The sequence below is a fragment of the Luteococcus japonicus genome (assembly GCF_003752415.1).
In the GTDB taxonomy this organism is placed as follows: domain Bacteria; phylum Actinomycetota; class Actinomycetes; order Propionibacteriales; family Propionibacteriaceae; genus Luteococcus; species Luteococcus japonicus.
Genome location: NZ_RKHG01000001.1, coordinates 1245695 through 1299737 on the forward strand (window position 1 = coordinate 1245695; position 54043 = coordinate 1299737).

Sequence of the window (54043 nt, forward strand, 5' to 3'; positions counted from 1 at the left end):
GAGGAGAACTGTGCCCGTAGCCCCCTTGCCCCGCCGTGACGACGTGCTGCTGGTCAACCCCGTGGAGGGGGCGCACCGCGTCGGCCTGCGGGCAGGGATCAGCGTCCTGGTGCCCCTGCTGCTGCTCGTCGCCACCGGTCACGCAGCCTGGGTTCCCTACGCCAGCTTCGGGGCCTTCACCTCCCTGTACGGACGCAACCAGCCACACCTGGTGCGGCTGCAGATGCAGGCCTCCATCGCCCTCTGTCTGACGGCAGCCGTAGTCACCGGCGTCGTGGTGGGACTGGTCCCCGGTGCCCTGTGGCTGCAGGTGCTGACCGCCCCGGTGATCGCCGCGACGGGCCAGGTGGTTGCCAAGGCCCACTCCTACCATCCACCGGGCCCGCTCTTCCTGATCTTCGCCTTCGGCGCCATTTCGTCGATGCCGCACACCGTGGCCGACCTCGCCCCCGCCGTCCTGGTGACCTCGGCCACCGCCCTGTTCTGCCTGGCCGTCGGCATCGCGGGCGGCCTGCGCCACCCGCGCGCCGCCCTGGCCGGGGCACACTGGCTCCCCCTGCACTTCCAGGCCAACTGGCAGCCGCTGTGGATGGCGCTGGCCGTCTTGATCTCCGGCGCCCTGGCCGTCCTGCTCGGGATCGGACACCCCTACTGGGCCATGGTCTCCGCCATCGCGCCGCTGTCCGCGCCAGATGTCACCCAGCAGATCACCCGCGGCATCCACCGCACGATCGGCACGACGGGCGGCATCGTCACCTCATGGATGCTGCTGGCCCTGCACCTGGAACGAGCGGCGGCCGTCCTGGTGGTGGCGGCCCTCCAGTTCGGAGCCGAGATGCTGGTGGGCCGCAACTACGCCCTGGCGCTGCTGTGCATCACGCCCCTGGCCTTGATGATGGGCCAGCTGGTGCATCCCCAACCCATCGCACCCCTGCTGGTGGACCGGCTGATCGAGACCGTCATCGGTTCCACGGTGGGGATGGGTCTGGTCCTCCTGGGTCACCACCTGCGCGAGCGTCGCAATGACGAGGTCGCGGAGCGGCTGGAGGAGCTGCGCGCCAGCCGGGAGGGCTGACCCCGGCGTCGGATCCCGGCAGGGCGCTGCATATGGTGATGGCCATGTCCACAGCCACCCCCACCATCGGTCTCGACGAACGCTCCGCCGCGGGCGCGCGGGACTTCCCCGCCGTGCGGCTGCTGCTGAAGCTCGCAGCCGTCTTCGGCGTGCTCACCGTCGTGACCGGCAGCGTGAACTCCGCCACCGGCTCCGGCTTTGCCTGCCCCACCTGGCCCGGCTGCTATCCCGGCCACTTCGGCCCCGAGGCCGAGGTGCACGACATCATCGAGTTCGGGCACCGGCTGATCGCTGCCAGCACCGGCTTCATCCTGTTGGGTGCCGCCATCGCCGCCTTCCGGCTGCCCCGACGCTTCACCATGGCCCGTGTGTTGCCCTGGTTCAGCGTCGTCGGCGCCATCCTGTCCGCCGTGCTGGGCCGGATGGTGGTGCTCAATGGAGGCATCCCGATGCCGCTGGCCATGATCGACCTACTGGGTGCCCTCACGGTCCTGATGGCTGCGACGTTGGCCTACATGTCCATGCACCGGGGCGCCCCGCGTTGGCAGTGGACGCCGCTGTCCCGGCTGGCCGCCGGCATCATGGCCTCCATCGTCGTGCTCCACCTGCTGGGGATCGTGGTCTCCGGCAAGGGCTCCTTCACCGCCGTCGTCGGCTGGCCGATGTGGCGTCTGGTCAGCCAGGACGGGGCCATCTGGCTGCAGGTGCTGCGCATGGCGCTGGCCGCCGGCATCGTCGTCTCCATGGCGCTGCTGACCCGCCGCAGCTGGCACCTTCCCACCGTTCGCCCCGTGATGATCACCATGCTGGCGCTGTGCGCCGTCGAGTTCGTGCTCGGCCAGGTGCTGGCCGTCGAGGGCGTCGACATGTGGTGGGCGGCCGGGCACTGCGCCGCCGCCTGCCTGATGCTGCTGTGCATCTCCGTCGTGAGCGGCCGCACCGCCCTCGACGGCCTCTGAGCCGCGCAGTCCTTCCACAAGGTTTTCCACAGGCTCCTGTGGACGGTGGGGGCTCGCCTGTGGGAAACGCCGACCAGCTTGTGGAGTGACCGGTGGACGCAGAAATTGGAATGGATCCAAGGCCCGCTCAGCTTGCGTGGCGCAGGGCCGCACCCCCCACAATGGAGGTGCAGCCCCCAGGGGAGAGGTTGTGATGGTTCGACTGCGACGATCCACCTGTAGTGTCCGCCGGGCGTCAGCTGGGCTCGGCGGCACTGCACACCGGCAGGGTGACGGCTTGGCCGGTGGGAGAAGGCGCACCGGACACTTCGACCGGATTCGTCACCACTACCTGGTCAGACCCAATGAGGGCCTCGCACACCGTGTGTGCGAGGCCCTTCCCTTCCCCTCAACAAGCTCGGGGATCGTGTCTCCGGGAGCTCGCGGATCGTGACGTCAGTCCACCTTGCGGGCGGCGCCCTTGTCCGCGCTCTGCGCGAACTTCGCGAAGATCTTCAGCGCCGCGGAGACCTGACGGTCCCGGTCCTTCGGCTGCCAGCCGGCCTGGTCCTGCTCCTGGCGACGGGAGGCGAGCTCCGCGTCGCTCACCTCGACGGTGACGCTGCGGTTGGGAATGTCGAAGCTGATGATGTCGCCGTCACGCACCAGACCGATGGCGCCGCCGCTGGCCGCCTCCGGGCTGACGTGCCCGACACTGAGGCCCGACGAGCCACCCGAGAAACGCCCGTCGGTGATCAGCGCGCACTTGGGGCCCAGCCCCACGCCCTTGAGGTAGGAGGTCGGGTAGAGCATCTCCTGCATGCCGGGGCCGCCCTTGGGGCCCTCGTAGCGCACCACCACCACGTCACCCTCGACGATCTTGCCGCCCAGGATCATCTCGACGGCCTCGTCCTGACTCTCGGCCACCTTCGCGGGGCCGCTGAACTGCCACTGGTGCTCGGGGACGCCGGCGGTCTTCACGATGCAGCCGTCGGGGGCCAAGTTGCCCTTGAGCACGGCCAGGCCGCCCTCGGTGGTGTAGGCGTGCTCCACGGAGTGGATGCAGCCGTTCTCGGCGTCAGTGTCCAGCGACTCCCACCGGTTGGTGGAGCTGAAGGCCTCGGTGGTACGCACGCCCCCGGGCGCCGCATGGAAGAGCTCCAGGGCCTTGCCGGTCGCCTTGCCGGAACGGATGTCCCAGTCACCCAGCCACTGCTCCACGCTGGCCGAATGCACGGCGCGGACGTCCTCGTCGAACATCCCACCGCGGCGCAGCTCGCCCAGGATGGCGGGGATGCCGCCGGCCCGGTGCACGTCCTCCATGTAGAACTTGTTGGTGTTCGGGGCCACCTTCACCAGGCACGGGGTGACCCGGCTCAGGGCATCGATGTCGTCCTGGTCGAAGTCGACGCCGGCCTCCTGCGCCGCGGCCAGCAGGTGCAGGATCGTGTTGGTGGAACCGCCCATGGCGATGTCCAGGCGCATGGCATTGGCGAAGGCGGGCTTGGTGGCGATCGAGCGCGGCAGCACGGAGCTGTCGTCGCCCTCGTAGTACTGCTTGCACAGGTCCACCACCAGGCGGCCTGCGTCCAGGAAGAGTTCCTTGCGGGCGGCGGCGGTGGCCAACGTCGAACCATTGCCGGGCAGCGAGAGACCCAGCGCCTCGGTGAGGCAGTTCATCGAGTTGGCGGTGAACATGCCCGAGCAGGAACCACAGGTGGGGCAGGCATTCTCCTCGATGGTGACGATGTCCTCGTCGCTGACGGTGTCGTCGACGGACTTGATCATGGCGTCGATCAGGTCCAGCCGGGTGACGGTGCCGTCATCCTTGATCGTCGCCTTCCCGGCCTCCATCGGCCCGCCGGAGACGAAGACCGTCGGGATGTTCAACCGCAGCGCCGCGAGCAGCATTCCGGGAGTGATCTTGTCGCAGTTGCTGATGCAGACCAGCGCGTCGGCCTGGTGGGCATTGACCATGAACTCGACGCTGTCCGCGATCACCTCACGGCTGGGCAGGCTGTAGAGCATGCCGGAGTGACCCATGGCGATGCCGTCGTCGACGGCGATGGTGTTGAACTCGCGGCCGACGCCACCGGCCTCGGCTACGGCGCCGGCCACCAGCTGACCCATGTCCTTGAGGTGCACGTGACCGGGCACGAACTGGGTGAAGGAGTTCGCGATGGCGACGATCGGCTTGCCGAAGTCCTCATTGGTCATGCCGGTGGCGCGCCACAGGGCGCGTGCTCCGGCCATGTTGCGGCCGTGGGTGGTGGTGCGGGAACGAAGTGCTGGCATGGCACCAGACTAGGTGCTCTCCCCCGGCAAAGGCTCCGGGTGCCGGTGGGTGGTCACCCTGAGTGGCACGGGTAGGGGGCCAGATGGCCTACGACTGTGGGATGAACCCGCCACGACGGCTTCCACCGCGGGTGGCAGCCCGAACCATCCATCCAGCCGATGTGCGCACAGCCCCCTCACAGCGAGGCTTGAGCCATGATGAATCTCCTCGGTATGGCCGCTGCCCTTGGTGTCCTGGTCCTGATCTGGCTGGCGCTGCCGCTGCTGATGGCGCCGCTGGTGCTGGTCGGTGCCCTGCTCTCGCACTCCGTGGCCCCTCGTACGCGACGGGTCTGCGCACCGCAGGGCCGCCGCGCCGACGTGCACGAGCTGGCCACCCTGCACCCTCGTGACCACGTCCGCCTCGCCGCCTGACCGCGTCGCCCCCGTACCCTGAAGCGCATGCTGATCACCGTCGAAGGCCGCCACAGCGTCGAACTGCCCGCCGAACTGGGCACCCTGCACCTTGAGGTGCACTGCACCGACGAGGACCGCGCCCGCGCCATGCAGGCGGCCCAGCGCAGCGCCACGCGCCTGGTGGACGAACTGATGGGACAGGCCCCGGTGGAGCGTCATGACGTCGAGGCCCCGCGCACCTGGACCGAGCAGCGCTTCGACGCACAGGGCCAGCCCGCCGGGATCGTGCACCACGCCGGGATCATGATGCAGGTGGTCTTCCGCGATGCCGTCGCCCTGTCCGAGTTCTCGGCCCGCTGGGGCGAACAGCCCGACGTGCAGCTGGGGCACGTCGCCTGGGACCTCACCGAACAGACGCGTCGACGCCACGAGGACGAGACGCTCGCCGCCGCCATCACCGACGCCCGCCGCCGAGCCGCCGTGATGGCAGCTGCAGCCGGAGCCGGCGAGCCCACACTGGTGGAACTGTCCGACCCCGGTCTGCTGGGTGTCGGCGCCGCCGTCCACGCGCGTCTCGAGGCGTGACCGCGCCCGTCCAGATGTCAGGCAGAGCTTCGTCCAGATGTTGGGTAGAGCTCGCGCAGCCACTCCTGGAGCACGGGGACGTGGGAGTTCCCGACGTCCTTGTTCCCGGTGAGGAGCAGGACCTCCTCGTGCTCTCGCAACTGGGCGGGCAGCCCGTCGTGGTCGGCCCCGTCGAGCTGCTCACGATAGCGACGGACGAACTCGTCGTGGCGCGTCCCGCGCTCCTCATGGAACCAGCGACGCAGCCCGTCGGAGGGGGCCAGGTCCCTGGCCCACAGGTCCAGCGCGGCCCGGTCCTTGCTGATGCCGCGCGGCCACACACGGTCCACGAGCACCCGCAGACCGTCAGGCTGTTCCTCGTCGCGGAATCCTTGCCGCATGGATGTCCATGGCCCCGAGCCTAGGTCTGGGCGGCAAGCCGACCACGCTCGTAGCCAGCCAGGACGCCGCGCACCAGGGCCTCGGGATCTGCCGCCTGCATCACGTGACGCACCATGCACACGCCGGCGATGCCCGTCCCGGCAAGGGCCTCGACGTCAGCGGGCGTGACGTCGCCGATGGCCAGGACCGGTATGCGTGATGCCTGCACCAGCGGCCGGTATCCCTCGACGCCCAGTGGCGCACGTCCCGAGTCCTTTGTCGGGGTGGGGCGGAAGGGCCCGGCACCCAGGTAGTCGACGACGCCCGCCTGCTGCTGCGCGCGCTGCACCAGCTCCAGTGTCCCAGTCGTGAGACCGACCAGTGCGTCGGGGCCGAGAATCTGACGGGCCGCCTCGACGGGCAGGTCGTCCTGCCCCAGGTGCACGCCGTGCACGGCGGCCCCGGCCCGGCGGGCCGCCCAGGCAACATCGGTTGCATCGTCCACCACGACGCGGGTGTCCGGATTGGCTCGCTCCACAGCGGCTGCCACGGCCGTCACCAGGGCCAGCAGCTCCCGGTCACCACCCTGCTTGTGCCGCACCTGCACCACGCCGGCGCCACCCCGCGCGGCAGCCGCGGCCACCTCGACGGTGCGCCGGTCATTTCCAGAAGTCACCAGGTACATCCGCCAGTCGGTCATGAGACGCTCGCTCCTCGTTCCACCTCGTCGCCGTCCAGCTCGAAGAGCTGGTCCACCAGTTCCACCTTGAAGGATCCCGGCCGGGGGCAGGATCGCGCCGCCCGCTCCCCCACCACGCCGAGCCACACCGTCGCCGCGACGGCGGCATCCAGCGGACTGGCGACGCTGCAGCAGGCCGCCGTCAGGGCGCCCAGGGTGCAGCCCGTGCCGGTGACCCGGGTCAACAGCGGGTGCCCGTTGCTGACCCGGACCTCACGGCGGCCGTCGGTGATCACGTCCTGGGCACCGGAGATGGCCACCACGGTGCCGTACCGAGCCGCGATCGTCCGGGCCGCGGCCAGGGCCTCGGCCGGGTCCGCGGTGGAGTCGGCTCCCCTGCCACCCGTCGAGTCCCCGGCCAGGACCAGCACCTCCGAGGCATTGGCCCGCACGACGCTCGGCCCAAGGGCCAGCAGCTGGCGGGCCAGGTCCACCCGCACCGGGCTGGGCCCGATGGCGGCCGGGTCCAGGACCCATGGCACCCCCAGTTCACGCGCCACCTCCACCGTGGCGGGGATCCCGCCCCTGCCGTCGGTGCTCAGCGTGCCGAGGTTTGCCAGCAGGGCATCGGCGCGGCGCACCACGAAGGGCGCCTCGTCGAGGGTCTCGGTCATCATCGGGCGCGCCCCCGCCGCCAACAGCGCGTCGGCCACCAGGTTCATGCTGACCGCCGCCGTGAGGCAGTGCACCAGAGGTTCCCGGCCGCGCACGCCGCGCACCACGGCCCCGGGGCCGCTCACACCGCCACCTGCTCGATCTCGGCCGGCGCCAACCGGGGTCCCAGCGCGGCCCCGAGCGACACCAGCGCAGAGCCCGCGATGAGCACCAGCACCACGGCGGCATTGCGGCTGGTCCCACCGGCCAGCCACGGAAGCCAGTAGGGATAGAGGGCCGGCAACACGATCGACGCGGAATATGCGGTGCCGTACCCGGTGGAGCGCACGTGGGCGGGAAAGGCCTCGCTCAGGTAGGCGCCGACCGGCCCGTAGGCGGTGACGGTGAGCACCTGCGCCAGCACCGCGCCGACGATGAGCCCCACCAGCCCCGGCCCCGTGCCCATCATCCACAACCAGGCCGCGGAGCCGCCGACGGCGGCGATCGTCGTCGCGAAGAGGAAGTAGCGTCGCCGGCCGACCAGGGTCGACAGGTGCCCGGTGAGCGCCATCACCAGCGCCTGTCCCACCGACGCGAAGCCCATCACCACGGAGGCCCGGCCCGCCGAGAGCCCGGCGTCGCTGACCAGGCGTTGCCCGAGCAGCAGCACCACCATCTGGGTCATCAACCACAACCCGCTCATCAGGCAGAACATCCGCCAGAAGGCGCCCCGCCACGGCCCCAGCACCACCTCGCGCAGGCTGCCACGGGTACCTGCCTCGTCGATTCCCGGCCGCACGGCCCGGGTGGCATCGGCCACGTGTCGCCGGTAGAAGACGAACATGGCGCAGGAGGCCAGCCCGCCCGCAACGAAGGGAAGGCGCCATCCCCAGGCCGCATAGGACTCCGGCCCCAGGGCCATCAGCATGCCTGCCGTGACGAAGGCGATCGTCGCCTGCGCACAGGGTGCCATCGCCATGATCAATCCACTGAACAGCCCCCTGTGGCGCGGCGCGCTCCACTCCATGGCCAACGGCACCGCCGCCGAGTACTCCCCGGCAATGAACATGCCCCCGACGAAACGCAGCGCCACCAACAGCGCGAAGGTGGCGCCGCCCAGCACCCGGTGCGTGGGCAGCGCCGCGATCAACAGCGTGCAGGCCGCGGTGCCGGCGATGGCGACGGCCGTCGTGCGGGTGCGTCCGGCCCGGTCCGCGATCCGTCCGAAGACCGTCGCGCCCACCGGGCGGCCCAGCAGCATCGCCATCACGACGATGGCCGTGCCGGAGGACGCGGCGCTGGGCCCCGCAAGGGTCTTCATGGCCGGGGCCAGGGCCAGCGCCGGCAGGAAGATGTTGACCTGGTCCACGTAGTTCCCGATCACGCCGCCGGTGAGGGCGGCGCGGCGATACGTCGCCCGGCTCACCCGCGGGGCCGCTTCGACGAGCGTGTGGGCATGGATCTTCGTCATGACATCTCTCTTCCTTCGCCGGCATGATCCGGGCAGGTTCGGACGGTCCGAGCGGCAACAGCTCGATCTCAGCCCTCTGCCGAGGGCTCCCGTGGGATGTCCCACACCCTAGCGGTGTGTGAGGTGTGGCCCGCGCGACGGGCATCAGGTGACAGGCGGGTGACGGATTGCTCAACGCGGGATGAGATGAACCCGAAGACTTGCTGAATCGGCTTCGGAGAAGCTGAAAGAACCCCGGTCAAGGGCCAGAATCGCCCCTCGCATCGACCAATCTGGGTGTCATGTCCGCACTGATTGGAATCGTCGTCCTCGCCCTGTTCTGCCTTGCCTTGTTCGTGGCGATCCCCTTCCTGCTCGCCCCGCTCGTCCTGATCGGCATGTACCTGCACCGTCGTCGTGAGCTGGCCCCCGAGACCCGAGCGCAGCAGATCCCGGCGCGCGCGGCCACCGTCGCCAGCAGCCGTGAGGAGGAACGCGAGGCCGCTCGGGGCATCGCCCAGGCCGCCTGAGCACAGGGGCCGAGGCCTCGGGTCAGTGCGGACCACGAGGCGTCTGTCCCCTACTGCGCCGTCCTCAGATGTCGCGCAGCAAGAGGCCCCAGGCGACCAGCTGCTGGACGCCCTGGTCATTGACGTCCTCGACGGACTCGTCCCAGTCCAGCGCGCGCATCAGCTGCGCCGCCTCCGCATTGCGCTGCTCCACGGGAAGGCTGAGCAGGCGCATGAAGGCTGCCTCGTTCTCCTGTGCCTTTGACGGGTCGACGTGGTTGAGGGCGCCGACGGTCATCCCGAGCAGCGCACCGATCATGAAGTCATCGGGCTGGTCCATGCAGGCGAACCTATCGGACGCGGGCCAGCGGGATGTCCCGCTCCCCCGCCCACGCCTCCCAGTCCGCCACGCTCCGGGCTGCGAAGAGGGTCTCCAGCTCCTCCCGGCTCCCCTCGACGCCCAGCTCGGCGCGGGTCCGCTCCCAGAAGTGCGGCTCCAGCGCGGCCAGGGCCACGTAGCCGTCGGAGGCCCGGTAGATCCCGTAGCCGGGCAGGGATCCGCCAAGGATCCCGTCGGGGGTGGTCAGGCCGTGGCGGACCGGGTCACCCATCATCTGGGCGAGATCACTCAGCGCCACCTCCCGCAGGCTTCCCCGCCCCGTCCGGCTCGCGTGCAGCACGGCGGCGAGTGCCTCCCCGACGGCCCGTTCCGCGCTGTTCAGGTCCGCCAGCAGGATCCTGGGCATCGACGGGGGCTGCAGTGTCCCTACCTCCGCCTGGTAGGTGAGGTCATGCTTCCGCGGGATTTCGCCGAAACCTAGCGCCGTGCGCAGGTGCTGCAACACCGTGCGGTCCAGTTTCGGATGGCGGAGCCAGCTAGGCTGGCCGCACGACAGCACCGCCGCTGAGGAGACGACATGTCCGTGGAGATCGAACGCAAGTTCCGCCTGCCCGAGGGCGGCCGGATCAGGGCACTCGACGGCGTCACACTCGGCGCGGGGGACGAACTGTCCCTGCGGGCAGTCTACTTCGACACGCCTGACCTGGTGCTGGCCCGCCGCGGCATCACCCTGCGGCGCCGCACCGGCGGACACGACGAGGGGTGGCACCTCAAACTGCCCGGCGAGGGCCATGCCCGTGAGGAGATCGGCGCCGAGATCCTGCCCGGTGCCAGCACCACCCGCGTCCCCCACCTGTTGCGCAGCCACGTGGCCGATGTCGTCAAGCGCGCGCCGCTCGTGCCCGTCGCCCGCCTGGACACCGCCCGTCGCGAGACCCCCTGCTCGATGAGGGAGGAACCACCGTTGCCCTGCTCTGCGAGGACCAGGTCACGGTGCGCCGCGGCACCGAGGAGCACGCCTGGCAGGAGGTGGAGGTGGAACTCACACCCGCCGGGCACGAGGGGGACCTCGACGCGATTTCCCGGGCCCTGGAGGCCCAGGGCGCCCAGGCACAGCCAGCCACCTCGAAGCTGGTGCAGGCGCTTGGCAGCCTCTTGACACAGCGCACGGAGGACCAGCCCCGGAGCGCCGCCCAGGTGATCGGGGACTACCTCGCCACGCAGGTGGGCATGGTCCAGGCGATGGAGCCGGAGGTGCGCGCGGACGCCCCCGACGCCGTGCACAAGCTGCGGGTGGCCTGCCGTCGGCTGCGCAGTGTCCTACGTGTCTATCGCGCCCTGATGGATGCCGAACGCACCGAGCCGCTGCGAACCGAACTGAAGTGGCTGGGAGAGGTGCTCGGAGGGCCCCGCGACGCCGAAGTCCTCCGCGAACGCCTGCACGAAGGGCTGGACCTGATGCCCGACGAGGGCATCCTCGGCCCCGTGCGCGAGCGGTTGGCCACCGAGCTCGACGCCCGTCATGCGGCCGCGCACGCCGCCATGGTCGCGGCCCTGGACGAGGAACGGTACGCGGGGCTGCTGGAAGCCCTGACGTGCCTGCTGACGGACCCGCCCTTCCTGCCGGGGGCGGAGCGTCCGGCCCGGCAGGTGCTGCCCCGCCATCTGGACCGCGCCACCCGCCGGGTCTCCATGCGCTGGGCCGCGGCGTGCGCGGCGAAGCGCCCGGAGAAGATGGAGTTGGCGCACGAGGCTCGCAAGAAGGCCAAGGCCTCGCGCTATGCGTGGGAGGCTGCCATCCCGGCACTCCCGAACGCGGAGCGGGCGGCGGCCGCCTGGAAGCAGGTCACCGAGTCACTGGGTGTCGCGCAGGACACCGTCGTCTCCCGGGCACGTCTGCTGGAACTGACCGCCGCCGCCGGGGAGGCCGGGGAGCCCACCTTCACCTACGGTGTGCTCTACGGGCGTGAGCTGGCCCACCAGGACGACGCCCGTGGGGTGGCGGACCGTGCCGTGCGGATTGCCCGACGGGCATCGCGCACCCACTGATCCACCCTCAGGACTCGCGACGGTGGTCCACGGGGCGCCCGCCGCGGCCGGTGCGCAGCGCGGCGCGGCTCATCATGTGCGAGGCCACCGGCGTCGTGACCAGCTGGAAGAAGGCCACCAGCACCAGCATCCCGATGTCGAAGCCGGAGCGCAGCCCCAGCCCGACGCCCAGCATCACCAGCACCACGCCCAGCACCTGCGGCTTGGTGGCAGCGTGCATCCGGCTCAGCAGGTCACCGAAGCGCACCAGGCCGATGGACGCGCACAGGCACAGGAAGGCGCCCGCCAGCATCAGCAGGCTGGCGGCCAAGTCCAGCGCGACGTTCACGGCGCCACCTGCTCATCGGCGTCCTTGGCCACGAACCGGGAGATGGCGACGGTGGACACGAAGCCCAGCAGGGAGACGGTGATCAGGATCGGCAGGGTGGAGGTGTCCTTGGTGATGACGGCCTCCAGCCCCAGCGCGCACACGATCACGGCCACCAGCACGTCATTGGCCAGCGCCCGGTTCAGGACGGTGGGACCCGCCACCATCCGCGCGAGTGCCAGCAGTGCTGCGGCGGCCAGCATGATGCCGGTGGCCCAGTGGATGATGCTCATCATTCCCCTTCCTGCATGGTGCGCAGCAGCCGCGCCTCGGTGGCGCCGCTCCCCGTCGGCCTGGTGGCGACGCTGAGGGCGGCCTCGACGCGGTCCTCCAGTGCCCGGACCTTGGCGCGTTCCAGCGACAGGGCCTCCGGATCGGTGATGTCCAGGACGTGCAGCGTGAGGATGCCGCTGTCCTGGTCGAGGTCGATCACCACGGTGCCGGGCACCAAGGAGGTGAGTTCGGCGACGATGGTGCGACGCAGGTCGTCGTCGAGGCGCAGGCGAAGGTCGATCAGTGCACCCCTGCCGATCGGGGCGGGCCGCAACGCCAACCACGCCACATTGGCGCTGGCCAGCACCAAGTCGGTCAGGAAGCGCAGCACCAGCCGGGCCAGACCGAGCGGCCGGATCCGCAGGGTGGAGATCATCGGGGGCATCGGGAAGAACCACAGGATGCCGGCCGCGAGCAGCAGGCCGAAGAAGAGGTTGGCCCAGCTCAGGTGGCCCATCAGCATCAGCCAGACGGCGGTCAGGCCGATCAGCGGCAGGGGGCGCAGGCGTCGCAGGATCATCGCCCGGCCACCCCCAGCACGTCGGCGACGTAGCCGGCCCGGTCGCCCAGTTGGGTGGCGGCCGCGTCGGTGTAGGCGAACAGGGGTCCCGCCACCACGGTGAAGACGCACGAGACGGTCACCAGGGCGGCGGTGGGCCACACGATGCCGCGGGGCAGGGGCCGGGAGGCGACGAGTTCCTCCGCCTCGTCCCCGATCAGGTCCACCAGCGCCCCGTCGTCATCCTCCATGGCGGCCCGCGGACCGCGCCAGAAGGCACGGCCCCAGACACGGCTGATGGCGTACAGGGTGAGCAGGCTGGTGACCAGGGAGCCGCCGACCAGCAGGTAGGCCAGGCTGGTGCCCGACTGGGTGCCGGCCCGCAGCAGGCCCACCTTGCCGAGGAATCCGGACAGCGGTGGAATCCCGGCCAGGTTCAGGGCCGGGAGGAAGAAGAGCAGTGCCAACCCCGGCGCCATCCGCAGGAAGCCACCCAGGTGGCTCAGCGACGTGCTGCCGCCGCGGTGCTCGATCAGCCCGGTGACCAGGAAGAGGCAGGTCTGGATGGTGATGTGGTGTGCGGCGTAGAAGATGGCCGACGACAGGCCCAGCTCGTTGCCGATGCTGATCCCGAAGACCAGGTAGCCGATGTGGCTGACCAGGGTGAAGGAGAGCAGTCGCTTGATGTCGTCCTGCGCCAGGGCCCCGAGGATGCCGACGACCATGGTGAGCAGCGCGGCCACCAACAGCAGCTGGTCGTAGCCGTCGTCGGGGAAGAGCAGGGTCTGGGTTCGGATCATCGCGTAGACGCCCACCTTGGTGAGCAGGCCGGCGAAGACGGCGGTGACGGGCGCCGGCGCCGTCGGGTAGGAGTCGGGGAGCCAGCCGGACATCGGGAAGACTGCGGCCTTGATGCAGAAGCCCACCAGCAGCATGCCCTGCAGGAGCTGGGCCGTGGCGGGGGCCAGGTCGTCGAGCCGTCCGGCCAGCTGGGCCATGTCGACGGTGCCGGTGGCGGCGTAGATGAGGCCGATGGCCAGCAGGAAGACCAGGGAACTGAGCAGGTTCACCACCACGTAGTTGGCGCCGGCGCGCACGCGGGACTCGGTGCCGCCCAGGGTGAGCAGCACGAAGCTGGCGAAGAGCAGCATCTCGAAGCCGACGTAGACGTGGAAGAGGTCTCCGGACAGGAAGGTGGTGGACACGCCGGCGGACAGCACCAGCAGCGACGGGTGGAAGATCGGCAGCGGCGCTCCCCCGTCCTCCAGGTCCTCGGACGCATGCCCCTCACCGATGGCGTAGAGCATCACGGCGAAGGTGACCACGGAACTGACCAGGAGCATCAGGGCGCTGAGCCGGTCCACCACCAGGACGATGCCGTCGACGGGGGCCCAGCCGCCGACGCCGATCACCAGCCTTTCCCCGCCGCTGGCGATCCCCAGCAGCAGGGCAGCGACGACCACGACGCTGCCCAGCACGAGGGCGGTGACGATGCGTTGCAGCACGGTGCGGCGGCCGGCGACGACCGTGAGGCCGGCACCGATCAGCGGCAGCACGACGGGAAGCGGCACCAGGTCCGCGCTGGTGAAGCTCATCGTGCCCCCTCCGGGTCCAGGTCCTCTGGGACGATCTGATCGTGGTCCGCCATGGTGACGGGGTCGGGCGGCAGCGCGTCCTCCTCGTCGTCGGCCAGGGCGTGCGGGTCCGCGGTGTCGGTGTAGTCGGAGCCGGACAGGTCGTTGGACTCGGCCAGTTCCTGCAGGCGTGTGTCCTCGGCGTCGTCGGCGACGTCGTCGGTGCTGGCCAGCTGCCACTGGCGGTGGGCCAGGGCCAGCACGAAACCGGTCACGGCCAGGGTGATGACGATGGCGGTGAGCACCATGGCCTGTGGCAGCGGGTCGCTGATCCCGTCGGCCCCGATCCTGGTGGCGGCGGCTTCCGCCTTGTCGATGATCGGTGGCAGGCCGGCCGGGCCGGCGGCGACCAGGAAGGCCATGTTCACGCCATTGCTCATCAGCAGCACGCCGATCAGGGCCCGGGTAAGGCTGCGCGAGAGCAGCAGTGTCACACCACAGCCGAAGAGCACGCCGGCCATGATGGCGAGGGTCAGGTTGGGACTCATGCGCCCACCTCCTCGGCCTCGCGCCGGGCTTCGACGATCTGGTCGTCGATCCCACTGCCGAGGCTCCGCAGGATGTCCAGCACGAGCCCGATCACCACCAGGTAGACGCCGATGTCGAAGAAGACGCTGGTGACCAGGTGCAGGTCCCCCAGCAGGGGCAGGTGCAGGTCGAAGATCCAGCTCTGCAGCACGTCGCCGCCGGCAAGCATGGAGACCAGCCCGAAACCGGCGGACAGGAACAGGCCCGTGCCCAACAGCGCGCCGGGCATCACGGGGAGGGCGGCGCGCAGCTCGTCGCCGCCGCCGGCGAGGTAGCGGATCACCAGCGCCAGGCCCGCGACGATGCCGGCCGCGAAGCCTCCACCGGGCGCATTGTGTCCGGTGAACAGCAGGTAGAGCGACCAGAGCAGGACAGTGTGGAAGATGATCCGGGTGATGACGGCGAAGATCAGCGAGCCGCGTTCGTCGCCGAAGGAGTGGCCGGTGGCCAGCCATGAGCTGCCGACATTGGTGGCGCCACTGCCGACGCCGCGATGGGCGCGGGCGTCGACCAGCCGCTGGCGGTGCTCGTCGACGCGTTCCTGCTTGCGGAAGACCAGGCTCGCGATGCCGGTGGCGGCCACCAGCACCACGGAGATCTCGCCCATGGTGTCCCACGCGCGGATGTCCACCAGCGCGACGTTGACAATGTTCCCGCCGCCGCCGAAGGAGGTCGCGCCCTTGGGCCAGCCGACGGCCGACGGGTCGGCCGTGCGTGCGGCGCCGGCCACCAGGCAGACGACGGTGACCAGGGCCCCGGACAGTGTCCCGAGCAGGATCCGCACGCCGCGTTCGGTGCGCGAGGGGTCCTCGTTGAAGCGGCCGGCCAGACGCCGGAGAACCAGCACGAAGATCACGATGGAGACGGTCTCTGCCAGCACCTGGGTCAGCGCCAGGTCCGGGGCACCGTGCAGCAGGAAGGCGAGCGAGCACGCATAGCCGGTGACGCTGACCAGGACGACGGCCCGCAGGCGTCGTCGGGAGCGCACGGCCGCGATGGCGGCGACGACGGCCACCAGGGCCACCGGGACCTGCGCCGGATGGTCCCACAGCCGTAGGTCCCGCGGGAGGCCGGTGCGTACCAGGCCCTTGGCCATCATCCCGATGAAGACCGCCAGGACCAGCCCGAGGCTGAGCGGCAGCGAGCCGCGCTGCAGGAAGCCGGTGACCTCCAGCGATCCGCGGTCCAGGCCGCGCATCACCAGGCGGTATGCGGAGACGGCTGCGGGCGGGTGCGGCAGGGCGCCCTGCACGCGGGCGACGGGGCGGCGCAGTGCGACGAGCAGGGCGCCGGTGGCCAGCGTCGCGATGCTGAGGTAGAGGGCCGGGCCCAGACCGTGCCACAGCCCCAGGTGGATGGGGTGCTCGCCCGGGGTGAAGCCCTCGCGGTAGCCGGTGACCAGGCCTTCGAGGTGCGACGAGAAGGGCGCGGCGGCCAAGCTGGCCAGGCCGAGCAGCAGCGGGATGGCGGTGGCCACCGGCGATGGCTGGTGCACGTCGATGGTGTCGACGTCGCGCTTGGTGGCCCACGCGCCCCAGAGCAGGCGGCCGGAGTAGCCAACGGTGAGCACACTGCCCAGCACCAGGATGGCGAGCACCCATGGGCCCCAGTCCTCGGGGGCGTGCAGGTAGGTCTCGTAGACGGCCTCCTTGCCGACGAAGCCGAGCATCGGCGGCAGGCCGGCCATCGAGGCGGCGCACAGCACCGTGGCCACGACCAACACCGGCATCTGCCGGGCCAGGCCGGACAGGCGTCGCACGTCGCGGGTTCCGGTGGCATGGTCGATCGTGCCCACGGACAGGAAGAGCCCGGCCTTGAAGACGGCGTGCGCCACCAGCAGCGTCAGGCCGGCCAGGGCGGCGTCGTGGGTGCCGGTGCCGACGAGCACGATGAGAAAGCCGAGTTGGCTGACGGTGCCGTAGGCGAGGATGAGCTTGAGGTCCACCTGGCGCAGCGCCCGGTAGCCGCCGACGAGCATCGTCAGGCCGCCGAGGACCAGGACGGTGGGGCGCCAGACGGTGTGCTCGGCGAAGCCCGGTGCCAGCCGGGCGACGAGGTAGATGCCCGCCTTCACCATGGCTGCGGCGTGCAGGTAGGCCGAGACGGGGGTTGGTGCGGCCATGGCGCCGGGAAGCCAGAAGTGGAAGGGCACCTGGGCGGACTTGGTGATGGCCCCGGCCAGTACCAGCACGATCCCGGCGGCGACGGTGGGTCCGGTGGGCGGGTCCGCCAACAGGGCGGTGAGGCTGGAGGTGCCGGCCGAGGTGGACAGCATGAGGAGGCCACCGAGCATGGCCAGACCACCGGCTGTGGTGACCACCAGCGCCTGGGTGGCGGCATTGCGCGCGTCCTCGGAACGCGGGTTGTGCCCCACCAGCAGGTAGCTCAGCACGGTGGTGGCTTCCCAGAAGAGGTAGAGCAGCAGCAGGTCGTCGGCCAACACCAGCCCGGTCATGGCGCCAGCGAAGGCCGTCAGGTGGGCTGCCAGCCGGCCGAGGTCCGCTTCGCCGTCGTCGAAGTAGGCGGTGCAGTAGGCCAGCACCAGGGTGCCGATCCCGCCGACCACCAGGCACATCAGCAGCGACAGCGAGTCCATGCGCAGGCCGAGCGTCAGGTCGATGCTGGGCACCCACGGGTGGCTCCACTGCGGGTGGTCACCGGCGCGGACGGCGTCCAGCTGGGAGGCGGCGAAGCCGGCTGTGGCCAGCGACGGGAGGGCCAGCAACCAGAAGGCGCGGCGGCCGAGGAGGCGAACCAGGAATGGCGCGCTGACGGTGGCGAGCAGGTGCAGGGCCAGTACCGTCAGCATTCATCATCTCCCCAGGGGGCTCGACGGAGGGTCCGCCTGAGTCTGCGTGGGCAATCTTACAGACCTTGATCAACAAATCACCGAACAGTCCACCTGCGTCGCTCGGGTTCCTGACAGCCGCTCGGGTTCCCGTGATCCGCTCGGGTTCCCGTGATCCGCTCGGGTTGCAACACACTCGCACCGCGCAAACCCGAGCGGATGACTACTCGTCGACGAGGGCGGCGGCCGCACACAGGGCACCGGCAACCAGCGCCAACCGGGTGTGGGCGCCCATCACGCCCTCGGCGCGACGACGCTCACCCCGGGCGAAGATCTTGCGCTCGAGGACGCCCGTGGCCGCCAGCGATCCACCCAGCAAGCCGAGTCCGGCGACGACCATCCACGGTTTGATCTCCCGCTGCGCGGTCTCGTCGGCCACCTCGGATTCATCGGCGCCGGGCTGGGCCACCGGCTCGTCGTCGGCGGTCGCCACCACGATGCCGGTGAAGGCGGCCAGCAGCGCGCTCTTCGCGGCGATGCGTACCTTCCGGGAGCGGATCACGTCGGGCATGGCGTACCACCCGAAGGTCGTCAGAGCCCCAGCCAGGGCCTGCTCATGTTGCGTCGTGGAGATCTCCATCGAGCCAGCATGCCCTGCCGTGGGGTCCGTCGACTTGTTCAGGCCCCCGTGAGTTCCCTGCGAGAGTTGCGCGTAGGCAAGTCCGGCGCGGTGCGGTCCCGCGGGAGTGCGCTCGCCTATTCCCTCCGAGCGGTGTCCATGCGCAACCCTCGCAGGGTCGACACCGAACTCGTGACGGGGGCAGGGTGGGGGCATGGACACCCGCGAAATCCTGACCGACGCCTCCCGTCGCCCCCTGTACACCGCAGCCGTGCTGCTGAAGGGAATCGGCGCCGAGACCCTCAACGCGCATCCAGCGCCGGGGGCCAATTCCATTTCCTGGCTGGTCTGGCATGCGGCCCGCCAGATGGACGTGCAGCTGGCCGAGTTGACCGGCCGGCCCACCGTCTGGGAGCGCGACGGCTGGGCCCAGAAGCTGGGCGTGGACCGAGGCCCCGACGACTTCGGTTTCGGGGACGGCCCGGAGCAGGTCGCCGCCCTGCGCATCGAGGACTCCGCCGCCTTGGAGGCACTGCTGGTCGCCTGCGTCGAGGAGCTCGTGGCGTACGTCGACACCCTCTCCCCCGAGGACCTCGACGAGGTCATCGACGACGGCTGGGATCCGCCCGTCACGCGAGGGGTGCGGATCGTGAGCATCATCGACGACGCCGTGGTCCCACCTGGGCCAGGCCTCCTACGCGCGCGGGCTGCTGGAGGGCTGGAAGCTCGGGGTCTGACACGCTCTCTGCGGCCAGTCGGAACCCCCGGATCACCTCGACGAAGTCCGTGCGCTGGAATCCGGGGACGAAGTGCTGCAGCACGTCGGCCTTCACATTGCCGAAGGTCGTCTCCGGCCGGTGCCGGATGCCCTCGGTGAAGGCGGCCAGGATGCCGTTCTTGAAGTCCGGACGCGGATGGGCCGCCACCACGGCGGCGCGCTGCTCGGGCGTGATCGCGTCGTAGCCGATGCCCATCACGTCCAGCTCCACGCCGCGGCTCACCAGCTCGATCTCCGGCGCCATGTGCATCGGGACCTCGGGCGTGGTGTGCAGCGCGATGGCCGCCCACACCCGCTCGGCCTTCTCGGGCGTGATTCCCTGCTGCTGCAGGAAGTCGCGCGCGATGTCGGCGCCGTCGATCTCGAAGCGCTGGTCGTCTCTGCGGTAGCGCTCGGTGAGGCCCAGGTCATGGAACATGGCGCCCACGTAGAGCAGTTCCGCATCCCACTGCAGCCCACGTTCCTGGCCTCGCAGTGACGCGAACAGGTAGGTGCGGCGGCTGTGGTGGTAGACCAGCTCGGTGGCCGCGTCACGCACCAGTTCGGTGGCCTCCCGGGCCAGTGTGCTGTCGGGAATGGTGATACCGGCGATGGTCTCGCCCATGGGGTGTCCTCTCGTGGTGGGTTCGGGTTGGCTGGTCAGCCGCGCATCGACCCCGTCTCGTTCAGGTTCTGGTGGAAGGCCAGCGCCGTGGCCAGGTGGTGCGGCTCGTGCATCGCCTTGACCGAGGCAGCCTCGGCGCGCTCCAGGTAGTCCTCCAGCAGCGGGCGGTAGTCGGGGTGCGCCACCTGCACCATCCGGCGGGCGCGTTCCCGGGGTGTCAGGCCGCGCAGGTCGGCGAAGCCGTGCTCGGTGATGACCACCATCACGTCGTGCTCGGTGTGGTCGATGTGGCTGGCGAAGGGCACGATCGCGGAGATGGCGCCGTCCTGGGCCACCGACGGGGAGATGAAGGACGAGATGTAGCCGTTGCGGGTGAAGTCTCCCGAGCCACCAATGCCGTTCATGATCCGCGAACCGGCCACACAGGTGGAGTTCACGTGGCCGTACAGGTCTGCCTCGATCATGCCGTTGGTGGCGATCAGCCCGACGCGTCGGATCACCTCGGGGTGGTTCGAGATCTGCAACGGCCGGGTGATGATGTGCTCGCGGTACCGCTTGGCCTCGGCATTCATCTTGTTGGCGTACTCGGGCGACGGGGAGAAGCTGGTGGCCGAGGCGACGCTCATCTTGCCGGCGTCGATCAGGTCCACCATGCCGTCCTGGATCACCTCGGTGTAGGCCTGGATGTTCTCGAACTTGCTGTCCAGCAGGCCCGCCATCACGGCATTGGGCACATTGCCGACGCCGGACTGCATGATGTAGCCGTCGTAGGTCAGGCGGCCCGCGCGGACCTCGCCCTCCAGGAAGTCGAGGAAGTTGCCGGCGATCTGCCGGGAGATGCCGTCGATCGGCTTGAAGGGAGCATTGCGGTCCGGGGCGTCGGTCTCGACGACGGCCACCACCTTGGAGGCGTCGATCGGGATGTAGGTGGTGCCGATTCGGTCGCCCGGCTTGTTGATCGGGATGGCGACGCGGTTGGGCAGCGCGGGCATCTGCCAGATGTCGGCCATGCCGTCCAGTTCGATGGACTGCCAGAAGTTCACCTCGACGATGATCCGGCTGGCGGCGTTGAGGTATTCGACGTTGTTGCCGACGCCCGAGGAGGGCACCAGGTTGCCGTCGGCGTCGATCTGGCTGGCCTCGACGATGGCGACGTCGAGCGCCCCGAAGAAGCCCTCCTCCACCTGCTGCGCGGAGTGCGACAGGTGCATGTCGGCGTAACCCATCCGGCCTGCGTTGATGGCGGCGCGCATCGTCGGGTCGGACTGGTAGGGGGCGCGGAAGCGCAGCGCATCGGCCTCGGCCAGCACCCCGTCGCAGTCCGGGGCGGTGGAGGCGCCGGTGAACAGGTCGATGGTGTAGTCGCGGCCGGCCTCGTGCTCGGCGCGGGCGCGCTCGGCGATGGCCGTCGGCAGCGCCTTGGGGTAGGCGGATCCGGTGAAGCCGGACATGCCGACCTTGTCGCCGTGGTTGACGAACTGGGCCGCGTCGTCGGCGGACATGAGCTTGGCGCGCAGGGCGGCGTTCTTGATGCGTTCGTTCATGCACCAAGTCTGGAAGGACTGCCTAGACTCCTTCCATGCCTCGACGGACGGCTTCCCCCACGGATTCGGACATGCTGGGTGTGGGCATCGTGGTCTACGACGGCGTGACCCTGCTGGACGTCAGCGGTCCCGCCGAGGTCTTCGACCGCGCCGGCGGCTACCGGGTGGAACTGCTCTCCCCCGACGGCGGTGAGGTGCGCGGCTCCAACGGCCTGCGACTGGCGGGCACGCGGGCGATGCACGAGCCCTTCGCCCTCGACGTGCTGGTGGTGGCCGGTTACGAGCACCTGCCGCACCGCGAGCTGCCGACCCCGCTGCTGGAGGCCGTGGCGCGCTTCGTCCCCTTGGCGGAGAGGGTGGCGTCGGTGTGCACCGGGGGCCTTCGTGCTGGCAGCCCTCGGACTGCTCGACGGGCGACGGGCCACCACGCACTGGCGCCAGGCCGACGAGCTGGCCCAGCTGCACCCCCGGGTGCGGGTGGAGGCCTACGTGCTGCACATTGCCGACGGCCCGGTGTGGACCTCGGCCGGGATCACTGCAGGGGTTGACCTTGCGCTGTCCATGGTAGAGGAAGACCTGGGCGCCGAGCGGGCCCGGGAGGTGGCTCGCGAGCTGGTGGTCTTCCTGCACCGCTCCGGCGGGCAGGCGCAGTTCTCCACCTCGCTGCGCACCCCGGTGACCACCCACCAGCGCCTGCGCGAACTGATGGAAGACGTGCAGGCAGACCCAGCGGCGCCACACACGGTGGATTCCATGGCCCGCACCGTCTCGCTGAGCAGTCGCCAGCTCACCCGCCTGTTCCAACACGAGCTGGGCACCACCCCGGCGCGCTGGCTGGAGCTGGTGCGCCTGGACCACGCCAAGCAGTTGCTGCTGGACGGCCACTCGGTCACCGAGAGCGCCCAACTCAGTGGCTTCGGCTCCGACGAGACCCTGCGTCGCGTCTTCTGGCGCCTGCTGCACACCACGCCGAGCGACTACCGGGAACACTTCCGCACGGCCGGGACCAGAAGCGCCCCGCTTGGCTGAGTGCGCCTGAGCCGTCGGTCCCCACTCAGCTGCGCCAGAGCCCTCGCGTCCCGATGGTGCGGGCCAACCGCAGCAGGCGCTCGTCGGCGCGCGGCGAGAGATGGCACCAGTAGGTCGGGTTGGCCTGCTCGTCGAGTACCGGCACCTGGACGCGGTGCGGATCGGCACCCAGTTCGGCAAGCGCCAGGTCCGTGCTGAAGACCGGCAGGCTGGAGGTGCGGGCGATCTCGAACAGGGCGTCCGGTTCCTGGACCAGGAAGTGGGCACGCGGCATCCGGGAGCGCACCAGCTCTGCCCAGAATCCGATCCGCGAGTGCAGCAGCATGGTCTCACCGTCGAGCTGCTCCAGCCTGATGCCGGGCAGTGCCGCGGCGGGGTGCGCCGGGGGCACCGACAGGTAGAGGTGCTCGACGCCACACCGGAAGCCCGGGAGTCCATCGGCCGGCGGAACGGTGCTGATCCCGACGTGCACGTCGCCTTCGGTCAGGGCGCGGGCGACGTCGTCGAGGCTCCCCAGCCGCGAGGTGATCGACAGGCCCGGGCAGGCCGCCTCGATGCGCGGCAGCACACGCCACAGGGGCGCCGGGGCGCAGGAGACGACGTCGATGGTGCGGCAGCGTCGGTCGAGCTCGGTGAGGGCGGCGTGCATCTCGTCGAGTTCGTCCAGCACCCGTCGCGCATGGACAGCCGCCAGTCCACCGGCCTCGGTGACGGCGATCTGGTTGGCGCTGCGCTCGAACAGGGGCGCAGGAAAGGCGCGCTCGAAGCGCTGCATCGAGCGTGACAGGGCGGGCTGTGAGAGGTGCAGCTCGTCGGCGGCCGCAGTGAGGGTGCCGTGCTCGACCACGGCGAGGAAGTGACGCAGCTGCTCCACGGTGACCATGCCCCAAGGTTATGCCAGCCTGACTCATCGACACTGTCCTTCTGCTGGTCCACGACGCAGACTGGAGGAACAACACCCCAGAGGAAGGACGAAAACCATGACTGCACTGCAGACCACCACCCTGAACAACGGCGTCGAGATGCCCCTGCTCGGCTTCGGCGTCTTCCAAGTCCCGGAGGCCGCCGAGTGCGAGCGCGTCGTCAGCGAGGCCCTGGAGGCCGGCTACCGGCTGATCGACACCGCCGCCGCCTACGGCAACGAGGAGGCCGTCGGCCGAGCCATCGCCGCCAGCGGCATTGCCCCCGACGAGATCTTCGTGACCACCAAGCTGTGGATCCAGGACGCCGGCGAGAAGGCCACCCGCGCCGCCTTCGAGACCTCGCTGGCCAAGCTCGGTCTCGATCGGCTCGACCTGTACCTCATCCACCAGCCCTTCAACGACTACTACGGCTCCTGGCGCGCCCTGGAAGAGCTGCTCGCCGAGGGCCTGGTGCGCGCCATCGGAGTCTCGAACTTCTACCCCGAGCGACTGGTGGACCTGGCCCTGAACGCCAGCATCGTTCCGGCCGTCAACCAGGTGGAGCTGCACCCCTTCTTCCAGCAGGCCGACGCCCTGGCCACGATGAACAAGCTCGGCGTCGCCCCGCAGGCCTGGGGCCCCTTCGCCGAGGGCCAGCACGGCATCTTCACCCACCCCGTCCTGACCCGCATCGGCGAGGCCCACGGGGTCACCGCAGCCCAGGTTGCCCTGCGCTGGAACATCCAGCGCGGCGTCAGCGTGCTGCCCAAGTCTGTGACCAGCGAGAGGATCAAGGCCAATGCCGACGTGTGGGCCTTCGAGCTCAGCGCGTCCGAGATGGACGAGGTCGCCACTCTGGACCTGGGCCACTCGGAGATCATCGACCACAGCAGCCCCAACACCGTCGAGATGCTCAACGGCCTGCGCATCCACGACTGACCACCCACCACCCCACCAACACCACAGGAGCAGACATGACTGACCAGATCGCCGTCCTGATCGGCACCGGAAGCATCGGGGTGGCCATCGCGCGGCAGTGCGCCGTGGGCCGCACCCTCGTGCTGGCCGACCGTGACCAGGAACAGCTCGACGTGCGCGCCGAGGAGCTGCGCAATGAGGGATTCACCGTCGAGACGCACCCGGTCGACGTCAGCAATCGCGAGCAGGTGGAGGAGCTGGCCACCTTCGCCGACGGCCTGGGCACCGTCACCCGCATCGTCCACGCTGCCGGCGTCTCACCGAATCAGGCACCACCCCAGACCATCGTCGCGGTGGATCTGCTGGGCACCGCCTTCGTGCTGGACGCCTTCGGCAAGGTCATCGGGCAGGGAGGTGCGGGCATCGTGATCGCCAGCCAGGCGGGCCACATGGGGTCCTTCGACGCCGAGGTGGAGGCCCAGCTGGCCCATGTTCCGCTGGAGGACCTCGCCACGATACCGGCGCTGACCGAGGTGGCTGACTCCGGTGCCGCCTACATCCTGGCCAAGCGGGCCAATGCCCTGCGCGTGCAGGCCGCAGCCCTCAGCTGGGGTGACCGGGGAGCTCGGGTCAACTGCCTCAGCCCGGGCATCATCTCCACGCCACTGGGTCGCCACGAGATGAACGGCCCGCAGGCCGAGGCCTACCGCGTCATGCTGGACCGCTCCCCCGCCGGGCGGATGGGCACCCCGTCGGAGATCGCCGGCCTGGCCGCCTTCCTGCTGGACGAGCGCGGCTCCTTCATCACCGGATCGGACATCCTGTGCGACGGCGGCGTGATCGCCGCCATGCGCGCCGGCCGGATCGGCTGAGTCGGGCGCACACCCGGGCGTCAGACCTACCGGGGCGGGGCGTCGGCCAGGTGCGCCAGGCGCAGGTCGGCAAGCCGCTCGTCGAGCCTGGAGCCGTCCAGGCCCGCGTCCTGGGCGGACGGATCGATGACCCGTCCCAGCCGCCCGAGTTCGACGAGCACGGGCATGGTGGCAAGCCCCAGTTCGGTGAGCGAGTAGCGGCCCTGCTTGCCGCGAGTGACCTCGTCCTTGACGAGGAAGCCCGCAGTCACCAGGTCCGTGAGGCGACGAGACAGCACTGGAGCGCTGATGCCCTCGTCGCTGCCGGTGAGCAGGTCCCGGAAGGAGCGACGGCGGTGCAGGGCGATGTCGCGCAGGATGAGCAGGCTCCACTGGTCTCCCACCATCTCCAGGCTCCGGTTGATCGGGCAGGACGAGCGCGCCTCGTGGATCATCAGCCTCTCCCCCAGCCCGTCGGGCCCGTCGCGATGGTGATTGCAAAGTGTTATCACTCACTGTAGCGTCTTCAGTAGTAACAAGGTGCAACTACTTCCGGGCTTGGCCCGAGTGAGGGCAGTCCCCATGAAGGCTTTCGTCATGACCCGCTACGGCGCCCCCTTCCAGGAGGCGGAGGTGCCCCGGCCCACGCCCGGCCCCGGACAGGTCCTGGCGCGGATGGCCGCCGCCGGCATCAACCACGCCGACGACCGCGCCCGCCAGGGCGAGTTCAAGGCACTGTTCAAGCCCCGCCTGCCCAGCGTCGCGGGCGGCGAGCTGTCGGGCACCGTCGTCCAGCTGGGCGACGGCGTCAGCACCGTGGGCGTCGGCGACGAGGTCTTCGCCTACACCGGGGTGGTGCGGACGGGCGCCTTCGCCGAGTACGCCGTGGTAGATGCCGAGGCACTGGCGCCGGCACCCCGCACCGTCTCGCTGACCGAGGCCGCCTCGCTGCCCGTCGTCGCGCTGACCGCCTGGCAGGCACTCGTCACGCTCGGCCAGGTGCAGCCGGGCCAGCGGGCTGGTGCATGGCGGCTCCGGCGGGGTCGGCTCGGCGACCATCCAGCTGGCCAAGCACCTGGGCGCCACCGTCGCCACCACCGCGTCGAGCCGCCATGCCGACTTCGTCCGTAGTCTGGGCGCCGACCAGGTGATCGACTACCGCAGCCAGGACTTCGTTGCCGAGCTGGCCGAGGCCCCGGTCGGCCTGGTGCTCGACACCCAGGGCGGCGAGACCACCTCGCGATCCTTCGAGGTGCTGCGCCCCGGCGGGTTGGTGGTTGGCATCGCCGGACCCCCCGACCCCGCGCTGGCCGACCAGGCCGGCGCTCCCCTGCCCGTGAAGCTCGCGCTCGGCGCGCTGAGCGCCAGGCTCCGCGCCAAGGCCAAGAAGCTGGGCGTCCGCTACCGCTTCCTGTTCATCGAGCCCGATGGCCGAGCGCTGGCCACCATCGCAGGACTGGTCGACGAGGGCGTGCTGCGGCCGGTGGTGGACCGGATTCTCCCCTTCGAACAAACCCTGGATGTGATGCAACAGATGCTCGACGGTGGCACCCCAGGCAAGGTCCTGGTGGCCACCGACCTCGACGGCTCGTCGTCCACGGCGGACGAGGCCGGGGCACAGCGCCCCACCCGATGGGCCAGCACCCCTACCCTCCACGTCACCGTCGAGGGCAAGAAGCTCCACTACCGCGACCTGGGCCCGCTCGGCGGCACCCCGGTGGTGCTGCTGACCCATCTGGCCGCGACGCTCGACGAGTGGGACCCGCGGGTGGTCGACGCACTGGCGGCCAGCCACCGGGTCGTCGCCCTGGAACTGGAAGGCGTCGGCGGCTCCGAGGGCGAGGTGCCGTTGAGCATCGCCGAGATGGCCGCCACTGCGCGGGCCATGATCGCCGGGCTCAGGCTGGGGAGGATCGACCTGATGGGCTTCTCGCTGGGCGGTTTCATCGCGCAGCAGGTGGCGCTGGACGACCCGCAACTGGTCCGCCGCTTGGTACTGACCGGCACCGGACCAGCCGGCGACAAGGGCATCGACCACGCCACGGGCGGCGCCTACATCTACCTCGACATGCTGCGCGGCACCCTCGCCCGCACCGACGCCAAGGAATTCCTGTTCTTCCCCCGCACCACCACGGGCAAGGCAGCCGCGAAGGACTACCTGGCACGACTGCAGGAGCGCTTGGTGGACCGCGACGAGCCGATGTCGGTGCGCGGTTTCCGGCGGCAGATCAAGGCCATCCGCCGATGGGGACAGCAGGAGCCACAGGACCTCTCGGCCATCACGGCGCCCACGCTGATCGCCAATGGCGAACACGACCGCATGGTGCCCACCGAACTCTCCGAAGACCTGCACCGGCGCATCCCTGGCAGCAGCCTGGTGATCTACCCCGCTGCCGGACACGGTGGCATCTTCCAGCACCACGAGCAGTTCACCCAGGCGCTGCTGGCCCACCTGGACTGATCGGCCTCAGTGGGTGGCCCCAGCGGCCAGGGCAATGTCCTCGCGATGCTCCACGACGGCGACGAGGGCGGACGTGAGGCCGCGGACGATGTCGCCCAGGGGCAGGCCGGGAGCACCGGGGTGCTGGTCGGCCTGCTCGGGAATGAAGGGCACGTGGACGAAGCCCGCCCGCACCTCGCTCCGGCCACCGACGGCCAGGTGGTGCAGCACCCCGTACATCAGGTGGTTGCAGACGAAGGTGCCGGCCGTGTTCGACAGCGAGGAGGGCAGACCCTCGTCGCGGATGGCCTGCACCATCGCCTTGACCGGGAGGGTGGCGAAGTACGCGGCGGGGCCGTCGTCTGCCACAGAACGGTCGAGGGGTTGGTTGCCCTCGTTGTCGGGGATCCGGGCGTCGTCGACGTTGATGGCGACCCGTTCCGGGGTCACGTCGGGGCGTCCACCGGCCTGACCGACGCAGATCACCGCGTCGGGCCGCAGCTCGTCGATGGCGGCGGTCACGACGTCGATGGAGCGCCCGAAGACGGTGGGCACCTGCAGCGTGACCACCTCCGCCCCGGCAATCTCGGCGGGCAACCGACGCACGGCCTCCAGGGCCGGGTTGACGGGTTCGCCACCGAAGGGGTCGAAGGCGGTCACGAGCAGGCGCATGTCAGGCCTCGTCGATGGCTGTGACGAAGGCGTCGAGGTCATCGGGATTGCGCGAGGTGACCAGCGTCCACCCCTTGGCCGTGCAGACCTTGGCCTGTTCGTCGACGACGGTGGCACCGGCATTCTTCAGGTCGGTGCGGATGGAGTCGTAGCCGGTCAGGGTCTTGCCCTCGGCCAGACCGGTCTCCACCAACACCCACGGGGCGTGGCAGATGGCGGCGATGGTGCGGCCGGCCGCGGCCTGGTCCTTGACCACCTGCTGGATCTCGGGGTCGATGCGGGCGGCGTCGGAGTTGAGGGTGCCGCCGGGCAGGAGCACGACGTCGAAGGGGCCCGTGGCCTCGGAGAGCTTCTTGTCGACGGGGAAGACCTCGCCGCGGTCCTTGTCGTTGACGAAGGTCTGCACGTCCTTGCCGGACGGGGTGGCGACGACCACGTCGTGGCCGAGTTCCTTGAGCTTGGTGGCGGGCACCACGATCTCGGGCTGCTCCACGCCGAAGTCGGTGGAAACGATGATGATCTTCTTGGTAGCCATGCTTCGACGCTAGTGCAGCATCGGCCCCCGTCCAAGCGCTGGGGCTTCGCCCAGAGCGTGACACCTGCGAGCGGCCCGGATCAGGCGCGCGGACGCGCCAGGTCCACCCGCGAGGAGGCCTCGATCCCGTAGTAGGCGCTCGGCCCGCCGGCCCTCAGCATCGGTTGTGCGGCGGCGGTGTCGAAGAGGCCGTCGGCCAGCAGGTCCTCGCGGATGTGCACGGCCACCACCTCACCGAAGGTGACCCAGGTGCCCACCCCGTCGCCCTGCACGTCGGCCAGTTCGAGCTGCTGGGTGACGCGGCACTCGAAGTTCACCCCGGCCGCGGCCACCCGCGGTGCGGCAACCTCCACGGACGCCGCAGCCTCCAGCCCGGCGCGCTCGAACTCGTCCTCGTCGGTCGGGGCGCAGGTCTGGTTCATCTGTTCCAGCAGCCCGCGGTCGACGAGGTTCCAGGTGAACTCCCCCGTGGCGGCGCAGTTGGCCACGGTGTCCTTCCACCCGATGCTGGCGAAGCCGATGATCGGTGGGGTGTAGTTGAAGGCGTTGAAGAAGGAGTACGGCGCCAGGTTGCGAGCCCCGGCCGCATCCACGGTGGCGATCCAGCCGATGGGTCGGGGACCGACGATGGCATTGAAGGGGTCGTGGGGCAGGCCGTGTCCCTGCCCGGGGCGGTAGAAGTGACTCGACACGCGCCCATCAAAGCACCCCCGGCCACGGGACGCAGGACCTTGGGACGCCCGCCTATGATCGTCGCGTGACCTCCTTGGCAACCCTGATGTCCGCCCTGCGCGGAGCCGACGCCAACCTCCGCCAGCAGGCCGCCCTGCAGCTTGGCGGACACGAGACCGCGGAAGTGTGTGCAGAGCTGGTGGAGTTGATGGCCAGCGAGCCGGATGACTTCGTGCGCGAGACCCTCACCTGGGCCGTGGTCAGCACTCCGCAGACCGCCACGGCTCCCCTGGTGGCGGCGCTGGAACGTGACGACCTCCCCCAGGAGCCCGTCCTGCACGCCCTGAGCAAGGTGGGCGACCCGTCCACCGTCGCGGCGATCCTGCCGCATGCCGCCAGCGAGGATCCGACGGTGGCGGCCAAGGCGTGGTGGGCCCTGGGGCGGATTGCCGACGATTCCTCGCTGCCGGTCCTGCTGTCCCATCTGGGAGCGCAGAAGGCGGAGTTGCGCCATGGCCTGACCCGGGCGCTGCTGCAGTTCGGTGCCAGGGCCATCGACGCGCTGGAGGGTGAGCTGGACCACCCGGATGCCGCGCACCGGTCGCATGCGGCGGAGGTGCTGGTGGCCTTCGCGAATCCGGACCAGTACGGCACCGTGGAGCGGCGCAGCGGGCAGGACTTCTCGGCCCGGGCGGCTGAGGTGCTGCGTCGGGCGAAGGCTCCGGAGGTGGACGGCGCCCTGTTGTTGGCGACGGTGAGCGACGACCGCCCCGGCCTGGCGTCCGCCGCCGAAGGCCTGCGCGAGCAGCGCGGCTGACAACCACCCTCCCCCGTTCAGCCGATGGCACGGACCCCCGCGTCAGCCCCGGATCCAATTGTGTAGTCTATGACTATGAGACTTGAGGTAACTCGGCGGGCCGAGTTGGCAGTACAGGCGATGGCCCTGCTGTCACCTCCCGACACCCGCCTCAAGGCCCCCGACCTCGCGGACGCACTCCAGAGCACGCGGGGCTTCGTGCCCCAGGTGGTGGGTCCGCTGGTGAAGGCGGGATGGGTGCAGTCCATCCCCGGCCCGACGGGCGGCTACTCCCTCACCCCCGCCGCCAGCCGCATCAGCGTGCTGGAGGTGATCGAGGCCGTCGACGGCCCCACCGCCACCGGACAGTGCGTCGCCCATGACCAGCCCTGCGGCCAGGGCCGCCCCTGCGCCCTGCACGAAGCCTGGACGAAGGCGCGCACCAGCCTGGTCGCCACCCTGTCCGCGGTTCCCGCCGTCCCCGAAGCGCCGGCAGCAGAACCAACAAGCACCACGTCACACACCGAGCAGAAGGAGAAGCACCATGAAGGCTGACACCAACGCAACCCTGGGCGCCCTGGTCACACAGGACCCGCGCCGCGCCCGCGTGCTGGAGAAGCACGAGCTGGACTACTGCTGCAATGGGCAGCGGACGCTGGCGGAGGCAGCCGCCGCGGCCGGCCTCGACGCCGAACAGGTGGCCGCGACGCTGGACCTTCCCGAGGCACCAGCCGCACCGGATGCCCCGGGCAGCGTGCCGCTGGCCAATGCCACCCTGGCCCACGAGATCGTCGACACCCACCACGCCTACCTGTGGGAGGAGATGCCGCGCCTGCAGGCGCTGGTGGCGAAGGTGCAGGGGGTCCACGGCCAGAACCATCCCGAGCTGACCCGGGTGCGCGAGGCCTACGAGGAAGCCGTCGCGGACCTGGAGCCGCACCTGACCAAGGAGGAGCGGGTGCTCTTTCCGGCCATCAGCAAGCTGGAGAAGGCCCAGGCACCGGTCGCATTCCCCTTCGGCACCCTCGCCAACCCGATCCGCCAGATGCTGGCCGAGCACGACGTCGTCGGTGACCTGTTCAAGGAGATCCGCCAGTTGACCGGCGGCTACACCGCCCCGGACGACGCCTGCAATTCCTACCGCGCGATGCTCACCGGGCTGGAGGAGATGGAGTTGGACCTGCACGAGCACATCCACAAGGAGAACAACATCCTGTTTCCCCGGGTGCTGGAGCTGGAAGCAAGCCTGAGGGCCTGAGCCCCCACCCCCGCCGTCCAGTCAGACCAGCCCGCAGGAGAGACCCCAGATGCACATCGACGAGACCCGCACCGACCACGTCCCCGCCGAGGTGCGTCAGCAGCGCGCCGCGGTGCGCGAGCTGCGACACGATCCCGACGACCGCCCCTTCATCGTGATCTGGGAGGTGACGCGCGCCTGCCAGCTGGCCTGCGCCCACTGCCGTGCGGATGCCCAGCAGCGCTTCCACCCGGACCAGCTCACCACCGAGCACGGCAAGGCCCTGCTGGACGACATTGCCCAGTTCGGCAGGCCGACGCCCATCGTCATCCTCACCGGCGGCGATCCCTTCGAGCGCAAGGACCTGGAGGAGCTCGTCGCCCACGGGACCGGTCTGGGCCTGTCGATGGCGCTCTCCCCGTCGGTGACGGCCAACTTCACCCGCGAACGGCTGGCGAGCCTGCGGGAGGCGGGCGGCAAGGCGGTCTCGCTGTCCATGGACGGTTGCCGGGCCCAGACCCACGACGCCTTCCGCGGTTTCAAGGGCACCTATGACAAGACCCTGGAGGCCGCCAAGGTCACCACGGATGCGGGTTTCCGGTTGCAGATCAACACGACGGTGACCCGCCGCACGGTCACGGAGCTGCCGGACCTGATGGTGCAGGTGAAGGATCTGGGCGCGCACCTGTGGTCGCTCTTCTTCCTGGTGCCGACGGGCCGCGGCCAGGCCCTGCAGGCCCTTGACGCGCAGGAGAACGAGGACGTCCTGCAGTGGGCGCATGACGTCAGCGGTTACATCGCCATCAAGACCACCGAGGCGCAGGCCTACCGTCGGGTGGCGATGCAACGCGCCACCGACGAGGCCCCGCCGCACGGGGAGCTCTACGACCAGCTGATGGCCCGCACCCTGGAGCTGGTGAGCGCGGAGGACCTGGTCAACCGCCGCCCGCGCCCGCCGCTGGCCACCAATTCCGGGCGCGGCTTCGTCTTCATCGACCACGTGGGCGACGTCTACCCGTCGGGCTTCCTGCCCTACCACTGCGGCAATGTGAAGGACGAGTCCTTCCGCGGTATCTACCGCAATTCACCGATCATGCTCTCCCTGCGCCGGCCCGACGCCTTCCACGGCAAGTGTGGGGTGTGCCCCTTCAACCAGATCTGTGGTGGCTCGCGTTCGCACGCCTATGCGGTCACCGGGGACATGTTGGCCTCCGATCCGACGTGCGCCTGGACCCCGCCTCGATGGCTGGCGGAGCATCCCGACGAGGACCCCATCACGGGCGCCCGGACCGCTCCGGTGCTGCTGGATGTCGTGGGGTCCCCGGCGCCGGTGGCGCAGGAGAACCTGCGGGCCGCGGCGGACCACTGAGGCGCCGGTCACTGCGCCGGTCACCGCGCCTGGGAGTTTCGACGTGCACAGTTGACTGCGCACGTCGGCGCAACACGGGCATGCGCTGCAGCGGGTGCTCCGGTGGCTGCGACGTGCACAGTTGACTTCGCACGTCGAAGCGACACGCACCGCCCACCGATCCACAGCGACTGGGCCCACAGCGACTGGGCCCGCAGCGACTGGGCCCGCCGCAGGGGCAGGATTCCTAGTGGGAGGCGTCGTGCCCGCGCGGCACCAGATCCAGCAGGGCACGGATCTCGTCGGGATGTGCCAGGGCGTAGTAGGTGGCCCGGCCGTGGACGTGACTGGACAGCATTCCGGCTCGTCGCAGCACCGCGACGTGGGCAGAGACGGTGGACTGGGCCAGACCCACGTGTTCCACCAGGTCCGTCACGCGGTGCTCGCCGGAGAGCAGGTGCCGCACGATGGAGACCCGGTTGGGTTCTGCGAGCCCCTTGAACCACGTGGCCGCCAACTCGTCGAAGGGATCCACACCCGCAGGATTCATCGTCACATGGCGATATTAGACGATCTCAGGCGAGACTGGCGATGCGCCCACATCACATATGATGGGCATCATGGAATTGTGGGCCGCCCTGCGGCGCGTCGGCCTGCTTGCGACGGTGGCCGCGCTCGGCGCCGGTTGCAGTGCCCAAACACCCGCCAGCTCTCCGACCCCCACCCCTACCACGGCCCGGCCAACACCCACCGTCGACCAGTGGTCGCTGCCCCAGTTGGTGCCCGGCCTCCAGACCCCGGCACCCCATTTCCGGGCACCGGCCCCCAAGGTCGCCACGGCGGGCCCGGCCGTCACCGTCGACCTGCGTGCGCCGGCAGCAAGCCAGATGCAGTGGCGCTCCACGAATGTCGGTCTGTCCTTCGAGGCCGAGGAACTGGACGACCCCCGGTGGGCACCGGAGGGCTCCCCCTTGACGCCGCTGCTGACGGCCTTGCACCAACCGTCACTGCGCTTCGGCGGCAACTCTGTGGACCGCCGGATGTGGTGGACCTCATCCGGCGAGCCCGCCCCGAAGTGGGCCAAGGCCACGGTGACGCCGACGAGTTTCCAGCGGCTGCGCCGAATGGCGGACCGCACCAATGCCACGGTCACCCTGGTACTGGATCTTGGACACCAGGATGCGAAACGCGCCGCCGACATGGCCTTCCACGCCCGCAAGGCCTTGGGCCCCAGACTGGTCGCGGTCACGATCGGCAATGAGCCCAATGGCTACCACCACCCGTCGCAACCAAAGCTCCAGTTGCGCAAGGCCAGCTGGGACGAGCGCGCCTATGCCGCCCAGGCCCGCGCCTACCAGAAGGCCATCCACACCCGGGCACCCGGCCTGCCCCTGGCCGGGCCCGGCGCCTATGACGCGTCATGGTGGCGAGCCTTCGGCGACGCGAAGTTGCCGCACACCGTCGCCCTGACTCAGCACTGGTACCCGCTGTGGTCCTGCCCCACCCGCAGCGGGGCCACCGACCCGCGCGCGACACCCACCGTTGCGAACCTCACCTCCCCGTGGTTGCATGCCAAGGCATCAACCATGATCAGCACCGCGCAGCGGACCGCCGCCTCCTACCGCCTGCCGCTGTGGTTGGAGGAGACGGGGCCGACGTCATGCACCGGGGCCGCCGTCTCGCGGACCCACGCCCACGCCCTGTGGAGCGTCGACTACGTCCTGAACGCGGCGGCCAACGGCGCCCGGCGCACCAACATGCACTCGACCCTGCTGCCGTGCGGCAGGGGGAATCCGATGAGCACGGTGTGCTCGACCACCGGCCCGCAGAAGGCGGATCCGGTCGTCGGGCAGTCCAGCTTCCAGTCGCTGCTCTTCGCCGCCCAGCTCCGGCCGGGGACCGTCAGGCCGGTCATGACGGGCAATGCGCGCATCTTCGGCCATGCCATCACCTCGCGAGCGGGAACGGATCTGGTGCTGGTGAACATGAACGATCCGGCGAAGGTGGGCGCCAGCGCCGTGAAGGTCCTGCCCCCGAAGGTAGCTGTGGTGACGCAGGCGTCGCTTCTCACCGGAGACTCACTGGCCTCAAGGACGGGCACGACGCTGCTGTCGCTGTCCCCTGCCACGTCCGCGACCAGTCTGGACGCCGGGAGCGCCCTGCTGGTACGCCTCCAGCCGCCCCGCGACGGCAAGCCTGCGCCGCAGGCATGACACCGCCCCTCCGTAGCCTGATGACACGAACCGACGAGCACTCCTCGCGGCGGTCGCCGGCTTGGCCGTGGCGGGTTGCCGGCCGGGCAAGGCTTCCCGCGAGTCCATCACGGCCGAGGAGTTCACCCGTCGAGCCAAGGAGATCCGGGGTGTCACGACGGTCAGCACCGCAGGCGACGAGTGGACCCTCGGCTTCAGCTCCTCACTGACCGCCAACGGGCTGAAGGCCGTGTCGGACGGGGTCTTCCGGCTGGTCAACTCCGTCGATCTGGCCGGCCGCCCCGCCATCACCCTGAGGTCCGGGACGGTCAGCGCCGACGTGGGCCGGACCGACGTCAGCGGACGGCCACCGCAGGCGCCGGAGCTTCGCTGGGTGCGGAGGATCGACGGGACGTCGCCGCACCGCGGGCTGGTGATCGAGGAGCATCTCGCCCAGGTCAGCCGCGACGTCGATCCGATGGCCCGGTTGCGTCCCGTGGTGGCCCGGCGTCCCCCAGTGGAGAAGTACTCCGGGTTGCGGGTGTCACACGAGCCGGTCCACGTCTTGATCTCACCGGGTGAACCCGGCGCGGCGGCAAGCTTCGCGGCCCTCGACCGGGTGTCCAGGACAGCGCCGCCATGCTCCTGTCGAACAGTCTGGGCTCGTCATCGGGGATGGAACTGCGGGTCAGGGCCCGGCTCCACGCGCTGACGACGGTGGGCCACCTGCTGGCCCGGTTTGCCAACCCGGCGGACGTACGTGCACAGCTCACCACGGTGGCCGGGGACAGCTGGCGGGGGCAGCTCGACGAGTTGCGCGCGGTCATCGATTCCAGCCGGGGACTGGCCGGGGCCGTGGCCGCCACTGGCGCCAATCTGGCCTCGTCTGGCGATTACCTGGTGATCGAGGTTCCCGACGGTGACGTGCTGGATAAGGGGGTGGCGCTGCTCGCATCGCCCGCCTGGACGCCGGGACCCCAGTCGTCGGTGTCCATCAAGGTCCGCAAGGGCCACCAGAGCAACACCACCGCGGAGGTCTGACAGGAGGCGGGCCCGCTGCTCGCCGACGCCTTGCGGGCGGGACTGACCTCCACCCGGGTGACCGGCGGGCGGGGAGGCAGGCACACCCGCCGCTTCGACATCTCCTTCGACCAGAGCAACAATCTGCCGGACCTCACCACCCCCGAGGGCTACGGGAGGATCATCGAGGTGCTGGGCCGGCACCGCTGGCAGGGCGAGGCGCAGATCGAGTTGGCCTACGACGACCACCTGATCTTCTGGTCCACGGACCGGGGTACGGCGCAGGATGCCTACTTCGCCCTGCATGGCGCGAAGTCCCGCGAGCCCAACGGTTGGGCGCTCGATTTCCTCCGCGCCTGGGACGCCAGCGCGACACCCTAGAATTCCGCACACGAAACCACTGAGGACTGCACGGACCTTCCACGAAGAGGAGCCGCATGAAGGCCAGGGCCGCTGAGCAGTATGAACGTCTACGACGTCAGGGGCGCCTGGAGCTTCGGGCCGACCGCCGCCCGCTGGTCTGGGCGTGGGCCGTCATGGCCATCTGCGTCGTGCTGGCGGCGTGCCTGACGTTGGCGGTACTGACCAGCGAGTCCTCCGTTGCGGACCCCGGTGCGGTTGCCGTGTTGGCCTTCTGGGTTCCCTTCCTGCTCCTACCTGGCCTGGCCCCGCTGGTGATCACCTGGCGGGTTGCCCGTCGCCGCCAGGCCCTCGTGGTGGATGCCGCCGGAATCGAGGAGTGGGCCACGCGCCACGGGCGACGTGAGCGGGTGGCCCACTACCCGTGGTCCGAGGTGGAGCTGGTGCGCATGGTGCGGGGACGCCATCCTCGCGTCGGGTTGCAGTTGACGCCGTCGGGTCACCAGCGTGTGCTCGCCCAGTACTCGGCGATGGGCGGCCGGATGATGCGTCTGGCCGACGTGCTGGGACCGCGGCTGGTTCTGCTGTCCGACTACGAGGGTGGCCCCAAGGTCACCGTCGAACTGCTGCAGCAGGCGCATCGCGACGTGACCGGGCGGAGCTGAGCGCCGGCCCGGTCGTCGTCGCAGCCCTCAGCGCGGGGCGGGCGCGAGCAACTCCAGGGTGCGCCGCTTGCGCTCCTCACCCACGGCCATGTTCACCAGGATCAGCTCGTCGGCCTGCACCTGGTCGGCGAAGCCGTCAAGGCCCCGCTCCACCTGGGACTGGGTGCCGGAGAAGGTGCAATCCAGCATTGACAACAGCTGTTGGCCCTGCGGGTGCTGGCGCGCGGCGCGCAGGTCCTCGTCGCTGGGCGTGCTGCCGCCACGGCTGAGGAAGTCCCGCAGCCACGCATCCTCGGCGAGCCGACGCTGCTCGGCGGCATCGGCCTCGTCGTCGCTGACGATGACATTGGCGGCGGCGATGAACCACGGTGTGGCATTCGGCGGTGCCAGCGGCCCCTGGGGGTCGAAGTCCGCCCGGTACTCCTGGGCTGCCTGGTGCAGCATGGCCGGCGCGAAGTGCGAGGCGAAGGAATAGGGCAGGCCCAGCTGGGCGGCCAGGCGGGCTCCGAAGAGCGAGGAGCCCAGGATGTAGAGCGGCACATTGGTGCCCTGGCCGGGGTGTGCGGCCACACCTGGGGTGGGCGACTCGTCGGACAGGAAGCCGTGCAGCTCCACCACGTCCTCGGGGAAGCGGTCCGATTCGCGGCCGGTGCGGCGCAGTGCCCGGACGGTCGTCTGGTCGGTGCCAGGGGCGCGCCCCAACCCCAGGTCGATGCGCCCCGGGTGCAGGCTCTCCAGCATGCCGAACTGTTCTGCGATCACCAGCGGCGAGTGGTTGGGCAGCATGACCCCGCCGGCGCCGACACGGATCCGTTCGGTCTGGGAGGCGACGTGCTCGATCAGCACCGAGGTGGCCGAGGAGGCAATCGAGGCAGCATTGTGGTGCTCGGCAAACCACAGGCGTCGGTAGCCCAGGCCGTCTGCGGCCTGGGCCAGCCGGACGCTGCGGGCGATGGCCTCGGCGGGGCCCTCGGTGGCCGGGTCGAAGCGGACCAGGTCGAGGATCGACAGGGGAACGGAAACGGGCAATGGGGTGGGCCTTTCACTCAACCAAGCGGAGAGACTATCCACTTCACCTTACGGAGAGGGTCTCCACTTATCAAGTCCCGGCATTCGCCCCAAAACTGAGAGCCCACAGGAGCCCTCGCCGAAATTGGAACGTGCCAGGCCCCGTATTTGTTCTCAGTTTTGGGACCGGATCCCCTAGGAGAGCCATGAAGGTCTTGCTGATCAACCAATGTCGAGGCCCAGCCCAAGCACCTGGAGCAGTACGCGGTCTAGCGTTGAGGGCATGAGGACACTCGATTTCGCTGGACGGCAGGTCCCGGCCATCGGGCTGGGCACCTGGGACATGGGCGAGGGCCACACCCCTCGTGCGCAGGAGGCCGACGCGCTTCGGGCTGGGCTCGACGCGGGACTGGTGGTGGTGGACACCGCCGAGATGTATGCCGACGGTGGCGCCGAGGAAGTGGTCGGCGACGCGCTGGCCGGTCGGCGGGACGACGCCGTGCTGGTCAGCAAGGTCTACCCGCACAATGCCTCGCGTCGAGGTGTCCGGGCCGCCTGCGAGCGGAGCCTCGCACGGCTTCGCACCGACCACATCGACGTCTACCTGTTGCACTGGCGGGGCCGTCACCCCTTGGCCGAGACGGTCCAGGGTTTCGAGGACCTGGTGGCCGATGGGCTGATCGGCGCCTGGGGCGTCTCCAACCTGGATGCCGACGATCTGCGTGAACTGGGCCAAGTGCCCGGTGGCAAAGCCTGTGTCACCGACCAGGTGCTCTACAACCTGACCCGCCGGGGCCCGGAACTGGGCGTCCTCCCGGCCGCCGCGGCGTCGGGGATGTCGGTGATGGCCTATTCTCCGCTGGAACAGGCCCGGATCTTCGACGCACCCGGCGCCGAAGCCCTGACCACCGTCGCCGATCGTCATGGTGCGACGGCCGCACAGGTTGCCCTGGCCTGGACCATCCGCGACGGCAATGTGCTGGCCATCCCCAAGTCGGCCAGCACCGCGCGGGTCCGCGAGAATGCCGCCGCGCTGGAGCTCACGCTGACCGACGATGACCTCGCCGAGCTCGACCGAGCCTTTCCCGCCCCGCCGAGGCGGGTGCCGCTGGAGATGCTGTGATGCGGGGGCTGGTCAGCGCTGGTCGCGGGCCTTCTCGGCCTTGAGTCGTTCGTTCTCGGCAAGGACCTGGCGGTGCACGGACCGCTCGTGCTGCAGCCATGCCGGCGGGTCGGCGAGCAGTTCGCCCACCTGGTCGGCGTTGAGGGGCTCGGTGAGCCCGCCACGGGTTAGTCCGGAGTTGGAGACCCCGAGCTTGGCCGCGATGACGTCGCGCGGGAAGGGGCCGTTCTTGCGGAGCTCGACCAGCCAGGCCGGGGGCTCATCCCGCAGCGCATCCAGCTCATCGCGGGTGATCGGGTTCTCCTGGAAGTCCTGGGGTGCGGCGGACAGCAGGATGCCCAACTTCTGGGCGGCAGTGGACGGCTTCATGGTTTGGCTCACGACGCGAGCGTATCCGAGCCCGCCGACATTGTCGGGGTCGACGATTCCACCCGCTAGCCTGCAGGGGTGACTGAGAACCCGTCGACACCCCCCGGCCTGCGCATCGGGCATGTGCGTGGCGTGGTCCTGCACAAGTGGCAGCGCACCTGGGAGGAGCGTTACCGCAACCCCCTGCAGATCCAGGAGATCGCCGACGAGGCGCAACTCGACGGCCTGCGCGACGGCAGTCTGGACATGTGTTTCGTCCGCTTGCCCATTGCCCGTGACGGCCTGCACGCCATTCCCCTCTACGAGGAGCAGATGGTGGCCTGGGTGGACAAGGAGCACCTGTTCGCGGCTGCCGATGAGCTGACCATGGCAGATCTGGCCGACGAGGAGACCGTCCTGACCGAGCTCGACGCCACCGCCATCGACCGGGTGCTGGTGGGCGCCGTGCTGGTGGTCCCGATGTCGATTGCCCGTGGCGCCAGCCGTCGTGACCTGGTCTTCCGTCCGATCACCGACGCGGAGCCCTCCCCCGTCGCGCTGGCCTGGCGCATCGACGACGAGAATCCGCTGCTGGACGAGTTCGTCGGCGTGGTGCGTGGCCGCAGCGCCAACAGCTCGAGGACGCAGAAGGAACGCTCCACGTCAGGCGCGAAGCCGGTCAAGGCCCGACCACAGGCCAAGAAGCCGTCGCGTCCGCGCAAGGTACGCCGCGGCCACTGATCTGCGCTTCTACCAGGGTGGATCCAGTGAACGAGATCCGCCCCCTGTTCCCTTTCACCTGCTCGGAAGACTCTCGCCTCGGGCTCGATGGTGGCGCCGCTCCTCGAATTCGTCGTGTTGGTGGTGGTCTTCGCCGTCGCCTTCATCGTCCTCACGGAGGTTTTGCATGCCATGGTGGGCGAACGCGCCGATGCGTGCTGGGCCACGCAGCCATGGCCGCGGCGCTGCCGGCAACCTTCGTCGCCGTGACCGCGGGTGGTCGCCGGCGTGCCACCGCCCTGCTCTCCAGCGACGGCCGTGGACACGTCCGCCTGGCGGCGGCTGCTTTTGGGTTGACCCTGGTCATCGCGGGGCTGGCCCGCGTGTCCGCGGGCTGGGCGACGGGCACCCTCGAACCGCATGCGAGCGGCTTCGGGCCGGGGGCTCTGGCCCTGACCGTCGGCCTCATCACGCTGGCCGCCTTCGCCGAGGGGATCCTGTTCCGGGCCTGGCTACCGCAGGCCATCGGCGTCTGGGTGCGCTCCCCCTGGGTGGCCCATGGCGTGACGGTCCCCCTGTTCATCCTGGGCATCTGCCTTGCAGTCCTGACCTGGCACTTCAACGGCATCGCTGCTTCGACGGGCGTGCATGCGGCCAGCAATGTCGTTCTGGCCCTGGCGCCTGAGCTGCTGACCACTGGGGCGAACATGGGTGGTGGGCGTCCCAAAGATAGGCCTTGGACGTCGGCAACATAGACGGTCTCCGACTGACTGAGCGCCGACTCTCTGAAGTAGGGGTTCCGGATCGCGCGCTTCACCACAAGGTCGACGTCGCGGTTGACGATCTCGCGGAGCTCGTCGCGAAGTGCACAGAACTCCTCAAAAGGGTCAGGCCGACCAGGCGAGAAGTCGACCAAGAAGTCGACGTCGCTGTCTTCTTCGAAACCAGTGGTCAGGGCAGATCCAAAAAACCGCCAGCTCGGCATCCCCATACCGCTCGGCGGCGCGACTGATCGCGTCTCCGTCCAAGCTCACAGTGACGATCATGGCACCAGTATCCCTTCGCCGCTTTGGCGGAGACCAGAGAGTTACTCACCGCCGAGCAATTCGCCAATCCACGGCAAGGTCGGCCCACTATGCACGTCCAACCCTGACCCTGCACTCACTCCATCACGTGAAGAGTCGAGCTCCCACGTGCACAGTGGCACCCGGGCTGACCGCGACGACTACACATTGAACCGGAACTCCACCGCATTGCGCGACAGATAGGCCTCACAGATCGATCATGGCGAACCCTGGCTCTCGCCACCACAGATGGCCCATTGCAGCTGACTGGCGCTGGCTCGCAAGCACCCGCTCCCCCACGCCGTGGAGAATCGCGTCGTAGGACGCCGCCTCGAAGGTGAACTCCAAGGGGAACTCGATGGCGCTGTACGGCTCCTCGTGGTGACTGCCATCCCATCCGAACTGGTTCCAGCGCACCATCTGCCCACAACGTTCGATGGCGGCCGTGAGCGCACCGCAGCCAAGGTCGCCACACTCGCGACACACGTACAACTCCACTCGGCCAGCAGGAAGACTGACCTGGAGACCCAGGGACAAGGACGCCAACCAGGCCAGTCCGGACTCCAGATCCCATCCGGCTTGCAAGGGCGTGGAAGTCCACACCAGCAGATCTTCGCCGATCACTGAGCGCAGGGATGCGCGATTCACGACGAGGTCGAGATAGCGAGGACAAAGCCGATTGCCATCCAGTGGCAGCGTCGACTCGACGAGGTCCAGATGATCCACACGCTAACGATAGACATCTGAAATGCCTAGTCAACTAATTATTGAACCTGAACTCCACCACGTTCCGTAGCCAATTACAGTCTGCGTAGCAGACTCCGGCGGTCGCAGCACCCTGAACCATCACTGCAGCCCACGCCGCAGATCAGTCCAAGGAACGGCAAGAGCCCGCTGCTAACGCGACCTGTCGATGTGATCACCACATGTGACGAACGTGTCGAAATTATCGCTTTTCATCGACACGTCGTGCCGTCATGGTTACGCTGCCCCCATGACGCCGAGCCCGGATCAGCCGTACCAAGACCTTCCCCCGCTGCCCCCGACCGGAGTTGTGGAGACACCCGCGGTGCTCAAGGCGACGATCTCGGCAAGCCGAGCCCTGGCACGCTTGGATGGCGCCTACAAGCGTCTCCCCGATCCGACGATGCTGATCAACTTGATCCCTCTCATGGAGGCGCAGGCATCGAGCGAGATCGAGAACATCGTCACCACCAACGACGAGTTGTTCAAGGCCGCCAACGGCGCACTGTCCACCCTCACTCCCCAAGTGAAGGAGGCTCTTCGCTACCGGGAGGCACTGCGCGCCGGACGCGAGTCCCTCGACCTGCGCCCCATTACGCATCAGACGGCCATCGATGTGTGCTCGATCCTCCAGGCCAGCCCGGCGATCATCCGCAACCAGCCAGGCACGTACATCGGCAACCCGGCGACCGGGCGATGCATCTACACCCCGCCAGTGGGCAAGGACGTCATCCTCGACCACCTGTCCGCATGGGAACGCTTCCTGCACGGCGACCACGGGTTGGATCCCCTCGTCGTCATGGCGCTGACCCACTATCAGTTCGAGGCCATCCACCCGTTTTTCGACGGCAACGGCCGAACGGGCCGCATCCTCAACCTGCTGATCCTCATCGAGACCGGGCTACTGGAGCTGCCCATCCTCTACCTCTCCGGCCACATCGTCCGCCACAAGGACACCTACTACGAACGACTCAACGCTGTTACCCATAACGGCGAGTGGGAGCCGTGGATCCTCTTAATGCTCTCCGGCATCGAGTCCACCGCGCGGTGGACGCTGGACCTCGTCGAGAGGACCGACCAGATGCGCGCCCTCATGGAGCACCAGATCCGCGAGCAGAACTCCAAGTTGCCCGCCGCTTCCTTGGCCCGGATGCTGTTCAGCCAACCGTACCTACGCATCGACAATGTCGTGGAGGCGGGCTTGGCCAAGCGTCAGACCGCAGCGCACTGGCTGACCGAACTGGCCGAACCGGGTCTCATCATCAAAGAGCGAGTCGGCCGAAACGTCATCTTCATCAACAGCCGCTTGCTGCAAACGCTCTTTCATACACCACTGCCGGAGTAAGGACACCGCCTACACATTGAAGCGGAACTCCACCGAGTTGCGGAACGTAGAACCATCTGCGCGATCGCTCAGACAGGCACAGGAGTCCAGAGCCGGTCGATGGGCATCACATGCAGCCGGTCCTCGTAGGTGTAGGAGCGGCTACCGGTCGTCAGCATGATGCCGCCGATGAACCTCTCCCCCAGCAGGTCGCGAAGCTGGGCAAGACCGCGGAACTCCTTCCCCGAGGCCCGTTCGCTGGCTTTGACCTCGAACGCGACGACTCGCCCATCGTCGTACTCGATGACGAGGTCGACCTCAGCCCCGTCACTCGTACGCCAGTGCCCGAGCGTGACGGGATCATCGAGCCAGGACGCCTGCTTGCGCAGCTCCCCGACGACGAAGGTCTCCAGCAGGTGCCCGAAGTCAGTGAGCGACGTCGGGTCGATGCCGGTGACCTTCTCCGGCGTGAGCCGGAGCAGTCGGGCAGCCAGCCCGGAGTCGACGACGTGGACCTTCGGCTTCGCACTCACCCGCGAGCGGAGGCTCTTGCCCCACGCGGGGAGACGCACAGCCAGGAACAGGTCCTCGAGGAGCCGGAGATGGCTCTCCGTCGTCTCCCTGTTGGTCCCTACCCTTTCCGCCGTCGCCGCCACGTTCAGCAATTGACCGGTCTGCGCCGCGATATGCCCCAAGAGATCGGCCAACGCTTGACGCTCGCGGATTCTGCTGAGCTCGACGGCATCGCGTTCGACGGACGCCCGAACGAAGTCATCGAACCAACGGGCTCTGGCCGAGGCTGACCGACGCAGGGCGAGAGGCATTCCCCCGGAGCACACACGGTCGACATAGTCGGGCCGCGTGGTCGACGAAGACGGGACGGCACTCACGACGTCGTCGGCATCACCCGCGAGCGCCTCGAGCAGGTTCTCCCGCACCCCCTCGAGTTCCCCTTGGGAGAGCGGCCAGATGACGAGCGAATGGAGCCGGCCGGTCAGCGCCTGTGCCGTCGCCGGCAGAGCGTCCTGCCTCGTCGACCCCGTGATGATCGCCGTGCCCGGGGGGCTGCCTTCACGGTTCAGCCGGGCCTTGAGCGCATCGAGGATGTCTGGAACCCGCTGGTACTCGTCGATGCAGATCGGGGCCCCGGCGCGCACCGAGGCGGCCAGGTTCCCCTGGATCGCCTCACGCACTTCAACGTCGTCGAGGTCGATCACCGAGCCGCCGGCTGCCTCGGCGAAGCCGCGGAGCACCGTCGACTTGCCCACCGATCGTGGACCATGCAGCGCGATCACCGGCTCGGTGCGCATCTGTTCGGCCAACAGATCGCTGACGCGGCGTGGGACAAGTCCATCGAGCTGCATGCCGCCACCCTAGCAGGACCAACTATGCCAACCCTACAAACGTGAGCACCGCAAACCAGCAGACGTGAGCCTCTCGATCTAGCAAAAATGAGCGCCCAAGCCCCATGAGCCAAGGATCAGACGTTGAAGCGGAACTCCACGGCGTTTCGCAGCTGGAGTGAGCCTTCGGAGGACAAGAGTGGCGTTGTTGCTCTCCCTTGGGCCAATTGTGTCGCACTTGGCCGCCCCGACGGTCAGCTGAGAATCCGTTTGACGAGCGGGAGCGCATATCGCCAGTCGTCGCCGTCTTGATCAAAGAGATCGGCGTCCTCGAACCAGGTTGCGTCCGCCTCCGGATGAGGGCCAATCAAGCCCACACTTCCATCGCCAAACCGATAACACGCGGCGGCGAGGTCGCCTGTCTCGTAATGGGCGTAGGCCTCAGCGCCGCCTACAGGCAACCGCGCGCCCTCTTGGAAGTAGGTCCATCGCAACGTGTCGCCCCACGTGACTGCCACCACATCATCCGTACTATCTTTCACAGGGAAGTCGGGAACGCCCACCTCCCCCTCGACGGATTCACTGAAAAACCCGAATCCCTCGCTCCCTGCAAGATATGCACCCATGCAGATGCCGAGGTAGCTACCGCCGGTAGCCACAAAGTCACTCACCCCGCGGATGAAATCCGCAGGAAAACTCTGGGCAGCGGCACGAATATCGTCTCCACCGCCCGGCTGGGCGTAGAGAGCGACTCCAGAAAGGGCACTTGATTTGAGAGGGAATTCTTCATGCGGGCCGATAAACGCAACGTCCATACCAAGCTGTGATTGCGACAGTCGCTCAGCAAGAGTTTTCGAGCATCCTGCGCACCCCGCCGGGCCGCGGTACACGAGGGCGATCCGCGCATCCGGAGTCTCGTCGTCGTTCCTGCTGATCGGTGCACATCCGTTCGCCAGCCCAGCGAAAGGGACCGTCAGCAGCCCCGCGAGGACTGACCGGCGCGACCGTCCAGCAGGTGATTCGAACGTACCCATCCTTCAATGCTAGCCCGGAGATTTCACGGGGGTGGCTGGACGTGAAGGAGGGAAGTGCCCGCTGACCTGCGAAGATACCGATTGTCTAGGTCTGTATCAGCGTGGTTGAAGGAGCACTTCCCAGGTGAACAAGCGTAGCGGGATGTATCCGCGTCTCCGAGTCGACTCCGCTGCGGTGCCGGCGGTGGCCCAGGCGGGCGGGGTGCTGCTCACCCGGACCGTGGAGACCTCCGGCCTGGGAATCTTGTTGAGCCGGGCGCTGGGACCGTGGCGCAAATCCCTCGCGAGGCATGACCCGGCGAAGGTGCTGCTGGATCTGGCGATCAGCCTCGCGCTGGGTGGTGATGCCTGTCGTGACGCCGCGCTGCTGCGCAGCGAACCCGGTGTCTATGGCCGGGTGGCCTCGGATGCGACGATCTCGCGCACCATCACCGCCCTCGCGGCCGATGTCGACCGGGTGGAGAAAGCCGTGGCCCAGGCCACTGCAGCAGCTCGCCAGCACGTCTGGGGCCTGGCAGGCGAGGCGGCACCAGGCCATGGGGCGAGCGCCGGGGATCCGATCATCATTGATCTGGACGCCACTCTCGTCACGTCACATTCGGACAAGGAACTGGCCCGGCCGACGTTCAAGAAGGGCTACGGTTTCCACCCGCTGTTGGCCTTCGTCGACCACGGCCCCGACGGGACCGGCGAACCCATGGCAGGGCTGCTCAGGTCGGGCAATGCCGGCTCCAACACCGCCGCCGATCACGAGACCGTCATCAAGGCTGCGCTCAAACAGGTGCCCGGGATCAACCCCGCCAGGCCGGGCAAGAAGGTGCTGATCCGTACTGACGGGGCCGGCGGATCCCAACAGCTACTCGGCTTCCTCGCCCGGCGCGGACTGTCGTACTCGAGCGGCTTCACGCTGCCGATGAGCACCCCGGAGTTGTATCACCTTGTTCCCGAGCACGCGTGGCAGGATGCCTACAACGCCGACGGCCAGGTCCGCGACGGCGCAGCCGTGGTCGAGTTCACCGACCTCCTCACCGCCAAAGACCTGTTGAAGGGCTACCCCACCGGGATGCGAGTGATCGTGCGCCGAGAACGACCCCACCCCGGCGCCCAACTCCGCTTTGATGACGTCGATGGCTACCGGCTCACCGCCTTCGTCACCAACACTGCCAGAGGCCAGTTGGCTGATTTGGAGATGCGGCACCGCCGCCGCGCCCGTTGTGAGGACCGCATCCGCACCGCAAAAGACACCGGCCTGACCAACCTGCCGTTGCAGGGCTATGACCAGAATCGCATCCGGCTGCTCATCGTCCAGCTGGCCAGCGACCTGCTCGCCTGGATGGCCATGCTCGCCCTCCAAGGCCCTGCGCGGCGATGGGAACCCAAAACCCTGCGGCACCGCCTGTTCACTCTTCAACGCCACCTTGGCGCGCACAGGCAGGCGCACCATCCTGCACCTCAAACAGGCCAGCCCCTGGTCACCCATGATTCTGGACGGCTGGAACCGGCTCTCCGCACTCACCCCACCCTGACCCAACCGTCACCCGCCCCGACGACCAGCAGTAGCCATTCGGCAGTGGAACCGACGCCCACCCGCAACGACATGCGGGCACTTGTCACACCCACATGCCACAATCACGAGCATGAGACCGGCAACGACGCTGGACCGTTGACCAACCAGCCCTCATGAAAGATCGAGGCTAGGCGTTGACAGCGACGGGATCGTCACCGACTATCCGCAGCTCGCCCGCCGACTCGAGGACTGAAAATCTGCATTTCCGGCATGCCAAAAATGCCGCAGATTTGACCCCCAAAGGTTAGTTACTGAAGCGGAACTCCACCGCGTTCCGATGGATAGAACCATCTGGGTGCACATCGGCGCGACGGGACCAATGAACGGGCAGGCGCAGCTGGGTCTAGGCCACTAGGTTGAGGCTCGGGTTCATGAGGGGCTCGTACTCGATGGGCCAACCGACGCAGGCGGGCCCGCCGGCGGCGTCGGTAGGTCCGCTCGATCCAGGTGATGATCGCGGTTCGCAGCTCTTCACGAGTTTCCCCGCCGCCCGCAAGGCCGACCCGACAGACCCCCTGTGGATCACCGCCATGACCCAGGCCAGCAATGCGCGGGAGCGAAATCCCGGTCAAGCACTGCCTACGAGAACGTCCTCGCCCTTCATGCCCGCCCTGGGGCGCAGAGGGACCTTCGCACGTTGAAGCGGACTCCACCGAAATCCGTCACCCAGAGGTCGCCTACTCGCCCCCGCGGCAGGTCCGTAGTGCGATTTTACAGTATTCCGTAATTCTGGAACTATGTATCCATGACGACACCGGACGCACCTGACTCACTGGCCAGTCGAGTAGCTGCACTCGAGAAGCGGATGGTCGCGGTCGAGGCACACGCCACCCCCGCCGCTGGTGACACTGGAAATACGAACGGCGCGCAAGGCAGTTCACCAAGCACACAAGATCACCTCTGGGCCCTTCGCGGCCTGAAGCAGTACGAGGATGACAGCGAGGGCGGCACCGTCATGCTCGTGGGCTCCGTCGAGCTTCCGGGCAGCGGCCCCGTCTCCTGGCAGATCGGAGCGCACGCCGACGAGCTCCTTTCCGACGAGTGGGACACGGTCACTGCTGTGCTGGACGCACTGGCGCACCCCATCCGCCTGCGCATCCTCAAAGAGGTGCTCACCGGGGAGAACAGCACCGCACGCGAACTTGCAGAACTGGAGTCCATGGGGTCGACCGGGCAGGTCTATCACCACCTTCGCGCCCTCACCTCGGCCGGGTGGTTGAGGCCGGGCTCCGGGGGCAGACACACGGTGCCGGCCGAACGAGTCGTCCCCCTGCTCACCACCCTTCTGGGGGCGCGCCGATGATGCGCATGCTCAAGGCGGCCTCCCCCTGGCTCCTTCGAGCCTTCGTCCTGCTCGTGGCGCTGAGCTTCGTCATCGAGGTCCCCGTGTGGCTCGTGTTCGCGCCGCTGGGCCTGGCGATCGCAGTCCCTTCTCCACGTGCAGACGACGAGTCTCCCCAGACCATGCATGCTCCCGTGACGGGCCGCTGGGTCGCCATCAACAGCCCGGCGACGAAGGTCCCCAGCCACGGCGTTCGCACGCTCGGTCAGGCATTCGCAGTCGACATCCTGCAGGCATCAGACTCTCCCCGCGAAAGCGCCCCCGGCTGGCAATGGAGACAGGCCGAGCCCCAGGAGTTCCCAAGCTTCGGGGAGCCTGTCCTGGCAGCGGGCTCCGGCACCGTGATCGCTGCCCATGACGGCAAGCGTGACCATCGCGCCCGGAACACCTGGCCCGGCCTGATCTACATGATGTCGCTCGAGGCCTTCGGTCGAGAGTTGGCCGGGCACCGCTCCATCATCGGCAATCACGTGATCCTCGACCATAGCGACGGCACGTTCAGCATGTACGCCCACCTCAAGCACGGATCTGCAGCCGTGTGCGTCGGGCAGAAAGTCCGCGCCGGCGATGTCCTGGGAGCGGTCGGGAACACCGGGAATACCAGCGAACCCCATCTCCACTTCCAGCTGATGGACCGGCCCCAAGCGGCCATGGCCGCCGGCCTGCCGTTCCGGTGGTCCCCGCTCACGATCGAGCCGGATCCCGATCCCCACTGGGCTCCGAAGAAACCTGTCGCAGAGACGGTCGAGGGTCTCCCCGCGACAGGGCAGATCTTCCGCACCCCGGAGTCCGGCGTCATGCCCCAACCCAAGCGCGAGGCCAGTTGTTGACGCGAACACTCCCCCATGCCGCCCGACCAGCTCGCGCCCAACAGCTCTGACCAGCTCTTCTACAAATTGAATCTCCATTCGACCTCATTGCATTGGGAATAGGCGTCACAGATCGATCGCAACGAAGCCTGGGTCACGCCGCCACTGAGGCCCGGTCGGAGCTGGCGGACGTTGCCTCGCGAGCAGCCGCTCCCCCAAGGCGCGGAGTGTCTCGTCATAGGACGCCGCTTGGAAGGTGAATTCCAAGGGGTCCCCGATGGCGTCGTACGGCTCATCACTGAGGCTGTCATCCCATCCGAACTCGCTCCATCGCACCACTGACCCGGATCGTTCGATGTTGACCGTCAGCGCCCCACAGCCCAGGTCGCCGCACTCGCGACACACGTACAGCTCCACCCGGCCACCAGGAAGACTGTCCTGTAGCCCTAGGGACAAGGACGCTATCCAGCCAATCCCGGCTTCCAGATCCCATCCAGACCGCAACAGAGTGGAAGTCCACCCCAGCAAATCTTCACCGATCGAAGCGCGCAGGGATGAGCCGTTCACGACGAGGTCGAGATACTGGGAACGAGGCCGATTCCCGTCCAGCGGCAGCGTCGACTCGACGAAGTTCAGATGGTCCACGAGACAACGATAGGCATCTGAAATCCCTAGTCAACTAATTATTGAAGCGGAATTCCACCACGTTCCGAACAGTACTTACGTATCAATCTCTAGGCCTTACGCTCTCAACTGCCAACACGCGTCCCACCTTGCTATACTTGATGGCGTAGTCGAACGTCGACTACTACCCCGACCGGAGCAGTGCTCATCCGGCGGAAAAGATGAAGACCCCGGCACGAGCACACCGGGGTAAGAGGGACTGGCGGGCGACCCACCACCTTCGGATAACAGGGCAGGGTCGCGTGTCGGACACAAGGGACGGGCTCCTCCGACTGCCACTGGTGACCCACACTCGCGGGATCGGCGTGACTCCCGACGCGAGGACAGAGGCCAGAGTCACGGGTGCCGAGCGAGATGGACGCGCTCGGGTAGACCGGCCGATTGCGAACCACACTCGTCGGGCCTGGCGCTCCAGCGACGAGGACAGAGGTCAGAGCGCAGCCGCCCTCATCGGTAGGTGAGGGACTCAAGTGGCGGCCACGAGTACACGGGTATTGACTCCTGAGGAGTCCCTGTGTCCTCGACACGCCACGTCCAGCCCACTTTTCTCACCCTCCAGCAGGCAGCCGCCGAGGGTTATGCCGCGTACTCCACACTTCGGAAGTACATCGCTGACGGCCGGCTGCCCGCCGTCAAGGTCGGTTCCCGCGTCAAGGTGCTGCGCACCGACCTCGACGCTCTCGCGGTGGCCGTCAGGCCTGCGACCTTCGAGGAGATCGAGGCCGCCGCAGAACGGCTCGCCGCTTCCGCTCCCCCACTGAGCGACGCCCAGGTTCGTCGCCTCAGCACGATTTTCGGCGATGCGTCATGAGCGCCGCATCCTCCGGCTGGGCGCGTCACGAGATCACCGATGGCGCACGGCGCGGCATCGTCTTCGAGGTGCTCGTGCGGCGTTGTGCCCGAGCAACGGTCAGCGGGGGCGTGAACGTGCCCAACAATGCCTCGACCGGCGGGGCGAGAGAGTCTCAGATCCTCGTCGCCGAGTGTGATGGTTCCGAACTGTCACACTTTCTCAACCCCTCCGAGACCGACGTTTTCCCCGGTCAGGAGGCAGATGGTCGGGCACGGTCATTCACCCCTATGGGGAGCCCCGAGTTTCGACCGTGTGACCGTGTCGCTGCGACCAACTCGCCGGCGGCCGTCGCAGCGGGTGTGTCAGTGCCTGCGTCCGCGTTCGGCGACCTCCCGTCGGTGAAGGCGATGGGCACGGGCCGCGCCGGGATCATCGTCGGGTTCGACACCGAGTTCACGACCGTCGATGGTGCCCGGGTCATCGACTCGTACCAGTTCGCCGTGGCTGATCCGCTCGATCCGTCGGTGATGGTCGAGGTCGTCATCCTGCCGCCGCTGGGCTCCGACGCTCGCATTTCGCTGCACACAGCGCTGTGGGCCGTGGTCACTGCCGCTGAGCTGTGGCGCTCGCCTCTGGTGCCCGAAAAGTTGGGTCCCCGTGGCGTTCCTCGCGGGGCGTTCTGGTCGGAAGACTGGGAGGAGCGCCGGGAGGCCCTCGCGAAGTTGAGGGTGCCCCTCGTTCTCGCCTGCCACTACGGCGCAGCGGACCTCACAACCTTCCGTACGGGTGGTCATGCTCGGGAACTGGACGCCCTCGTCCGCCTGACCTCGGCGGCCGGTGGGCTCGTGACGCTGCTGCCGTTCCGCTCGCAGCGCGGTAACGAGAACGGGCATTGGTGGCAGAGCATGTCGGTGACCGTTCGCGACACCATGTCCCAGGCTCCCGCTGGGAAGAAGACGCTGGCGGTGCTCGGTGAAGCGTGCGGTGTCGCGAAGCTGGACGTGCCGGATGACTGGATCTCCCGGATGACTGACTACCGGCGCGAGCACCTGGGCGAGTTCCTGGAGTACGGCGTCAACGACGCCGTCATCGTCGTGGAGTACCTCGCCCGGCTGTGGGGCGACGGCGTTGTCCCACCGATCACGCTGAGCGGCGGTGCGGCCGCTGCTCTCGTGGACTCGGGAAGTGCGTACCTCGGCGCGTCCTCTCCTGCTGAGTTCCGCAGGAAGTTCGCAGGGCTGGTGGACGAGGACGAGGGCGTCGACGCCGTCGAAGAGGGCGACAGGCTGAGCTTCTACGCGAAGCGGGGGCGCAACCCTCTCGACGGCGCGGCTGCTCAGCTCTCCTCGGCGTTCGCACGTGCGTATCACGGTGGCTTGAATTCTTGTCCGATGCCGGGTTTCTACCCCGTGCCGACCGTGGACATCGACGCGCAGAACGCCTACCCGACCGCGATGGCGCTGGTGCGTGACCTCGACTGGGAGGCCGGTGCCATCGATGAGGTCGTGCACGAGCGCGTCATCACCATCGATGACGTCCCGACGGCGACGACGCCCTTCGTTGGGTTCGTGTCGTTCGTCTTCCCCACTGCCGTTCTGTACCCGTGCTTGCCGATCGTCGCTGACGGCACGCTCATCTACCCGCGCACGTCCGAGGGCGTCGCAGGGACGTGGGTGTGCGGTCCCGAGCTGTGGCTGGCCCTCCAGCTCGGTGCGCAGGTCCACTGCCAGATCGGTTACCTCGGTCGTGTGCTCGAGATCGACGGCGCACCGAGCCTTTCGCTGCGCCACGGCGTTAAGCAGTTGATCGACGACCGCAATACTGCCAAAGCGCTGTTCGGCAAGGAGTCGCTGGAAGAGCAGACTTTGAAGACCGGCGTGAACTCGGTGTACGGCAAGACCGCGCAAGACGTCGCCGAGCAGCGGTCCTGGGACGCTCGCGCGCAGGAGATGGACAACGTCGGTGGCTCGGCCGTTTCCAGCCCCTATCATGCGGCGACGACCACGTCGATGGTCCGTGCTCAACTGCTCGCGACGATGAACCAGCTGAGCGAATACGGCAGGGACGTCTACTCGGTGACCACCGACGGCTTCATCACGAACGCCACCGTGGATGAGGTCGTCGACCTCGAACTCTACGGGCTCGCCGAGGTGCTCGGGGAGGCGCGCACCGCCCTGACCGGGGACAGATCCATCTGGGAGGCCAAGCATGCTCAGAACGACCTGGTGAACTTCACGACGCGAGGCAACGTGTCACTTGACCTCGACGGCGTGTGTGCTCATAACGGGCTCAAGACTCCGAAGGACCTCGACGAGGACAGCTTCGAAGACCGGGAGCTGCTGTTGACCATGGTCGTCACCCGCGAGGGGCGCATTCCGAACGGGTACGACCGTCACCCCTCGTTTCAGGAGCTGTCGCGCACGACCGATCGCAGGGACTTCATCACGTCGTACGTCGATCGTTCCGTGTCGATGGACTACGACCTGAAGCGCAGCCCGGTGATGACTTCGATGACCCGCGAGATGGTGCCCCTGCCGGACGGCTCCTCCCACGAGATGGCGACGTTCACTTCCGAACCGTGGGAGCAGGTCGAGGACTGTCTGCGCGCTCGGGAGATCGCCCGCGAGATGGCGCAGGCGGGATGTCTTCGCACCGTCTCGGAGTGGAAGGACTGGGAGATCCGCTTCTCGCACGGCAAGGGTCGTCGGATCGTTACTCCGCAGCGCGCGGTGCTGATGTCCATCGTCATGGCACATCGCCAGGGCGTGACCACGATCCCGACGCTCGCTGACCGTTCGCTGAGCATCGCGGAGCGTCTCGACTGGCTCGGTGAGTGGGGGCTCGGCACCGTCTCGCGCGGCGACTGGGACAACGCTCGCCGGCCCGAGCGGGCGTCCCAGATGCTCCCCATCGACACGCTCGACCCGTACCTCGACCGGATGACATCCATGGCGTCCGGCGAACATCCCACGGACGCCGACCGGCTCCCGTACTGACCAACTCAACGACCCGAAAGGAACGACCATGAATAACGTCGGCCAGATGCTCGAAGGCCTGATGCAGGACATTCAGGACAGGGGCGCCGCGCGCGTCGCGCTGACTGACTGGCTCATCAGCGGACGCGCGCCCGGCGACGCCTGGCAGGCCCGCGACCCCCGACGCACCACGATCGAGGGTCCCTGCGCTCCGAGGCACTCGTGCTTGGCGCAGTGCTCGACCTGCTCCGCGAGGACGTGCAGGAAGCACGAGACGAAGGCCTGCCCGAAGACACGATCAATGCTGCCCTCGACCTTCCGTCCGAGATCACGTCGCTGGCCCTCGGAGAGGGCCACCCCCTCAACGGAAAGGAGAACTGACCATGAGCAACAAGACCACGACCAACCTCGACGAGCTGATCGAGCAGGAGCGCCGCCGTGCGACCGCGCGCATCGCCAAGCTCAAGCGTGCTGCCGCCGCCGAGCGGCGCCGCATCGACGGGAAGGTCATCGATCTGCTGCGCGACCAGAACTCCGACCTCTACGACCGGCTCTCCCAGGAGG

At 68.7% G+C, this 54043-nt stretch carries 58 protein-coding genes, 6 pseudogenes and 1 riboswitch (1 of these 65 only partly in view); of the genes and pseudogenes, 33 read left to right on the forward strand and 31 right to left on the reverse strand.

Annotated features, from left to right (window positions below):
* The first annotated feature begins 10 nt into the window (after window positions 1–10).
* Window positions 11–1075, forward strand: a complete 1065-nt coding sequence (locus EDD41_RS06060) for an FUSC family protein (protein WP_170165260.1) — start codon at window positions 11–13, stop codon at window positions 1073–1075.
* Window positions 1076–1119: 44 nt separating this feature from the next.
* Window positions 1120–2034: a COX15/CtaA family protein gene (locus EDD41_RS06065; RefSeq protein ID WP_148060484.1), complete on the forward strand. Its 915-nt coding sequence runs from the start codon at window positions 1120–1122 to the stop codon at window positions 2032–2034.
* 435 nt (window positions 2035–2469) lie between these two features.
* Here the strand turns inward: EDD41_RS06065 and ilvD are convergent, their stop codons facing one another.
* Window positions 2470–4308: a dihydroxy-acid dehydratase gene (gene ilvD / locus EDD41_RS06070; RefSeq protein ID WP_123575281.1), complete on the reverse strand. Its 1839-nt coding sequence runs from the start codon at window positions 4306–4308 to the stop codon at window positions 2470–2472.
* Window positions 4309–4503: 195 nt separating this feature from the next.
* Here ilvD and EDD41_RS06075 point away from each other — a divergent pair, with 195 nt between their 5' ends.
* Both EDD41_RS06075 and EDD41_RS06080 read left to right on the forward strand, forming a co-directional pair.
* Complete coding sequence (locus tag EDD41_RS06075) at window positions 4504–4722, forward strand: hypothetical protein (RefSeq protein ID WP_123575282.1); 219 nt, start codon at window positions 4504–4506, stop codon at window positions 4720–4722.
* Window positions 4723–4749: 27 nt separating this feature from the next.
* Window positions 4750–5289, forward strand: coding sequence for an SIMPL domain-containing protein (locus tag EDD41_RS06080; RefSeq protein WP_123575283.1), 540 nt, complete (start codon window positions 4750–4752; stop codon window positions 5287–5289).
* Window positions 5290–5306: 17 nt separating this feature from the next.
* Here the strand turns inward: EDD41_RS06080 and EDD41_RS06085 are convergent, their stop codons facing one another.
* The 4 genes from EDD41_RS06085 to EDD41_RS06100 all read right to left on the reverse strand — a co-directional run bounded on the left by EDD41_RS06085 (window position 5307) and on the right by EDD41_RS06100 (window position 8453).
* A complete protein-coding gene (locus EDD41_RS06085; RefSeq protein ID WP_123575284.1) occupies window positions 5307–5669 on the reverse strand; it encodes a DUF488 domain-containing protein in 363 nt (120 codons plus the stop codon).
* A gap of 20 nt (window positions 5670–5689) precedes the next feature.
* Window positions 5690–6349: a thiamine phosphate synthase gene (locus EDD41_RS06090; protein WP_094764060.1), complete on the reverse strand. Its 660-nt coding sequence runs from the start codon at window positions 6347–6349 to the stop codon at window positions 5690–5692.
* The gene (gene thiM / locus EDD41_RS06095) at window positions 6346–7128 is read right to left on the reverse strand and encodes a hydroxyethylthiazole kinase (RefSeq protein WP_123575285.1); all 783 of its coding nucleotides are present in this window, start codon (window positions 7126–7128) and stop codon (window positions 6346–6348) included. Before thiM ends, EDD41_RS06090 begins: the two co-directional genes overlap by 4 nt.
* Window positions 7125–8453, reverse strand: a complete 1329-nt coding sequence (locus EDD41_RS06100) for an MFS transporter (protein WP_123575286.1) — start codon at window positions 8451–8453, stop codon at window positions 7125–7127. The genes thiM and EDD41_RS06100 overlap by 4 nt, the downstream gene beginning before the upstream one ends.
* A riboswitch (TPP riboswitch) is annotated at window positions 8447–8556 on the reverse strand. It overlaps the preceding gene by 7 nt.
* Window positions 8557–8734: 178 nt before the next feature.
* Here EDD41_RS06100 and EDD41_RS06105 point away from each other — a divergent pair.
* On the forward strand, window positions 8735–8962 hold the full coding sequence (locus tag EDD41_RS06105) for a hypothetical protein (protein WP_094764057.1): 228 nt from the start codon (window positions 8735–8737) through the stop codon (window positions 8960–8962).
* 64 nt (window positions 8963–9026) lie between these two features.
* Here the strand turns inward: EDD41_RS06105 and EDD41_RS06110 are convergent, their stop codons facing one another.
* Together EDD41_RS06110 and EDD41_RS18115 are read right to left on the reverse strand one after the other, a co-directional pair.
* Complete coding sequence (locus tag EDD41_RS06110) at window positions 9027–9281, reverse strand: hypothetical protein (RefSeq protein ID WP_094764056.1); 255 nt, start codon at window positions 9279–9281, stop codon at window positions 9027–9029.
* 10 nt (window positions 9282–9291) lie between these two features.
* Entirely contained in the window at window positions 9292–9687 is a 396-nt protein-coding gene (locus tag EDD41_RS18115) for a CoA transferase (RefSeq protein ID WP_425454348.1), read from the reverse strand.
* Window positions 9688–9858: 171 nt separating this feature from the next.
* On the opposite strand from EDD41_RS18115, the pseudogene EDD41_RS18120 reads away from it, so the two are divergent.
* Together EDD41_RS18120 and EDD41_RS06125 are read left to right on the forward strand one after the other, a co-directional pair.
* Window positions 9859–10158, forward strand: a pseudogene (locus EDD41_RS18120) (CYTH domain-containing protein); the annotation flags it as partial.
* A gap of 116 nt (window positions 10159–10274) precedes the next feature.
* Window positions 10275–11330, forward strand: coding sequence for a CYTH and CHAD domain-containing protein (locus EDD41_RS06125; protein ID WP_245995548.1), 1056 nt, complete (start codon window positions 10275–10277; stop codon window positions 11328–11330).
* A gap of 7 nt (window positions 11331–11337) precedes the next feature.
* On the opposite strand, the gene mnhG is transcribed toward EDD41_RS06125, so the two are convergent.
* From mnhG to EDD41_RS06160, 7 genes are all read right to left on the reverse strand, one after another.
* Window positions 11338–11658 (reverse strand): monovalent cation/H(+) antiporter subunit G, encoded by a 321-nt coding sequence (gene mnhG, locus EDD41_RS06130; RefSeq protein ID WP_094764053.1) that lies wholly within the window; start codon window positions 11656–11658, stop codon window positions 11338–11340.
* Entirely contained in the window at window positions 11655–11933 is a 279-nt protein-coding gene (locus EDD41_RS06135; protein WP_123575290.1) for an MrpF/PhaF family protein, read from the reverse strand. Before EDD41_RS06135 ends, mnhG begins: the two co-directional genes overlap by 4 nt.
* Complete coding sequence (locus EDD41_RS06140) at window positions 11930–12490, reverse strand: Na+/H+ antiporter subunit E (protein ID WP_094764052.1); 561 nt, start codon at window positions 12488–12490, stop codon at window positions 11930–11932. Before EDD41_RS06140 ends, EDD41_RS06135 begins: the two co-directional genes overlap by 4 nt.
* Window positions 12487–14064, reverse strand: a complete 1578-nt coding sequence (locus EDD41_RS06145; RefSeq protein ID WP_094764051.1) for a Na+/H+ antiporter subunit D — start codon at window positions 14062–14064, stop codon at window positions 12487–12489. The genes EDD41_RS06140 and EDD41_RS06145 overlap by 4 nt, the downstream gene beginning before the upstream one ends.
* The gene (locus EDD41_RS06150; RefSeq protein ID WP_094764050.1) at window positions 14061–14591 is read right to left on the reverse strand and encodes a Na(+)/H(+) antiporter subunit C; all 531 of its coding nucleotides are present in this window, start codon (window positions 14589–14591) and stop codon (window positions 14061–14063) included. The genes EDD41_RS06145 and EDD41_RS06150 overlap by 4 nt, the downstream gene beginning before the upstream one ends.
* A complete protein-coding gene (locus EDD41_RS06155; protein WP_094764049.1) occupies window positions 14588–17440 on the reverse strand; it encodes a Na+/H+ antiporter subunit A in 2853 nt (950 codons plus the stop codon). The genes EDD41_RS06150 and EDD41_RS06155 overlap by 4 nt, the downstream gene beginning before the upstream one ends.
* Before the next feature lie 202 nt (window positions 17441–17642).
* Window positions 17643–18059, reverse strand: coding sequence for a peptidase S9 (locus EDD41_RS06160; RefSeq protein ID WP_123575291.1), 417 nt, complete (start codon window positions 18057–18059; stop codon window positions 17643–17645).
* Between the two features lie 193 nt (window positions 18060–18252).
* Between EDD41_RS06160 and EDD41_RS18125 the strand changes: the two are divergent.
* A pseudogene (locus EDD41_RS18125) lies at window positions 18253–18600 on the forward strand (DinB family protein); the annotation flags it as partial.
* Between the two features lie 94 nt (window positions 18601–18694).
* Here the strand turns inward: EDD41_RS18125 and EDD41_RS06170 are convergent.
* Window positions 18695–19420, reverse strand: coding sequence for an HD domain-containing protein (locus EDD41_RS06170; protein WP_170165261.1), 726 nt, complete (start codon window positions 19418–19420; stop codon window positions 18695–18697).
* Window positions 19421–19455: 35 nt separating this feature from the next.
* On the reverse strand, window positions 19456–20964 hold the full coding sequence (gene scpC, locus EDD41_RS06175; RefSeq protein WP_123575292.1) for a succinyl-CoA:acetate CoA-transferase ScpC: 1509 nt from the start codon (window positions 20962–20964) through the stop codon (window positions 19456–19458).
* 35 nt (window positions 20965–20999) lie between these two features.
* Between scpC and EDD41_RS17115 the strand changes: the two genes are divergently transcribed.
* Both EDD41_RS17115 and EDD41_RS17120 read left to right on the forward strand, forming a co-directional pair.
* Window positions 21000–21512 (forward strand): DJ-1/PfpI family protein, encoded by a 513-nt coding sequence (locus EDD41_RS17115; RefSeq protein ID WP_211336596.1) that lies wholly within the window; start codon window positions 21000–21002, stop codon window positions 21510–21512.
* Window positions 21454–21993, forward strand: coding sequence for a GlxA family transcriptional regulator (locus EDD41_RS17120; protein WP_211336597.1), 540 nt, complete (start codon window positions 21454–21456; stop codon window positions 21991–21993). The genes EDD41_RS17115 and EDD41_RS17120 overlap by 59 nt, the downstream gene beginning before the upstream one ends.
* 25 nt (window positions 21994–22018) lie before the next feature.
* Here EDD41_RS17120 and EDD41_RS06185 read toward each other — a convergent pair whose 3' ends face one another.
* Window positions 22019–22876 (reverse strand): LysR family transcriptional regulator, encoded by an 858-nt coding sequence (locus EDD41_RS06185; RefSeq protein WP_123575293.1) that lies wholly within the window; start codon window positions 22874–22876, stop codon window positions 22019–22021.
* Between the two features lie 97 nt (window positions 22877–22973).
* Here EDD41_RS06185 and EDD41_RS06190 point away from each other — a divergent pair, with 97 nt between their 5' ends.
* Window positions 22974–23834 (forward strand): aldo/keto reductase, encoded by an 861-nt coding sequence (locus EDD41_RS06190; protein ID WP_123575294.1) that lies wholly within the window; start codon window positions 22974–22976, stop codon window positions 23832–23834.
* Window positions 23835–23869: 35 nt separating this feature from the next.
* Window positions 23870–24685 (forward strand): SDR family oxidoreductase, encoded by an 816-nt coding sequence (locus EDD41_RS06195; RefSeq protein ID WP_123575295.1) that lies wholly within the window; start codon window positions 23870–23872, stop codon window positions 24683–24685.
* A 26-nt stretch (window positions 24686–24711) separates the two neighbouring features.
* Here EDD41_RS06195 and EDD41_RS06200 read toward each other — a convergent pair whose 3' ends face one another.
* The gene (locus tag EDD41_RS06200; protein WP_123575296.1) at window positions 24712–25119 is read right to left on the reverse strand and encodes a winged helix-turn-helix transcriptional regulator; all 408 of its coding nucleotides are present in this window, start codon (window positions 25117–25119) and stop codon (window positions 24712–24714) included.
* A 127-nt stretch (window positions 25120–25246) separates the two neighbouring features.
* Here EDD41_RS06200 and EDD41_RS16790 point away from each other — a divergent pair, with 127 nt between their 5' ends.
* Together EDD41_RS16790 and EDD41_RS17125 are read left to right on the forward strand one after the other, a co-directional pair.
* Window positions 25247–25795 carry an alcohol dehydrogenase catalytic domain-containing protein gene (locus EDD41_RS16790; protein WP_170165158.1) on the forward strand — a complete coding sequence of 183 codons (549 nt, stop codon included), beginning with the start codon at window positions 25247–25249 and terminating at the stop codon, window positions 25793–25795.
* Entirely contained in the window at window positions 25686–27125 is a 1440-nt protein-coding gene (locus EDD41_RS17125; protein ID WP_211336598.1) for an alpha/beta fold hydrolase, read from the forward strand. Before EDD41_RS16790 ends, EDD41_RS17125 begins: the two co-directional genes overlap by 110 nt.
* 6 nt (window positions 27126–27131) lie before the next feature.
* Here EDD41_RS17125 and pcp read toward each other — a convergent pair whose 3' ends face one another.
* The 3 genes from pcp to EDD41_RS06220 form a co-directional block, all read right to left on the reverse strand.
* Complete coding sequence (gene pcp, locus EDD41_RS06210) at window positions 27132–27776, reverse strand: pyroglutamyl-peptidase I (protein ID WP_123575297.1); 645 nt, start codon at window positions 27774–27776, stop codon at window positions 27132–27134.
* Between the two features lies 1 nt (window position 27777).
* Window positions 27778–28311, reverse strand: coding sequence for a DJ-1/PfpI family protein (locus tag EDD41_RS06215; RefSeq protein ID WP_123575298.1), 534 nt, complete (start codon window positions 28309–28311; stop codon window positions 27778–27780).
* 80 nt (window positions 28312–28391) lie between these two features.
* Window positions 28392–29003, reverse strand: coding sequence for a flavin reductase family protein (locus tag EDD41_RS06220; protein ID WP_123575299.1), 612 nt, complete (start codon window positions 29001–29003; stop codon window positions 28392–28394).
* 65 nt (window positions 29004–29068) lie between these two features.
* Between EDD41_RS06220 and EDD41_RS06225 the strand changes: the two genes are divergently transcribed.
* From EDD41_RS06225 to EDD41_RS06240, 4 genes are all read left to right on the forward strand, one after another.
* Complete coding sequence (locus EDD41_RS06225; protein ID WP_094764035.1) at window positions 29069–29800, forward strand: HEAT repeat domain-containing protein; 732 nt, start codon at window positions 29069–29071, stop codon at window positions 29798–29800.
* Between the two features lie 75 nt (window positions 29801–29875).
* The gene (locus EDD41_RS06230) at window positions 29876–30334 is read left to right on the forward strand and encodes an RrF2 family transcriptional regulator (protein WP_123575300.1); all 459 of its coding nucleotides are present in this window, start codon (window positions 29876–29878) and stop codon (window positions 30332–30334) included.
* Complete coding sequence (gene ric / locus EDD41_RS06235; RefSeq protein ID WP_170165262.1) at window positions 30324–31037, forward strand: iron-sulfur cluster repair di-iron protein; 714 nt, start codon at window positions 30324–30326, stop codon at window positions 31035–31037. The genes EDD41_RS06230 and ric overlap by 11 nt, the downstream gene beginning before the upstream one ends.
* Window positions 31038–31086: 49 nt before the next feature.
* Window positions 31087–32385 (forward strand): TIGR04053 family radical SAM/SPASM domain-containing protein, encoded by a 1299-nt coding sequence (locus tag EDD41_RS06240; RefSeq protein WP_123575302.1) that lies wholly within the window; start codon window positions 31087–31089, stop codon window positions 32383–32385.
* A gap of 262 nt (window positions 32386–32647) precedes the next feature.
* Here the strand turns inward: EDD41_RS06240 and EDD41_RS06245 are convergent.
* A pseudogene (locus EDD41_RS06245) lies at window positions 32648–32914 on the reverse strand (ArsR/SmtB family transcription factor); the annotation flags it as partial.
* Window positions 32915–32984: 70 nt separating this feature from the next.
* On the opposite strand from EDD41_RS06245, the gene EDD41_RS06250 reads away from it, so the two are divergent.
* From EDD41_RS06250 to EDD41_RS06270, 5 genes are all read left to right on the forward strand, one after another.
* Complete coding sequence (locus EDD41_RS06250; RefSeq protein WP_148060486.1) at window positions 32985–34577, forward strand: hypothetical protein; 1593 nt, start codon at window positions 32985–32987, stop codon at window positions 34575–34577.
* A 61-nt stretch (window positions 34578–34638) separates the two neighbouring features.
* Entirely contained in the window at window positions 34639–35268 is a 630-nt protein-coding gene (locus EDD41_RS06255) for a hypothetical protein (RefSeq protein ID WP_148060487.1), read from the forward strand.
* Window positions 35232–35597 carry a hypothetical protein gene (locus EDD41_RS06260; RefSeq protein ID WP_123575306.1) on the forward strand — a complete coding sequence of 122 codons (366 nt, stop codon included), beginning with the start codon at window positions 35232–35234 and terminating at the stop codon, window positions 35595–35597. The genes EDD41_RS06255 and EDD41_RS06260 overlap by 37 nt, the downstream gene beginning before the upstream one ends.
* 30 nt (window positions 35598–35627) lie before the next feature.
* Window positions 35628–35957 (forward strand): L,D-transpeptidase, encoded by a 330-nt coding sequence (locus EDD41_RS06265; protein ID WP_123575307.1) that lies wholly within the window; start codon window positions 35628–35630, stop codon window positions 35955–35957.
* 56 nt (window positions 35958–36013) lie between these two features.
* Window positions 36014–36601, forward strand: coding sequence for a hypothetical protein (locus tag EDD41_RS06270; RefSeq protein ID WP_123575308.1), 588 nt, complete (start codon window positions 36014–36016; stop codon window positions 36599–36601).
* A gap of 27 nt (window positions 36602–36628) precedes the next feature.
* Here EDD41_RS06270 and EDD41_RS06275 read toward each other — a convergent pair whose 3' ends face one another.
* Window positions 36629–37630 carry an LLM class flavin-dependent oxidoreductase gene (locus tag EDD41_RS06275; protein WP_123575309.1) on the reverse strand — a complete coding sequence of 334 codons (1002 nt, stop codon included), beginning with the start codon at window positions 37628–37630 and terminating at the stop codon, window positions 36629–36631.
* A 262-nt stretch (window positions 37631–37892) separates the two neighbouring features.
* Here EDD41_RS06275 and EDD41_RS06280 point away from each other — a divergent pair, with 262 nt between their 5' ends.
* Window positions 37893–38732: an aldo/keto reductase gene (locus EDD41_RS06280; RefSeq protein ID WP_123575310.1), complete on the forward strand. Its 840-nt coding sequence runs from the start codon at window positions 37893–37895 to the stop codon at window positions 38730–38732.
* A gap of 12 nt (window positions 38733–38744) precedes the next feature.
* On the opposite strand, the gene EDD41_RS06285 is transcribed toward EDD41_RS06280, so the two are convergent.
* The gene (locus tag EDD41_RS06285) at window positions 38745–39113 is read right to left on the reverse strand and encodes a DUF5997 family protein (protein ID WP_245995549.1); all 369 of its coding nucleotides are present in this window, start codon (window positions 39111–39113) and stop codon (window positions 38745–38747) included.
* 66 nt (window positions 39114–39179) lie between these two features.
* Between EDD41_RS06285 and EDD41_RS06290 the strand changes: the two genes are divergently transcribed.
* Window positions 39180–39821 (forward strand): LysR substrate-binding domain-containing protein, encoded by a 642-nt coding sequence (locus EDD41_RS06290; protein ID WP_245995550.1) that lies wholly within the window; start codon window positions 39180–39182, stop codon window positions 39819–39821.
* Window positions 39822–40015: 194 nt separating this feature from the next.
* Window positions 40016–40555 carry a hypothetical protein gene (locus tag EDD41_RS17445; RefSeq protein WP_245995551.1) on the forward strand — a complete coding sequence of 180 codons (540 nt, stop codon included), beginning with the start codon at window positions 40016–40018 and terminating at the stop codon, window positions 40553–40555.
* 26 nt (window positions 40556–40581) lie between these two features.
* On the opposite strand, the pseudogene EDD41_RS18130 reads toward EDD41_RS17445, so the two are convergent.
* Window positions 40582–40791 (reverse strand): annotated as a pseudogene (locus EDD41_RS18130) (nucleotidyltransferase family protein); the annotation flags it as partial.
* Window positions 40792–41071: 280 nt separating this feature from the next.
* Window positions 41072–41590: a hypothetical protein gene (locus EDD41_RS06300; protein ID WP_148060488.1), complete on the reverse strand. Its 519-nt coding sequence runs from the start codon at window positions 41588–41590 to the stop codon at window positions 41072–41074.
* 268 nt (window positions 41591–41858) lie between these two features.
* On the opposite strand from EDD41_RS06300, the gene EDD41_RS06305 reads away from it, so the two are divergent.
* A complete protein-coding gene (locus EDD41_RS06305; RefSeq protein WP_123575313.1) occupies window positions 41859–42953 on the forward strand; it encodes a Fic family protein in 1095 nt (364 codons plus the stop codon).
* Between the two features lie 68 nt (window positions 42954–43021).
* Here EDD41_RS06305 and EDD41_RS06310 read toward each other — a convergent pair whose 3' ends face one another.
* The gene (locus EDD41_RS06310; RefSeq protein ID WP_123575314.1) at window positions 43022–44296 is read right to left on the reverse strand and encodes an ATP-binding protein; all 1275 of its coding nucleotides are present in this window, start codon (window positions 44294–44296) and stop codon (window positions 43022–43024) included.
* Window positions 44297–44529: 233 nt separating this feature from the next.
* Window positions 44530–45309 (reverse strand): BPL-N domain-containing protein, encoded by a 780-nt coding sequence (locus EDD41_RS06315; RefSeq protein WP_123575315.1) that lies wholly within the window; start codon window positions 45307–45309, stop codon window positions 44530–44532.
* 124 nt (window positions 45310–45433) lie between these two features.
* On the opposite strand from EDD41_RS06315, the pseudogene EDD41_RS06320 reads away from it, so the two are divergent.
* A pseudogene (locus EDD41_RS06320) lies at window positions 45434–46835 on the forward strand (IS1380 family transposase).
* Window positions 46836–47219: 384 nt separating this feature from the next.
* Here the strand turns inward: EDD41_RS06320 and EDD41_RS06325 are convergent.
* Window positions 47220–47355, reverse strand: a pseudogene (locus EDD41_RS06325) (IS3 family transposase); the annotation flags it as partial.
* A gap of 266 nt (window positions 47356–47621) precedes the next feature.
* On the opposite strand from EDD41_RS06325, the gene EDD41_RS06330 reads away from it, so the two are divergent.
* Both EDD41_RS06330 and EDD41_RS06335 read left to right on the forward strand, forming a co-directional pair.
* A complete protein-coding gene (locus tag EDD41_RS06330) occupies window positions 47622–48179 on the forward strand; it encodes a winged helix-turn-helix domain-containing protein (protein ID WP_013161556.1) in 558 nt (185 codons plus the stop codon).
* Window positions 48176–49048, forward strand: a complete 873-nt coding sequence (locus EDD41_RS06335; protein ID WP_123575316.1) for a M23 family metallopeptidase — start codon at window positions 48176–48178, stop codon at window positions 49046–49048. The genes EDD41_RS06330 and EDD41_RS06335 overlap by 4 nt, the downstream gene beginning before the upstream one ends.
* Before the next feature lie 105 nt (window positions 49049–49153).
* On the opposite strand, the gene EDD41_RS06340 is transcribed toward EDD41_RS06335, so the two are convergent.
* The gene (locus tag EDD41_RS06340) at window positions 49154–49672 is read right to left on the reverse strand and encodes a hypothetical protein (RefSeq protein ID WP_123575317.1); all 519 of its coding nucleotides are present in this window, start codon (window positions 49670–49672) and stop codon (window positions 49154–49156) included.
* Between the two features lie 553 nt (window positions 49673–50225).
* On the opposite strand from EDD41_RS06340, the gene EDD41_RS06345 reads away from it, so the two are divergent.
* Both EDD41_RS06345 and EDD41_RS17130 read left to right on the forward strand, forming a co-directional pair.
* On the forward strand, window positions 50226–50522 hold the full coding sequence (locus tag EDD41_RS06345) for an excisionase family DNA-binding protein (protein ID WP_123575318.1): 297 nt from the start codon (window positions 50226–50228) through the stop codon (window positions 50520–50522).
* A complete protein-coding gene (locus EDD41_RS17130; protein WP_123575319.1) occupies window positions 50519–53500 on the forward strand; it encodes a hypothetical protein in 2982 nt (993 codons plus the stop codon). Before EDD41_RS06345 ends, EDD41_RS17130 begins: the two co-directional genes overlap by 4 nt.
* A 72-nt stretch (window positions 53501–53572) precedes the next feature.
* Here EDD41_RS17130 and EDD41_RS16560 read toward each other — a convergent pair whose 3' ends face one another.
* A complete protein-coding gene (locus EDD41_RS16560) occupies window positions 53573–53836 on the reverse strand; it encodes a hypothetical protein (RefSeq protein WP_148060489.1) in 264 nt (87 codons plus the stop codon).
* 26 nt (window positions 53837–53862) lie between these two features.
* Between EDD41_RS16560 and EDD41_RS06355 the strand changes: the two genes are divergently transcribed.
* A protein-coding gene (locus tag EDD41_RS06355) for a hypothetical protein (RefSeq protein WP_123575320.1) crosses the window boundary here: on the forward strand, window positions 53863–54043 show its 5' portion. Its footprint extends 143 nt past the window's final position; only the first 181 of its 324 coding nucleotides appear in the window; the start codon lies at window positions 53863–53865; its stop codon lies beyond the right edge, outside the window.

Bases quoted from the DNA above. Each gene is read 5' to 3' on its own strand.
- EDD41_RS06065 (WP_148060484.1), top strand. From the start codon at position 1,120: ATGTCCACAGCCACCCCCACCATCGGTCTCGACGAACGCTCCGCCGCG.
- ilvD (WP_123575281.1), bottom strand. From the start codon at position 4,308: ATGCCAGCACTTCGTTCCCGCACCACCACCCACGGCCGCAACATGGCC.
- EDD41_RS06075 (WP_123575282.1), top strand. From the start codon at position 4,504: ATGATGAATCTCCTCGGTATGGCCGCTGCCCTTGGTGTCCTGGTCCTG.
- EDD41_RS06080 (WP_123575283.1), top strand. From the start codon at position 4,750: ATGCTGATCACCGTCGAAGGCCGCCACAGCGTCGAACTGCCCGCCGAA.
- EDD41_RS06085 (WP_123575284.1), bottom strand. From the start codon at position 5,669: ATGCGGCAAGGATTCCGCGACGAGGAACAGCCTGACGGTCTGCGGGTG.
- EDD41_RS06090 (WP_094764060.1), bottom strand. From the start codon at position 6,349: ATGACCGACTGGCGGATGTACCTGGTGACTTCTGGAAATGACCGGCGC.
- EDD41_RS06100 (WP_123575286.1), bottom strand. From the start codon at position 8,453: ATGACGAAGATCCATGCCCACACGCTCGTCGAAGCGGCCCCGCGGGTG.
- EDD41_RS06105 (WP_094764057.1), top strand. From the start codon at position 8,735: ATGTCCGCACTGATTGGAATCGTCGTCCTCGCCCTGTTCTGCCTTGCC.
- EDD41_RS06110 (WP_094764056.1), bottom strand. From the start codon at position 9,281: ATGGACCAGCCCGATGACTTCATGATCGGTGCGCTGCTCGGGATGACC.
- EDD41_RS18115 (WP_425454348.1), bottom strand. From the start codon at position 9,687: ATGCCCAGGATCCTGCTGGCGGACCTGAACAGCGCGGAACGGGCCGTC.
- EDD41_RS06135 (WP_123575290.1), bottom strand. From the start codon at position 11,933: ATGATGAGCATCATCCACTGGGCCACCGGCATCATGCTGGCCGCCGCA.
- EDD41_RS06140 (WP_094764052.1), bottom strand. From the start codon at position 12,490: ATGATCCTGCGACGCCTGCGCCCCCTGCCGCTGATCGGCCTGACCGCC.
- EDD41_RS06145 (WP_094764051.1), bottom strand. From the start codon at position 14,064: ATGAGCTTCACCAGCGCGGACCTGGTGCCGCTTCCCGTCGTGCTGCCG.
- EDD41_RS06150 (WP_094764050.1), bottom strand. From the start codon at position 14,591: ATGAGTCCCAACCTGACCCTCGCCATCATGGCCGGCGTGCTCTTCGGC.
- EDD41_RS06155 (WP_094764049.1), bottom strand. From the start codon at position 17,440: ATGCTGACGGTACTGGCCCTGCACCTGCTCGCCACCGTCAGCGCGCCA.
- EDD41_RS06160 (WP_123575291.1), bottom strand. From the start codon at position 18,059: ATGGAGATCTCCACGACGCAACATGAGCAGGCCCTGGCTGGGGCTCTG.
- EDD41_RS06170 (WP_170165261.1), bottom strand. From the start codon at position 19,420: ATGGGCGAGACCATCGCCGGTATCACCATTCCCGACAGCACACTGGCC.
- scpC (WP_123575292.1), bottom strand. From the start codon at position 20,964: ATGAACGAACGCATCAAGAACGCCGCCCTGCGCGCCAAGCTCATGTCC.
- EDD41_RS17115 (WP_211336596.1), top strand. From the start codon at position 21,000: ATGCCTCGACGGACGGCTTCCCCCACGGATTCGGACATGCTGGGTGTG.
- EDD41_RS06185 (WP_123575293.1), bottom strand. From the start codon at position 22,876: ATGGTCACCGTGGAGCAGCTGCGTCACTTCCTCGCCGTGGTCGAGCAC.
- EDD41_RS06190 (WP_123575294.1), top strand. From the start codon at position 22,974: ATGACTGCACTGCAGACCACCACCCTGAACAACGGCGTCGAGATGCCC.
- EDD41_RS06195 (WP_123575295.1), top strand. From the start codon at position 23,870: ATGACTGACCAGATCGCCGTCCTGATCGGCACCGGAAGCATCGGGGTG.
- EDD41_RS06200 (WP_123575296.1), bottom strand. From the start codon at position 25,119: ATGATCCACGAGGCGCGCTCGTCCTGCCCGATCAACCGGAGCCTGGAG.
- EDD41_RS16790 (WP_170165158.1), top strand. From the start codon at position 25,247: ATGAAGGCTTTCGTCATGACCCGCTACGGCGCCCCCTTCCAGGAGGCG.
- pcp (WP_123575297.1), bottom strand. From the start codon at position 27,776: ATGCGCCTGCTCGTGACCGCCTTCGACCCCTTCGGTGGCGAACCCGTC.
- EDD41_RS06215 (WP_123575298.1), bottom strand. From the start codon at position 28,311: ATGGCTACCAAGAAGATCATCATCGTTTCCACCGACTTCGGCGTGGAG.
- EDD41_RS06230 (WP_123575300.1), top strand. From the start codon at position 29,876: ATGAGACTTGAGGTAACTCGGCGGGCCGAGTTGGCAGTACAGGCGATG.
- ric (WP_170165262.1), top strand. From the start codon at position 30,324: ATGAAGGCTGACACCAACGCAACCCTGGGCGCCCTGGTCACACAGGAC.
- EDD41_RS06240 (WP_123575302.1), top strand. From the start codon at position 31,087: ATGCACATCGACGAGACCCGCACCGACCACGTCCCCGCCGAGGTGCGT.
- EDD41_RS06250 (WP_148060486.1), top strand. From the start codon at position 32,985: ATGGAATTGTGGGCCGCCCTGCGGCGCGTCGGCCTGCTTGCGACGGTG.
- EDD41_RS06260 (WP_123575306.1), top strand. From the start codon at position 35,232: ATGGAACTGCGGGTCAGGGCCCGGCTCCACGCGCTGACGACGGTGGGC.
- EDD41_RS06270 (WP_123575308.1), top strand. From the start codon at position 36,014: ATGAAGGCCAGGGCCGCTGAGCAGTATGAACGTCTACGACGTCAGGGG.
- EDD41_RS06280 (WP_123575310.1), top strand. From the start codon at position 37,893: ATGAGGACACTCGATTTCGCTGGACGGCAGGTCCCGGCCATCGGGCTG.
- EDD41_RS06305 (WP_123575313.1), top strand. From the start codon at position 41,859: ATGACGCCGAGCCCGGATCAGCCGTACCAAGACCTTCCCCCGCTGCCC.
- EDD41_RS06310 (WP_123575314.1), bottom strand. From the start codon at position 44,296: ATGCAGCTCGATGGACTTGTCCCACGCCGCGTCAGCGATCTGTTGGCC.
- EDD41_RS06315 (WP_123575315.1), bottom strand. From the start codon at position 45,309: ATGGGTACGTTCGAATCACCTGCTGGACGGTCGCGCCGGTCAGTCCTC.
- EDD41_RS06330 (WP_013161556.1), top strand. From the start codon at position 47,622: ATGACGACACCGGACGCACCTGACTCACTGGCCAGTCGAGTAGCTGCA.
- EDD41_RS06335 (WP_123575316.1), top strand. From the start codon at position 48,176: ATGATGCGCATGCTCAAGGCGGCCTCCCCCTGGCTCCTTCGAGCCTTC.
- EDD41_RS17130 (WP_123575319.1), top strand. From the start codon at position 50,519: ATGAGCGCCGCATCCTCCGGCTGGGCGCGTCACGAGATCACCGATGGC.